57 protein-coding genes and 1 pseudogene (2 of these 58 running past the window's edge) are annotated in these 56,876 nt (G+C 58.9%); 36 read left to right on the top strand and 22 right to left on the bottom strand.

Annotation, left to right across the window (positions count from 1 at the left end):
- Positions 1-799 carry the 5' portion of a malate synthase A gene (gene aceB, locus AWT75_RS03910; protein ID WP_062787545.1) on the bottom strand. Its footprint begins 797 nt before the window's first position, so 799 of the gene's 1,596 nt are visible here — the first part of the coding sequence; its start codon is at positions 797-799; its stop codon lies beyond the left edge, outside the window.
- Between the two features lie 149 nt (positions 800-948).
- On the opposite strand from aceB, the gene AWT75_RS03915 reads away from it, so the two are divergent.
- Positions 949-1,845: a LysR family transcriptional regulator gene (locus tag AWT75_RS03915; protein ID WP_045847573.1), complete on the top strand. Its 897-nt coding sequence runs from the start codon at positions 949-951 to the stop codon at positions 1,843-1,845.
- A gap of 466 nt (positions 1,846-2,311) precedes the next feature.
- Positions 2,312-3,709, top strand: a complete 1,398-nt coding sequence (locus AWT75_RS03920; RefSeq protein WP_062787548.1) for a branched-chain amino acid transporter BcaP — start codon at positions 2,312-2,314, stop codon at positions 3,707-3,709.
- Positions 3,710-3,787: 78 nt separating this feature from the next.
- On the opposite strand, the gene AWT75_RS03925 is transcribed toward AWT75_RS03920, so the two are convergent.
- Together AWT75_RS03925 and aceA are read right to left on the bottom strand one after the other, a co-directional pair.
- Positions 3,788-4,342: a flavodoxin family protein gene (locus tag AWT75_RS03925; RefSeq protein ID WP_045847571.1), complete on the bottom strand. Its 555-nt coding sequence runs from the start codon at positions 4,340-4,342 to the stop codon at positions 3,788-3,790.
- A 234-nt stretch (positions 4,343-4,576) separates the two neighbouring features.
- Complete coding sequence (aceA, locus tag AWT75_RS03930; protein ID WP_045847570.1) at positions 4,577-5,875, bottom strand: isocitrate lyase; 1,299 nt, start codon at positions 5,873-5,875, stop codon at positions 4,577-4,579.
- A 454-nt stretch (positions 5,876-6,329) separates the two neighbouring features.
- Here aceA and grpE point away from each other — a divergent pair, with 454 nt between their 5' ends.
- The 3 genes from grpE to dnaJ all read left to right on the top strand — a co-directional run bounded on the left by grpE (position 6,330) and on the right by dnaJ (position 10,187).
- Positions 6,330-6,875 (top strand): nucleotide exchange factor GrpE, encoded by a 546-nt coding sequence (gene grpE / locus AWT75_RS03935; RefSeq protein WP_045847569.1) that lies wholly within the window; start codon positions 6,330-6,332, stop codon positions 6,873-6,875.
- Positions 6,876-7,008: 133 nt separating this feature from the next.
- Positions 7,009-8,928, top strand: coding sequence for a molecular chaperone DnaK (dnaK, locus tag AWT75_RS03940; protein ID WP_045847568.1), 1,920 nt, complete (start codon positions 7,009-7,011; stop codon positions 8,926-8,928).
- 131 nt (positions 8,929-9,059) lie between these two features.
- A complete protein-coding gene (dnaJ, locus tag AWT75_RS03945; RefSeq protein WP_062787550.1) occupies positions 9,060-10,187 on the top strand; it encodes a molecular chaperone DnaJ in 1,128 nt (375 codons plus the stop codon).
- A gap of 143 nt (positions 10,188-10,330) precedes the next feature.
- Here the strand turns inward: dnaJ and AWT75_RS03950 are convergent, their stop codons facing one another.
- A complete protein-coding gene (locus AWT75_RS03950) occupies positions 10,331-11,440 on the bottom strand; it encodes a porin (RefSeq protein ID WP_062787553.1) in 1,110 nt (369 codons plus the stop codon).
- A 608-nt stretch (positions 11,441-12,048) separates the two neighbouring features.
- Here AWT75_RS03950 and hemB point away from each other — a divergent pair.
- Together hemB and AWT75_RS03960 are read left to right on the top strand one after the other, a co-directional pair.
- Positions 12,049-13,053, top strand: a complete 1,005-nt coding sequence (gene hemB, locus AWT75_RS03955; RefSeq protein WP_062787556.1) for a porphobilinogen synthase — start codon at positions 12,049-12,051, stop codon at positions 13,051-13,053.
- A 65-nt stretch (positions 13,054-13,118) separates the two neighbouring features.
- Entirely contained in the window at positions 13,119-13,328 is a 210-nt protein-coding gene (locus AWT75_RS03960) for a hypothetical protein (protein WP_045847565.1), read from the top strand.
- A gap of 32 nt (positions 13,329-13,360) precedes the next feature.
- Here the strand turns inward: AWT75_RS03960 and AWT75_RS03965 are convergent, their stop codons facing one another.
- The gene (locus AWT75_RS03965; protein WP_045847564.1) at positions 13,361-14,266 is read right to left on the bottom strand and encodes a LysR family transcriptional regulator; all 906 of its coding nucleotides are present in this window, start codon (positions 14,264-14,266) and stop codon (positions 13,361-13,363) included.
- 202 nt (positions 14,267-14,468) lie between these two features.
- Between AWT75_RS03965 and AWT75_RS03970 the strand changes: the two genes are divergently transcribed.
- The 14 genes and pseudogenes from AWT75_RS03970 (at position 14,469) to AWT75_RS04035 (ending at position 29,621) form a co-directional block, all read left to right on the top strand.
- Complete coding sequence (locus AWT75_RS03970; RefSeq protein ID WP_082695935.1) at positions 14,469-16,037, top strand: BCCT family transporter; 1,569 nt, start codon at positions 14,469-14,471, stop codon at positions 16,035-16,037.
- Positions 16,034-17,155 (top strand): alpha/beta hydrolase, encoded by a 1,122-nt coding sequence (locus AWT75_RS03975; RefSeq protein ID WP_204376867.1) that lies wholly within the window; start codon positions 16,034-16,036, stop codon positions 17,153-17,155. Before AWT75_RS03970 ends, AWT75_RS03975 begins: the two co-directional genes overlap by 4 nt.
- A complete protein-coding gene (locus tag AWT75_RS03980) occupies positions 17,152-18,270 on the top strand; it encodes an aromatic ring-hydroxylating oxygenase subunit alpha (protein WP_045847561.1) in 1,119 nt (372 codons plus the stop codon). The genes AWT75_RS03975 and AWT75_RS03980 overlap by 4 nt, the downstream gene beginning before the upstream one ends.
- A gap of 173 nt (positions 18,271-18,443) precedes the next feature.
- Positions 18,444-19,409 carry a PDR/VanB family oxidoreductase gene (locus AWT75_RS03985; protein ID WP_153013235.1) on the top strand — a complete coding sequence of 322 codons (966 nt, stop codon included), beginning with the start codon at positions 18,444-18,446 and terminating at the stop codon, positions 19,407-19,409.
- A 221-nt stretch (positions 19,410-19,630) separates the two neighbouring features.
- Positions 19,631-20,829, top strand: a pseudogene (locus AWT75_RS03990) (glycine C-acetyltransferase).
- Between the two features lie 62 nt (positions 20,830-20,891).
- Positions 20,892-21,917, top strand: a complete 1,026-nt coding sequence (gene tdh, locus AWT75_RS03995; protein ID WP_045847559.1) for an L-threonine 3-dehydrogenase — start codon at positions 20,892-20,894, stop codon at positions 21,915-21,917.
- Between the two features lie 238 nt (positions 21,918-22,155).
- A complete protein-coding gene (gene glyQ, locus AWT75_RS04000; RefSeq protein WP_045847557.1) occupies positions 22,156-23,046 on the top strand; it encodes a glycine--tRNA ligase subunit alpha in 891 nt (296 codons plus the stop codon).
- Between the two features lie 6 nt (positions 23,047-23,052).
- Positions 23,053-23,487: a surface-adhesin E family protein gene (locus tag AWT75_RS04005; protein WP_045847556.1), complete on the top strand. Its 435-nt coding sequence runs from the start codon at positions 23,053-23,055 to the stop codon at positions 23,485-23,487.
- Positions 23,488-23,490: 3 nt separating this feature from the next.
- Positions 23,491-25,551 (top strand): glycine--tRNA ligase subunit beta, encoded by a 2,061-nt coding sequence (gene glyS, locus AWT75_RS04010; protein WP_062787562.1) that lies wholly within the window; start codon positions 23,491-23,493, stop codon positions 25,549-25,551.
- A 107-nt stretch (positions 25,552-25,658) separates the two neighbouring features.
- On the top strand, positions 25,659-26,195 hold the full coding sequence (gene gmhB, locus AWT75_RS04015; RefSeq protein WP_045847554.1) for a D-glycero-beta-D-manno-heptose 1,7-bisphosphate 7-phosphatase: 537 nt from the start codon (positions 25,659-25,661) through the stop codon (positions 26,193-26,195).
- Positions 26,196-26,224: 29 nt separating this feature from the next.
- Positions 26,225-26,995, top strand: coding sequence for a lysophospholipid acyltransferase family protein (locus AWT75_RS04020; RefSeq protein ID WP_045847553.1), 771 nt, complete (start codon positions 26,225-26,227; stop codon positions 26,993-26,995).
- A complete protein-coding gene (locus AWT75_RS04025) occupies positions 26,931-27,665 on the top strand; it encodes a M48 family metallopeptidase (protein WP_239689454.1) in 735 nt (244 codons plus the stop codon). The genes AWT75_RS04020 and AWT75_RS04025 overlap by 65 nt, the downstream gene beginning before the upstream one ends.
- A gap of 70 nt (positions 27,666-27,735) precedes the next feature.
- On the top strand, positions 27,736-28,125 hold the full coding sequence (gene gloA / locus AWT75_RS04030) for a lactoylglutathione lyase (RefSeq protein ID WP_062787566.1): 390 nt from the start codon (positions 27,736-27,738) through the stop codon (positions 28,123-28,125).
- A 95-nt stretch (positions 28,126-28,220) separates the two neighbouring features.
- On the top strand, positions 28,221-29,621 hold the full coding sequence (locus tag AWT75_RS04035) for a sodium:proton antiporter (RefSeq protein WP_045847503.1): 1,401 nt from the start codon (positions 28,221-28,223) through the stop codon (positions 29,619-29,621).
- 42 nt (positions 29,622-29,663) lie between these two features.
- Here the strand turns inward: AWT75_RS04035 and ypfH are convergent, their stop codons facing one another.
- Positions 29,664-30,350, bottom strand: coding sequence for an esterase (gene ypfH, locus AWT75_RS04040; RefSeq protein ID WP_062787568.1), 687 nt, complete (start codon positions 30,348-30,350; stop codon positions 29,664-29,666).
- A gap of 147 nt (positions 30,351-30,497) precedes the next feature.
- Between ypfH and mpl the strand changes: the two genes are divergently transcribed.
- Genes mpl through AWT75_RS23370 form a run of 3 tightly spaced genes read left to right on the top strand, consistent with a single transcriptional unit; the run spans position 30,498 to position 32,542 of the window.
- Positions 30,498-31,883, top strand: a complete 1,386-nt coding sequence (gene mpl, locus AWT75_RS04045; protein ID WP_062787571.1) for a UDP-N-acetylmuramate:L-alanyl-gamma-D-glutamyl-meso-diaminopimelate ligase — start codon at positions 30,498-30,500, stop codon at positions 31,881-31,883.
- A gap of 27 nt (positions 31,884-31,910) precedes the next feature.
- On the top strand, positions 31,911-32,297 hold the full coding sequence (locus tag AWT75_RS23365) for a LysE family translocator (RefSeq protein ID WP_275575679.1): 387 nt from the start codon (positions 31,911-31,913) through the stop codon (positions 32,295-32,297).
- Entirely contained in the window at positions 32,222-32,542 is a 321-nt protein-coding gene (locus AWT75_RS23370) for a LysE family translocator (protein ID WP_338021289.1), read from the top strand. The genes AWT75_RS23365 and AWT75_RS23370 overlap by 76 nt, the downstream gene beginning before the upstream one ends.
- Before the next feature lie 3 nt (positions 32,543-32,545).
- On the opposite strand, the gene AWT75_RS04055 is transcribed toward AWT75_RS23370, so the two are convergent.
- From AWT75_RS04055 to queC, 11 genes are all read right to left on the bottom strand, one after another.
- The gene (locus AWT75_RS04055; protein WP_062787574.1) at positions 32,546-33,469 is read right to left on the bottom strand and encodes a GGDEF domain-containing protein; all 924 of its coding nucleotides are present in this window, start codon (positions 33,467-33,469) and stop codon (positions 32,546-32,548) included.
- 101 nt (positions 33,470-33,570) lie between these two features.
- Positions 33,571-34,083, bottom strand: a complete 513-nt coding sequence (locus AWT75_RS04060) for a PilZ domain-containing protein (protein WP_062787577.1) — start codon at positions 34,081-34,083, stop codon at positions 33,571-33,573.
- Between the two features lie 23 nt (positions 34,084-34,106).
- Positions 34,107-34,949 carry a phosphoserine phosphatase SerB gene (gene serB, locus AWT75_RS04065; RefSeq protein ID WP_082086500.1) on the bottom strand — a complete coding sequence of 281 codons (843 nt, stop codon included), beginning with the start codon at positions 34,947-34,949 and terminating at the stop codon, positions 34,107-34,109.
- 93 nt (positions 34,950-35,042) lie between these two features.
- A complete protein-coding gene (locus AWT75_RS04070) occupies positions 35,043-35,507 on the bottom strand; it encodes a DoxX family protein (protein ID WP_062787580.1) in 465 nt (154 codons plus the stop codon).
- Positions 35,508-35,577: 70 nt separating this feature from the next.
- Positions 35,578-36,327: an HvfC/BufC N-terminal domain-containing protein gene (locus AWT75_RS04075; RefSeq protein WP_062787583.1), complete on the bottom strand. Its 750-nt coding sequence runs from the start codon at positions 36,325-36,327 to the stop codon at positions 35,578-35,580.
- Entirely contained in the window at positions 36,317-37,147 is an 831-nt protein-coding gene (gene bufB, locus AWT75_RS04080; RefSeq protein ID WP_062787585.1) for an MNIO family bufferin maturase, read from the bottom strand. The genes AWT75_RS04075 and bufB overlap by 11 nt, the downstream gene beginning before the upstream one ends.
- Positions 37,148-37,190: 43 nt before the next feature.
- Positions 37,191-37,439: a BufA1 family periplasmic bufferin-type metallophore gene (locus AWT75_RS04085; protein ID WP_045847494.1), complete on the bottom strand. Its 249-nt coding sequence runs from the start codon at positions 37,437-37,439 to the stop codon at positions 37,191-37,193.
- A gap of 109 nt (positions 37,440-37,548) precedes the next feature.
- On the bottom strand, positions 37,549-37,815 hold the full coding sequence (locus AWT75_RS04090) for a BufA1 family periplasmic bufferin-type metallophore (protein ID WP_062787588.1): 267 nt from the start codon (positions 37,813-37,815) through the stop codon (positions 37,549-37,551).
- Between the two features lie 253 nt (positions 37,816-38,068).
- Positions 38,069-38,698, bottom strand: coding sequence for a 7-carboxy-7-deazaguanine synthase (gene queE / locus AWT75_RS04095; RefSeq protein WP_062787643.1), 630 nt, complete (start codon positions 38,696-38,698; stop codon positions 38,069-38,071).
- 2 nt (positions 38,699-38,700) lie between these two features.
- Entirely contained in the window at positions 38,701-39,732 is a 1,032-nt protein-coding gene (locus AWT75_RS23925; RefSeq protein ID WP_062787590.1) for a 6-carboxytetrahydropterin synthase, read from the bottom strand.
- 1 nt (position 39,733) lies between these two features.
- Complete coding sequence (gene queC, locus AWT75_RS04105; protein ID WP_062787645.1) at positions 39,734-40,438, bottom strand: 7-cyano-7-deazaguanine synthase QueC; 705 nt, start codon at positions 40,436-40,438, stop codon at positions 39,734-39,736.
- Positions 40,439-40,754: 316 nt separating this feature from the next.
- Between queC and AWT75_RS04110 the strand changes: the two genes are divergently transcribed.
- Positions 40,755-41,669, top strand: a complete 915-nt coding sequence (locus tag AWT75_RS04110; RefSeq protein WP_062787592.1) for a diacylglycerol/lipid kinase family protein — start codon at positions 40,755-40,757, stop codon at positions 41,667-41,669.
- A gap of 7 nt (positions 41,670-41,676) precedes the next feature.
- On the opposite strand, the gene AWT75_RS04115 is transcribed toward AWT75_RS04110, so the two are convergent.
- From AWT75_RS04115 to AWT75_RS04130, 4 genes are all read right to left on the bottom strand, one after another.
- The gene (locus AWT75_RS04115; protein WP_062787594.1) at positions 41,677-42,360 is read right to left on the bottom strand and encodes a type 1 glutamine amidotransferase domain-containing protein; all 684 of its coding nucleotides are present in this window, start codon (positions 42,358-42,360) and stop codon (positions 41,677-41,679) included.
- A gap of 75 nt (positions 42,361-42,435) precedes the next feature.
- A complete protein-coding gene (gene nemA / locus AWT75_RS04120) occupies positions 42,436-43,530 on the bottom strand; it encodes an N-ethylmaleimide reductase (RefSeq protein ID WP_062787595.1) in 1,095 nt (364 codons plus the stop codon).
- Between the two features lie 33 nt (positions 43,531-43,563).
- Positions 43,564-44,304, bottom strand: a complete 741-nt coding sequence (locus AWT75_RS04125; protein ID WP_062787598.1) for an NADPH-dependent oxidoreductase — start codon at positions 44,302-44,304, stop codon at positions 43,564-43,566.
- 103 nt (positions 44,305-44,407) lie between these two features.
- Complete coding sequence (locus tag AWT75_RS04130) at positions 44,408-45,022, bottom strand: TetR/AcrR family transcriptional regulator (RefSeq protein WP_062787600.1); 615 nt, start codon at positions 45,020-45,022, stop codon at positions 44,408-44,410.
- A gap of 550 nt (positions 45,023-45,572) precedes the next feature.
- On the opposite strand from AWT75_RS04130, the gene AWT75_RS04135 reads away from it, so the two are divergent.
- From AWT75_RS04135 to AWT75_RS22605, 6 genes are all read left to right on the top strand, one after another.
- Positions 45,573-46,208, top strand: a complete 636-nt coding sequence (locus AWT75_RS04135) for a GspH/FimT family pseudopilin (protein ID WP_161937723.1) — start codon at positions 45,573-45,575, stop codon at positions 46,206-46,208.
- Positions 46,205-46,819, top strand: coding sequence for a type IV pilus modification protein PilV (gene pilV, locus AWT75_RS04140; RefSeq protein WP_062787605.1), 615 nt, complete (start codon positions 46,205-46,207; stop codon positions 46,817-46,819). Before AWT75_RS04135 ends, pilV (AWT75_RS04140) begins: the two co-directional genes overlap by 4 nt.
- Positions 46,820-46,827: 8 nt before the next feature.
- The gene (locus AWT75_RS04145; protein ID WP_161937720.1) at positions 46,828-47,976 is read left to right on the top strand and encodes a PilW family protein; all 1,149 of its coding nucleotides are present in this window, start codon (positions 46,828-46,830) and stop codon (positions 47,974-47,976) included.
- Positions 47,873-48,313 carry a pilus assembly PilX family protein gene (locus AWT75_RS04150; RefSeq protein WP_062787610.1) on the top strand — a complete coding sequence of 147 codons (441 nt, stop codon included), beginning with the start codon at positions 47,873-47,875 and terminating at the stop codon, positions 48,311-48,313. Before AWT75_RS04145 ends, AWT75_RS04150 begins: the two co-directional genes overlap by 104 nt.
- An 878-nt stretch (positions 48,314-49,191) precedes the next feature.
- Positions 49,192-51,429, top strand: a complete 2,238-nt coding sequence (locus AWT75_RS04155) for a pilus assembly protein (RefSeq protein ID WP_161937721.1) — start codon at positions 49,192-49,194, stop codon at positions 51,427-51,429.
- A 7-nt stretch (positions 51,430-51,436) separates the two neighbouring features.
- A complete protein-coding gene (locus tag AWT75_RS22605; protein ID WP_062787614.1) occupies positions 51,437-51,835 on the top strand; it encodes a type IV pilin protein in 399 nt (132 codons plus the stop codon).
- A 123-nt stretch (positions 51,836-51,958) separates the two neighbouring features.
- Here AWT75_RS22605 and yiaY read toward each other — a convergent pair whose 3' ends face one another.
- Positions 51,959-53,110 (bottom strand): L-threonine dehydrogenase, encoded by a 1,152-nt coding sequence (gene yiaY, locus AWT75_RS04165; RefSeq protein WP_082086495.1) that lies wholly within the window; start codon positions 53,108-53,110, stop codon positions 51,959-51,961.
- A gap of 465 nt (positions 53,111-53,575) precedes the next feature.
- Between yiaY and AWT75_RS04170 the strand changes: the two genes are divergently transcribed.
- The 5 genes from AWT75_RS04170 to AWT75_RS04190 all read left to right on the top strand — a co-directional run.
- Entirely contained in the window at positions 53,576-54,148 is a 573-nt protein-coding gene (locus AWT75_RS04170) for a GspH/FimT family pseudopilin (protein ID WP_153013236.1), read from the top strand.
- A 7-nt stretch (positions 54,149-54,155) separates the two neighbouring features.
- Positions 54,156-54,668, top strand: a complete 513-nt coding sequence (gene pilV / locus AWT75_RS04175) for a type IV pilus modification protein PilV (RefSeq protein ID WP_161937722.1) — start codon at positions 54,156-54,158, stop codon at positions 54,666-54,668.
- Complete coding sequence (locus tag AWT75_RS04180) at positions 54,665-55,438, top strand: prepilin-type N-terminal cleavage/methylation domain-containing protein (RefSeq protein ID WP_062787619.1); 774 nt, start codon at positions 54,665-54,667, stop codon at positions 55,436-55,438. The genes pilV (AWT75_RS04175) and AWT75_RS04180 overlap by 4 nt, the downstream gene beginning before the upstream one ends.
- A gap of 62 nt (positions 55,439-55,500) precedes the next feature.
- Positions 55,501-55,992, top strand: coding sequence for a pilus assembly PilX family protein (locus AWT75_RS04185; protein WP_052694129.1), 492 nt, complete (start codon positions 55,501-55,503; stop codon positions 55,990-55,992).
- A 46-nt stretch (positions 55,993-56,038) separates the two neighbouring features.
- On the top strand, positions 56,039-56,876 hold the beginning of the coding sequence (locus AWT75_RS04190; RefSeq protein ID WP_082695944.1) for a pilus assembly protein. It continues 2,504 nt past the right edge of the window; the window shows 838 of its 3,342 coding nt (coding positions 1-838); the start codon lies at positions 56,039-56,041; the stop codon falls past the right edge of the window.

Consider the following 56,876-nt stretch of genomic DNA (forward strand, 5'->3'; position numbering starts at 1 on the left):
TGTGTTCGCGCAGTTCGTAGAGGATTTCGTCCATCTCGAAGGCTGCGAGGATGGTTTCAATCAGCACGGTAGCCTTGATGGTGCCCTGCGGGATACCCAGCTCGTTCTGGGCAAACACGAACACATCGTTCCACAGGCGCGCTTCCAGATGGCCTTCCATCTTTGGCAGGTAGTAATAGGTGGCACTGCCCACGGTTTGCAGGTAGGCAATATTGTGGAAGAAGGACAGGGCGAAGTCGAACAGTGCGCCGGAGACAATCTCGCCATCCACGGTGACGTGTTTTTCCATCAGGTGCCAGCCGCGCGGACGCAGGATCAGGGTGGCAATGGTGTCGTTCAGTTTGTATTGCTTGCCGTCCGGATTGGCAAAGGAAATGGTCTTGCGATACGCATCACGGACATTGATCTGGCCGCTGATCTGGTTTTCCCAGCTCGGACAGTTGGAGTCCTCGAAGTCGGCCATGAAGCTCTTGGCACCGGAATTCAGTGCATTGATCATCATCTTGCGATCCACCGGCCCGGTGATTTCCACGCGGCGGTCCAGCAAGTCTTGTGGCAGCGGTGCAATTTTCCAGTCGCCGGCACGGATGGCGGCGGTTTCCGGCAGGAAGTCAGGCAGCTTGCCGGCATCCAGTTCGGCCTGGCGCACCACGCGGGCGGCAAGCAGCTCACGGCGGCGTGCTTCAAACTGGCGATGCAGTTTGGCGACAAAGGACAGTGCTTCGGTCGTGAGGATTTCTTCAAACGCCGGGGTCAGCGGGGCGAGGATTTCCACGCCTTGCGGAAGGGTGACAGCCATGTGCTTGCTCCTGAAGTAAATGCGTTTATACGGCAGAACCGCTGCCTTTGATCAACAAAATGCTGCATTGCGATGTAAGCAGTGTATCTAGCCAAACAGTAAAAAAAAATGCATAAATAGGCATAACATCTTTTACTTTTAAGTACGCAATGAGCGAACTCAAACAGCTGGAAACCTTTGTCGCCGTGGTCAATCATGGCAGCCTGTCCGCTGCTGCCCGTCAGCAAGGCGTGGTGCCGGCCATGATAGGCCGCCGGCTGGATGCGCTGGAGGAGCGGCTGGGGGTGAAGCTGCTGGTGCGTACCACGCGCAGCGTAACCCTGACCCAGGAAGGCGCGGCATTTTTTGAAGACTGCCAGCGCATACTGACTGAACTGTCCGAAGCCGAGGCCGCAGTGGCGTCCGGTAGCGGCCGGGCGCGCGGCCATCTGCGGGTATCCGCCCCGGCCGGTTTTGGCCGGCGTCACGTGGCACCGCATATTGCGGCATTCCAGCTGGCGCATCCGGATATCCGGGTGACGCTGGATCTGTCGGACCGGCTGATTGATTTGCAGCGCGAGCGTATCGATTGTGCGATTCGCATTTCGGATCTGGCTGATTCATCGCTGGTAGCCATGCGGCTGGCGGAAAACCGGCGTGTGGTGGTGGCGTCGCCCGCCTATCTGGCAAGACATGGCATTCCACACACGCTGGAAGAGCTGGCGCAGCACAATTGTCTGTCGCTGGGTGAAAGCCAAAGCCGTGGCTGGAGCTTTGAACGGGATGGCGAACTGATCAACCTGCGCGTGTCAGGTCGTCAGGAATGTAATGATGGTGCGGTGCTGCATGACTGGGCCTTGCAGGGATTGGGGCTGGCCTGGCGCTCCTTGTGGGAGGTCAAGGATGACTTGTCCGAGGGGAGGCTGGTGACGGTGCTGGACCAGTTTGCCTCGCCGGATTACCCGGTGTATGCCGTTGTTCCACAACGCCGTTTTCTACCGGCCCGGGTGCGGCATTTCATCGAACACCTGCGCCAGGTGTACACCGCCACCGGCTATTGGGATTGAAAGCTGTAGTTTGTTGCGTCACGGTTTTCGCTGCATGCCCGGAACCCCCTTGCTGTCGGTCACCCTGGTCTTTGGCCTGGCTGGCGGTTCCGGGCTTGGTATAGCACAAATTCATGTCAAATAGGCATGGCATTGCGTTAATGCAGCAATTTTTGCCGGATTGTTGGCTGAGGTGCGCTACAAACTGCCTTGTCTTGCACAATTATGACAAGTATGGGATAGATCCTGCCGCGATATAAGGCCATTAATGGATAATGGATACACTTTGTCCAATATTTTGGCTTGAACTGTTCTCCCCTTCCTGTAAGATCGCGCGTTTTCCGCGGCAGTGTCCTGCGTTGAGTTGTCGGTCACGAACCGGCAGCAGACAGGGCAGCGGCGGACGGGCTGAGTATGATCATCTAAGGCCGGTTGTCCCCTTGCCCAAACATGGCAATGGCACCGGCGCACACAGGATAGTCTGAACATGAGTTTGATGCGCAAAAAGAGCGTTCAGGGCATGCTGGAATTTGCCCAGACTGCAAAAGGGCTCCGCAAGGAGCTGACGGCTTTCGACCTGACCATGCTGGGGATCGGTGCCATCATCGGTACCGGCATTTTCGTGTTGACCGGTACCGGTGCCACGGTGGCAGGCCCGGGCCTGGTGTTGTCCTTCATCATCGGCGCATTTGCCTGCGGCTTTGCTGCACTGTGCTATGCAGAATTCGCCGCCATGCTGCCGATTTCCGGCTCTACTTATACCTATGCATACGCCACGCTGGGTGAACTGGTGGCCTGGATCATCGGCTGGGACCTGATGCTGGAATACCTGCTGGCATCTTCTGCCGTATCGGTGGGTTGGTCCGGTTATTTCCAGAGCCTGCTGGGCGGTTTCGGCATTCACCTGCCTGATGCGCTGACGGCTGCGGCGGGTGCGGTTCCGGGCAAGGATACCTTGTTCAATCTGCCTGCCTTCACCATCGCGATGCTGATTACTGCCTTGCTGGCCTTTGGCATCAAGGAATCCAAACGTGTCAACAATATCGTGGTGCTGATCAAGGTAGCCGTGGTGCTGATGTTCATTGCCATCGGCGTGTGGCATGTCAAACCGGCCAACTGGAGCCCGGCCCTGCCTTACGGCATGAATGGCGTATTCCATGGCGCGGCCATCGTGTTCTTCAGCTTCCTGGGTTTTGACGCAGTGACTTGTGCGGCGGAAGAAGTGAAAGACCCGGCGCGCGACATTCCCAAGGGTGTGATCTGGTCGCTGGCCATCTGCTCCATCCTGTACGTGATCGTGTCGGCCATCATGACCGGCATCGTGCCTTACGCGCATTTCGCCGGTATCGACCACCCGGTATCGCTGGCGCTGCAAGTGGCCAAGCTGGACTGGTTTGCCGGTTTTGTCGATCTGGGTGCCATTCTGGGCATGCTGACCGTGATTCTGGTGATGACCTACGGCCAGACCCGTATCCTGTTTGCCATGAGCCGCGACGGTCTGCTGCCGAAAATCTTCTCCGAAGTGAACCCGAAATACGGCACGCCGTACAAGGCCACCTGGCTGATCGGCACCATCATCGCCCTGATTGCCGGCTTCATTCCGCTGCATACCCTGGCCGAACTGGTGAACATCGGTACGCTGGCTGCCTTCTCGCTGATTGCCATTGCCATCATCAAGCTGCGCAAGACCGAGCCCAACCTGCCGCGCAAATTCCTGTGCCCGGGCGTACCTTATGTTCCGGCACTGGCCGTCATCTTCTGCGTATTCCTGATGGCGCAACTGTCCATACTGACCTGGTTGTGCTTTGTGGTGTGGCTGGTGATTGGTCTGGTGGTGTACTTCGGTTACTCGCGCAAGAACTCCCACTTGCACAAGCAGGCCTGATTCCGTACTTGCTTCGGTACCTGCCAAAGAAAAAGCCACCTCGCGAGGTGGCTTTTTTGCATCTGCAGCGCTGAAAAATCAGCCGCGCAGCTTGGCGGCGATGGCAGCCACGCGTGCGCCGTATTGCTTGGCGGTGTCCAGGTCACCCTGCGGGATTTCATCCACGCTGGCATCGGCCGGGGACTGTACCAAGAGGCCAACCGAACCACCCAGATTGTTGATGTCAGTACGCTGGGCGGCCTTGGTATTGCTCGGCAGCAGACCCAGGCTGACCCAGATGCCACCGTGTTGCGAAGCCAGGGTTTGCAGGGTGATCAGGGCAACCTGCTTGTCGCCGTTCAGGCTGGCACTGTTGGTGAAGCCGCCGAATACCTTGTCTTGCCAGGCGCGGGTGAACCAGGCCTTGGAAGTGGCATCGGCAAATTTCTTGAACTGCCAGCTCGGGCTGCCCATATAAGTGGGCGCGCCAAAAATGATGGCGTCGGCTGCTGCCAGCTGGTCCCAGGCGCTGTCCGGCACATTGCCTTCGGCGTCGATGGCAACAAGCTCGGCATTGGCACCGGCAGCCACTTGCTGGGCAACACGTTGGGTATGGCCGTAGCCGGAATGATAGACAACGACAACCTTGGTCATGATGAATCCCTTTGCTGGAAATGAAGCGGGAAGGGCTGGCTTGCCGTGACCGACAGTCCAGCCAATGAAGAATAGCAGCGTCCAGTATAGTGATTGTTCGTGTCAGGACTAGTCGCTTTTGATGAATTGATTGTTTAGCCAGATTTAATAAATGGCTGCAGGAAAACAAAACGCCCGCGAGCGCAAGGCTGGCGGGCGTGGAGGGCAGAGCTGGCATGCAGCTCCTGTCACTGCTTAGTGGAACTGCTCTTCTTCGGTAGAGCCGGTCAGCGCGGTTACGCTGGATTGACCGCCTTGAATCACGGTGGTGATATCGTCGAAGTAGCCGGTGCCCACTTCTTGCTGGTGGGATACGAAGGTGTAGCCACGTTCGCGGGCAGCGAATTCCGGCTCTTGTACCTTCTCAACATAAGCCGACATGCCGCGGGCAACGTAGTCTTGTGCCAGGTCGTACATGTTGTACCACATGTTGTGGATACCAGCCAAAGTGATGAACTGGTATTTGTAGCCCATGGCACCCAGTTCGCGCTGGAACTTGGCGATGGTGGCATCGTCCAGGTTCTTCTTCCAGTTGAAGGACGGCGAGCAGTTATAGGCCAGCAGCTTGCCCGGATGTTTGGCGTGAACGGCTTCAGCGAACTTGCGGGCAAATTCCAGGTCCGGGGTGCCGGTTTCGCACCATACCAGGTCGGCGTAGTCAGCGTAGGCCACGGCGCGGCTGATGGCTTGTTCCAGACCCTTCTTGGTCTTGTAGAAGCCTTCGGCAGTGCGCTCGCCAGTCAGGAAAGGCTTGTCGTTGGCGTCGTAGTCGCTGGTGATCAGGTCAGCAGCTTCAGCATCGGTACGAGCAATCACCAGGGTCGGCACGCCGTATACGTCAGCAGCCATACGAGCTGCGATCAGCTTCTGGATGGCTTCCTGGGTCGGAACCAGTACCTTGCCGCCCATGTGGCCGCATTTCTTGACAGAAGCCAGCTGGTCTTCGAAGTGAACGCCACCCGCGCCAGCGCGGATCATGGCCTTCATCAGTTCGTAGGCGTTGAGCACGCCGCCGAAACCGGCTTCGGCATCGGCCACGATGGGCGCGTAGTAGTCAACAAAGCCAGGCTGGCCTTTTTCAACGCCCTTGGAGTGCTGGATTTCATCGGCGCGGGTGAAGGCGTTGTTGATGCGCTCTACCACCTTCGGCACGGAGTCCACCGGGTACAGGGACTGGTCCGGGTACATGGCGGAGTATTCGTTGTTGTCAGCAGCCACTTGCCAGCCGGACAGGTAGATGGCCTTGATGCCGGCTTTCACCTGCTGCATGGCCTGACCACCGGTCAGTGCGCCCAGACAGTTGATGTAGGGTTCGTTGTTGACCAGGTTCCACAGTTTCTCGGCGCCTTGGCGGGCCAGGGTGTGTTCCACTTGTACCGAACCACGCAGACGCTCTACGTCGGCAGCGGTGTAACCACGCTTGATACCTTTCCAGCGCGGGTTGGTGTCCCAGTCATGTTGAATGGCGGCGATACGTTGTTCGCGAGTAGTCATGTTCAAACCCTTCTCGAATAGTTTTCTCTGCAGAGCCGGTAAATTCCGGCAGTCCTCTGGCCAAATGACATTCCGGTTTTTCCGGACTGATTTTGTTGACAACGGTTTATGTCCATTGCCCCTTATGACCACCGGATGCCCGTGGCTGACGGCTCTTCCGAGTGGGTCACTTAGCATGTGTGAGCCATTATATGCACAAAAAAAATCGCTTGTGTGCAGTGCAACACCGAAAAAAAACCGATGTTCAGAAGATAACAATCATGGCTAAAACCGAAGGTGATAATGCGCGCATTTTGTTGCAGTTGCGAAAACAAAAGTCCGAAAACGCGCAGGCTGGTGAGGCCCGGTAACAGGCGCTGTTACCGGGGGGCAAGACAAAAGACTTGAATTCCTCGCGATAGACCTTATCTGAGGTCGGGATATTGTTAAAAGCCGACTTTTTTGAGGTCTTGCCATGCAGGAAAACCAGAACAACACGAACAACGAAGCCGTCGTTGAAGACGTGAACAACGCCGCTGCCAGCGAACAGCAAACAGAGCAAACCGTGGAACAGCGCATTGCCGAACTGGAAGCCCAGGTGGCCGATCTGCAGGATCAACTGCTGCGCAGCCGTGCAGACCAGGAAAACCTGCGTCGCCGCAATGCCGAAGAACTGCTGAACACCCAGAAATACGCCATCAACAAGTTTGCCCAGGAACTGGTTCCGGTAAAGGACTACCTGGAAATGGCGCTGCTGGATCAAAGCGGTCAGATCGACACCCTGAAGATGGGCGTGGACATGACGCTCAAGCAGCTGGTGGCTGCCTTTGACAAGGCACAAATCAAGGAAATCAGCCCGGCTGTGGGCGACAAGCTGGATCCGCACCAACACCAGGCGATGAGCGCGGAAGAGTCCGACGCCGAAGCCAATACGGTGTTACGGGTGCTGCAAAAAGGTTATCAACTGGCTGAGCGCACGCTGCGTCCGGCCATGGTGATCGTGGCCAAAGCCAAAGGCTGACACGAAAACCATAAAAAGGTTCTTGGCCGGCTCTTGAAAAAGACCACATAGCCAATACCTATGAACGCAACAGGCCTCGGCTATCAGCTTGCTGGCCGTAGTCGCAACGAATTCAGATATAAAGGAATAGAAGATGGGCAAAATCATTGGTATTGACCTGGGTACGACCAACTCCTGCGTAGCCGTAGTTGAAGGTGGCAACCCGAAAGTGATTGAAAACGCCGAAGGCGCACGTACCACGCCTTCCATCATTGCTTACATGGAAGATGGCGAAATCCTGGTGGGTGCACCGGCCAAGCGTCAGGCAGTCACCAACCCGAAGAACACCCTGTACGCAGCCAAGCGCCTGATCGGCCGCCGCTTCGAAGACAAGGAAGTACAAAAAGACATCGACCTGATGCCTTTCCAGATCATGAAGGCCCCCAATGGCGACGCCTGGGTGAAGGTACGTGACCAGGAACTGGCTCCGCCGCAAATCTCCGCAGAAGTACTGCGCAAGATGAAGAAGGCTGCCGAAGACTACCTGGGTGAAGAAGTGACCGAAGCGGTAATTACCGTACCGGCTTACTTCAACGACAGCCAGCGTCAGGCCACCAAGGATGCCGGCCGTATTGCCGGTCTGGAAGTAAAGCGCATCATCAACGAACCGACCGCTGCTGCGCTGGCCTTTGGCCTGGCCAAGCAGGAAGGTGACCGCAAGATTGCCGTATACGACCTGGGTGGTGGTACGTTCGACGTGTCCATCATCGAAATCGCCGACGTTGACGGCGAGCACCAGTTCGAAGTGCTGTCCACCAACGGTGACACCTTCCTGGGCGGTGAAGACTTCGACCAGCGCATCATCGATTACATCGTGACCGAGTTCCAGCGCGAACAGGGCGTGAACCTGAAGAACGACGTAATGGCTCTGCAACGTCTGAAGGAAGCTGCTGAAAAGGCCAAGATCGAGCTGTCCAGCGCCACCCAGACCGAAGTGAACCTGCCGTACATCACCATGGATGCCACCGGTCCGAAGCACCTGGCGATGAAGATTACCCGCGCCAAGTTCGAAAGCCTGGTTGACGACCTGATCACCCGCTCCATCGAGCCGTGCCGTGTTGCGCTGAAGGACGCTGGTGTATCGCTGTCTGACATCACCGACGTGATTCTGGTAGGTGGCCAGACCCGTATGCCGAAGGTACAGGATGCGGTGAAGGAATTCTTTGGCAAGGAACCGCGCAAGGACGTGAACCCGGACGAAGCCGTGGCCGTTGGTGCTGCCATTCAAGGTTCGGTACTGTCCGGCGATCGCAAGGACGTGCTGCTGCTGGACGTGACTCCGCTGTCGCTGGGTATCGAAACCCTGGGTGGCGTGATGACCAAGCTGATCCAGAAGAACACCACCATTCCGACCAAGGCTTCGCAAACCTTCTCCACTGCGGATGACAACCAGACTGCGGTGACCATCCACGTGCTGCAAGGCGAGCGTGAAAAGGCTGCGGCCAACAAGAGCCTGGGTCAGTTCAACCTGGGTGACATTCCGCCGGCTCCGCGTGGCATTCCGCAGATCGAAGTGGAATTCAACATCGACGCCAACGGTATCCTGCACGTATCGGCCAAGGACAAGGCCAGCGGCAAGCAGGCCAACATCACCATCCAGGCTTCTTCCGGTCTGTCGGAAGAGGAAATCCAGCGCATGGTGAAGGATGCCGAAGCCAATGCCGAGGAAGACAAGAAGCTGCACGAACTGGTGACCGCGCGTAACCAGGCTGAAGGCCTGATCCACAGCGTGAAGAAGTCCCTGTCCGAGCATGGCGACAAGATCGACGCGGCTGAAAAGGCCAAGATCGAAGACGCTGTCAAAGCCGCTGAAGAAGTGGTGAAGGGCGAAGACAAGGCTGTCATCGAAGCCAAGACCGAAGAACTGGCCAAGGCCAGCCAGAAACTGGGTGAAATCATGTATGCCCAGGCACAACAGGCTGAAGCTGGTCAGGGGGCTGCCGATGCCGGCAAGGCCAAGGACGAAGGCGACGTGGTGGATGCCGAGTTCGAAGAAGTAAAAGACAAGAAGTAAGCCTGCGGCTTGCTGATTGAACGAGGCACAGGGAATGGCGGAGACTGCTCCACCGGCCTCTGTGCCTTTGCCATGTTAAGAAGATCATTGCCTGCCGTACCGGTTGGTCACGGCCAGATGAGTGAAACACCATGTCCAAAAGAGATTTTTATGATGTACTCGGCGTCAATCGCGATGCTTCCGAGGACGACATCAAAAAGGCTTACCGCAAGCTGGCGATGAAGTATCACCCGGACCGCAATCCGGACAGCAAGGAAGCCGAAGAAAAGTTCAAGGAAGTCAAAGAGGCGTATGAAATCCTCTCTGACAGCCAGAAGCGCAGCGCCTACGACCAGTTCGGCCATGCCGGGGTAGACCCGCAGGCCGGTGCAGGCGGTGGTGGTGCCGGCTTTGGTGGTTTTGGCGATTTTGCCGATATTTTCAGCGACATCTTCGGCGGCGGCCGTGGTGGCGCTGGTGGTGGTCGTTCCAATGTCTATCGTGGCGCAGACCTGCGCTACAACCTGGACATCACGCTGGAAGAAGCCGCCCGCGGCTGCGAAAAGCAGATCCGCATTCCTTCGCATGAAGACTGCGAAGTATGCCATGGCACCGGTGCCAAGCCGGGCACCCAGCCCAAGACCTGCTCCACCTGCGGTGGTCATGGTCAGGTACGCATGAGCCAGGGCTTCTTCTCCATCCAGCAAACCTGCCCGACATGCCATGGCACCGGCAAGCAGATTACCGATCCTTGCACCAGCTGCCATGGCGCGGGTCAGAAGAAGACCAACAAGACGCTGAACGTGAAGATTCCGGCTGGTGTGGACGAGGGCGACCGCATCCGCCTGTCCGGTGAAGGCGAACCGGGGCAGAATGGCGGGCCGTCGGGTGATTTGTATGTAGTGACCCACATCAAGCAGCATGCGGTGTTCCAGCGTGACGGCATGGACCTGCACTGCGAGATGCCGATTTCCTTTGCCACGGCAGCGCTGGGCGGCGAAATCGAGATTCCCACGCTCGATGGCATGGCGAAGGTGAAGATTGCCGCCGAAACGCAAAGCGGCCGGGTATACCGTCTGCGTGGCAAGGGTGTGAAAGCGGTACGTGGCACCGATTATGGCGATCTGCACTGCCATGTGGTGGTGGAAACCCCGGTCAAGCTGACCGAGCGTCAGAAAGAGCTGCTGCGCGAATTCGACGCCATCAGCCAGGGCGATGTGGCGACTCATAATCCGCGTTCCAAATCCTTCATGGACAAGCTGCGCGATTTCTTCGAATAAGTGCTGCCAATGATGGAAAACAGACGGAGCCTGCGGGCTCCGTTTTTTATTGGCTGCGCACTATTCGGCCAGAATGAAAAAAGCCACCGCGGCAGGGCGGTGGCAAATGACTTTCTTCAAAGGAACCAGCCAGTGGGTAGTGCTTAGAAGTTGTGCTTCAGCATCACCCAGGTAATGGTGGCCTTGTCCTTGGCCCAGCCCATTGCAGTTTGCGCGCCCTTGTCTTCCTTCACCTGACCGTAACCGGCTTCAAACATGGTGCGCTTGCTCAGGCTGTAATCCAGCGCTGCAGCAAACTGTGTTGCACCCCAGTCCTGAGACTGGCCGTCAACCTTGACGCTGCTGCGCTTGGAGTAGACGAAAGACGGCTTGAAGGCACCGATGGTGTAGGCAACATTGACAGCCCAGGAATTGCTGGTCAGCTTGTTGGCACCGGTATTGGCAACGGTGGTACTGGCGATGCCGGCAACGGCCTGGCTGCCATCGCTATTGGTCGCCCAGGCATTGCCCCACAGGGTGCTGCGCTGCAGGGTGGCTGCCAGGTACAGATTGTTGGCGTCGTAGCCGAATTCAACACGGTGAATGCCGCTGTTGTGGTCTGCCACGGTGTTGTACTTGGCCATGTAGGCGTAAGCACCGAAGAAACCGGAATTGGCGTAGGCCAGACGGGTACCCAGGGTGTTGCCGGTTTTCTTGCCACCGGAAACCTGTGCTTCGCCGGAGCCAAGCTGAACCATGGCATTGAAGCCGTTCAGGTCCGGGCTGTCGTAGCGCACGCCGTTTTTCACGCGGCCATCACCGTAGGCACCGAATACATCCGTACCTTCGTACAGCGGGAAGGCAATGCCGGTGCTCGCATCGCGACGCGGGCCGTACAGATTGTCGGTGGACTCGGTTTCGGCCAGTACGTCGTCGATGTAGCCCAGACGAACCTTACCGAAGTTGCCCTCAACACCAACAAAGCTGGTGCGGTTGGCGAAGGTGCCGGCACCGGTACCGCTGGTGGCAACGCCATCCACGTTCATGCCGGTTTCAACCTGCCAGATGGCTTTCAGGCCATTGCCCAGGTCTTCGTTACCCTTGAAGCCGATACGGCTGGCGAAGTCGTCCACACCAGTGCTCGACTTGAAGCTGGTGTCGGTGCTCTTCATGCTGTCCAGGCCAGCACGGATGGAACCGTAGATGGTGACGTCGGCATGAGCCAATACCGGCATGGCTGCAGCAATGGCGGCAGCGAGTACGAGTTTTTTCATTCCTCTAAATCCTTTAATAGTAATTTCTGTGTCCGCCTGATCTGTTGGCAGGCTGGCTGCGGTTCTGGTCAAGCCATGTAAAAACTTGATTTCACCGACGGGGCTGAGTGTGCGAAACGGCTGAGAGGGCGTCAACGAACATTTATTAACAAAGCAGCGGGGTGTCCGTGCTTGCTGGCGGGCCGTTGTGTCTATTCAGCAATGTTTTTACTTGTAAAAATCTTTAAAAATCATATTGTTAAAAATATGTTGTGAAGTTTCATCCGGCTGCAAATATTTGTTTCCAATCATTGATCCACGATTGAAACATCTGTTTCATCGTGGTTTTTCTCTGTTGCATTTTGGCAAATCGGACAGTTTTTTCATGAAAAATGCAGCTTTTGCACAACAAATATTACGGCTTGCCATGAGTCCGCAGAATGATTGATATGATTTTTATGCATGGCTATTCTGCGAGGTTCGATCAGCCAGACGGAAATGGGACGGTAGCCCTTGTTGCGGACGGATACCCGCCAGTACCGACGGCAAAATGGCGAATGGCGCTGCCAGTCCGCAGCAACAGGCGTACAATTCCGCCCATCGCCATTGTCCCTTGTGATGGAAACACCATGATTTTTGCCAACCGCTATTTCCCGGCCACCCGCATGCGTCGCATGCGCAAGGATGATTTCTCTCGTCGCCTGATGCGTGAAAACGTGCTCACCACCAATGATCTGATCTACCCGGTATTCGTGCTGGAAGGTGAGAACCGTGAACAGGCCGTGGCGTCGATGCCGGGGGTGGTACGGCAAAGTCTGGACAAGCTGCTGTATACCGCCGAACAGGCGGTGGAGCTGGGTATTCCGATGCTGTCGCTGTTTCCGGTGATTGAAACCGGCAAGGACAATGCGGCGCAGGAGGCTTACAACCCGGATGGCCTGGTGCCCACCGTGGTGCGCGCACTCAAGCAGCGCTTTCCCGAGCTGGGGGTGATGACCGACGGTGCGCTGGACCCGTATACCGTACATGGTCAGGATGGCCTGATTGATGACAGCGGCTATGTCCTGAACGACGAAACCACCGAAGTACTGATTCGTCAGGGCCTGTGCCATGCCGAAGCCGGGGTGGATGTGTTCGGCCCGTCCGACATGATGGATGGTCGCATTGGTGCGCTGCGCGATGCGTTTGAAGAAGCCGGTTTCATTCACACCAAGATCCTGGCTTACTCGGCCAAGTATGCATCGGCTTTCTACGGCCCCTTCCGCGATGCGGTGGGTTCGGCAGGTAATCTGGGCAAGGCCGACAAGTACAGCTACCAGATGGATCCGGCCAATCTGGACGAAGCCATCCAGGAAGTGGCGATGGATCTGGAAGAGGGTGCCGACATGGTGATGATCAAGCCGGGCATGCCGTATCTGGACGTGATTCGCCGCGTGAAAGACACCTTCCGCGTGCCAACCTACGCTTACCAGGTATCCGGTGAGTACGCGATGCTGAAGGCCGCATTCCAGAATGGCTGGCTGGACGAGGAAAAGTGCATGATGGAGAGCCTGATGGCCTTCAAGCGTGCCGGGGCCGATGGCATTCTGACTTACTTTGCGCTGGATGCAGCGCGTGTGCTGCGTCGCGGCTGACTTTTGCTTGCCACCGTCCGGATGCCTGCCGGACGGTGGCAAGTGAACCCCTGAAGGAAGAGGCCATGGATATTCTGCACTCCACCTGGTTCTGGCTGTTTGTCATCGTGGCACTGGTGATGTCCACCATCGGCTCGCTGGCACGTCTGTCCAAGGCCCCGCCACCGGTTGATTTGCCCGGCGTCAAACCGCAGCCTTATGCGGATGATGACGAGGAGCAAGACGCGGACACTCCTGCCGGGCATACGCCGCCCAGCTTGCGCAAGCCCAAATAGTGCTGCTCCCCATCGGACATGGCTGGCTGTCATCAGGCCAGCTTGCCCTGCCCGAAATAGTGCTGGAAGAATTCCACACACACCCGCAGCTTGGCCGAACTGGCCAGCTTGTCCGGATACACCGCCCAGATGTCTGCCTGCAGGTAGTAGTCGGGTAACACCTGCACCAGTTCACCCCGTTCCAGTTCGCCTGCCACGTCCCATAGCGAACGCAGCATGATGCCGTGCCCTTGCAAGGCCCATTGGTGCACCACCTCGCCATGGTTGGCGGCCAGGGCACCTTGCACGCGGATGCTGTGCTCGCCGTGCGGGCCGGTCAGCCGCCATACCCCGAAGGGATGATCCCTTTCCTTGATCACCAGGCAGTTGTGCTGCATCAGTGCTTCCAGTCCGGTCGGGTGGCCGTGTCGCAACAGGTAGTCCGGTGAAGCGCACAGGATGCGCCGGTTTTCCACCAGCTTGCGGGCCAGCAGTTGCGGGGCAATTTCGTTGCCCACCCGGATGTCCAGATCAATGCCTTCCTGTGCCAGGTCGATCAGGCAATCGGCCAGTTCCAGCCGTATGCTCAGCTCAGGGTAATGTCGTGCCAGCTCGCCCAGTGCCGGTGCCAGGTGAACCCTGCCAAAGCCGAAGCTGCTGCTGATGCGGATAATGCCGCGCGGCTGCTGTTGGGCGCTGCCAATCTCCACGCTCATCTGTTCTACATCCTGCAGTATCTTTCCCGCCCAGCCGTGGATGCGTTCTCCTTGCTCTGTCAGTGCTATGCGCCGGGTGGTGCGGTTGATCAGGCGGCAACCCAGGCTTTGTTCCAGCACGCGGATGCGCTTGCTGACATAGGCCGGTGAGGCAGCCATGGCTTCGGCCGCCGCAGTAAACCCGCCCTTGCGTACCACCAGGCAAAAAACACGCAAATCTTCCAGCTGCAGCAAATCCTTCATGTTTCGTGTCTTCTGTATGCACAGAGCTGCCAATTATCCCGGCTTGCTTTTCCGCCATGCTAGCGCTCGGTGTCACCTTGCATTACGGCGAAAGAACAGAGGAGGGTGGGATGAAGGCTTACGGGATTGCAGTCATTACGGCGGATGGCAGCGGGCAAGTACTGCTGCCGGCAGGATTGCACTGGCGGGAGGCATCATGAACATGAGCAAACCAAACCGGCGGGACATGCCACTGGCTCTGGTCAGCCTGGTGATTGTTTTTGCGATGGTGATGGTCATGATCCTCATGCCGCAGGCATCCATCGCAGTTGCAGACCGATTGATGTACTGGTGTACCACGGTGTTTGCCTCGCCCATCCTGTTGTTTGCCTTTTGTTCGGTCCTGTTTGTCATCTGGCTGGGGATGAGCAAGTACGGGCTGATCCGGCTGGGTGAAGGCGGGCCCGACTATTCCACCTTGTCGTGGATTTTCATGTTCATCATGTCCGGCATGGGTTCATCGGCCTTGTACTGGGGCTTTCTGGACTGGGCCTATTACTACCAGACCCCTGGTCTGAACCTGCCCCCGGCGTCACCGCAAGCGCTGAAATACAGTGTGGCGTATTCCCTGTTTCATTCCGGCCTGAGTGCCTGGGCCATGTATGCCGTGGGCTCGGTGGCCATGTGCTACTACTTTCATGTACGCAAGAACAAGGGACTGAGCCTGGCTGCGATTGTCGGCAGCATTACTGGTCGCAAGCCTGATGGTGCCTTGGGCCGTCTGGTGGATTTGCTGTTCATGCTGTGCATGTTTGGCGCATTGACCATTTCCCTGGTACTGACTGCCACCACCTTTACCCGTCTGTTGTCCACCCTTATCGGCATCCCGGACAATTTTGTCACGCAGCTGGTAGTGATTCTGTCCGTTGCTGTGCTGTTCACCCTGTCATCCTGGGTGGGCATGGATGGTGGCATGAAGCGTCTGAGCCAGATGGTGTGCTGGGGCGTGCTGGCACTGGCCGCTTATGTGTACTTGCTGGGGCCGACCCATTTCATTACCAGTAATGTGTTGTCCAGCCTGGGCCTGATGCTCAGCAGCTTTATCGACATGAGCTTGTTTACCGACCCCTTGGGCGACGGCAAGTTTACCCGTGAGTGGACCGTATTTTACTGGCTGTGGTGGATTTCCTATGCGCCGGGCGTAGCCTTGTTTGTTACCCGGGTATCCCGTGGCCGAACCATCCGTGAGGTGTTGCTGGCCATGATGTTGGGTGGCTGTGCCGGTATCTGGTTTGTTTACGGCGTGCTGGAAAGCTATAGCGTGCACAGCTTCATCACAGGCCTGGTGGCGGTGCCGCAGGTATTGCAGGATCAAGGAGGGGAATCGGCCATTGCACAGTTGCTGGTGTTGTTGCCGGCTGGCCGTGTGGTGATCGCATTTTTCCTGGCCGTGATGGCGATCTTTCTGGCTGCACACATGGATGCGGTAGGTTACGCCGTTTCCGCTACCTGTACCCGCAATCTGGCTGAAGGCGAAGACCCGTCCCCTGTCGATCGCTTGTTCTGGTGCGTCATGCTCACCCTGGTGCCGCTGGCCATGATTTTTGCCAAGGCACCACTCAATACCATGAAGACCACGGTGATTGTGACGGCCATTCCCTTTGCCATCATCACCCTGGTCAAGGTGTATGGCCTGCTCAAGTGGCTGCGTGAAGATTACGGTGATGTTCCGGCACATCGGATAGGCGAACAGCCTCCTCCTGAGGTGGCCAGTCAGCAGTCCGGTTCATGAGTGTGGCCATGGCGCGTGCTGATCAGCTTTCTGCAGAAATGCAGTCTTTTGTAAACCAGAGTGCCCTGTTTCAACCCGTCGATGACAGCCTGATGCAGATGCGTGTGGCCTACGACGCCCTGTGTCGGCATTTCACGCCGCCGTTGCCGGATGGCGTGCAGCTTGAAGACCATCTTCTGCCAGTGGATGGACGGCATATCCCGTTGCGCTTGTACCGGCCAGCTACAGCCACACCGTCAGCCGGCTGGCCCTGTGTGCTGTACCTGCATGGTGGTGGCTGGGTACTGGGCGGTCTGGATTCACACGCCTTTATCGCAGCATTGCTGGCGCAGGAATGTGCCGCAAGCGTGCTGGTGGTGGACTACCGCCTGGCGCCCGAGCATGTCTTTCCCGCCGCTTTCGACGACTGTCTGGCCGTGTGGGACTGGTTGAGCGTGGATGGCCTGGCACTGGGTATCAACCCCGCTCGTGTTGTCGTGGCCGGGGATAGTGCCGGTAGCAATCTGGCGGCTGCGCTATGCCTGGCGACACGTGGCAGGCAAGGGCCGCCGTTATGCGGGCAGGCCCTGATTTATCCCGCACTGGCGGCCGTACCGACTGAGCCAGCAGCAAGCGAGCATGCGGATGCCCCGTTGCTTGGCCGTGATGACATGGCCTACTACCTGGCGCAATACGCGCCGGATCCGGCCACACATGCCGACCCCCGTCTGGCACCGCTGGCAGCGGCCAACCTGCAAGGCATGCCCCCCGCCTTTGTAGCAGTGGCGGAATACGACCCGCTTCGTGACGATGGCCTGCTCTACGTCCGGCGCCTGCAGGCCAGTGGTGTTGCGGCGCAGTACCACCTGGGCCGTGGCCTGCTGCATGGTTGCTGCGCTTCTGGCAGCAGGGGCCGGAGACCGCCCGCATGGTCCGCGCACTGTCAGCGGCCATCACTCGCATGCTTGCTGACCAGACATGACATGGACAGACATGACATGGGCTGCAGCGCGATGCCATGTGGCGCTGCGCCACCATCCCCTGACCTTGCCATGCTGATTCGCAAGGCATGGCCGGACAAGAAAAGGGCAGGTATTTACAGACCTGTGACGACCCCAAGCAGAGGAGAACATCCATGAATGACTACACCACATTAAGCCCGGATTTCTGTGCTGATCCCGAACGCGCCTGGACTCTGCCAGCCGAGTATTACACCTCGGACAAGGTCTATCAGTTCGAAAAGGAGAAGATTTTCGCCCATAGCTGGATTTGCGTGGCGCATGGCAGTGAACTGGCCGAATCCAACGACTACATCACCCGTGAGGTGGCCGGTGAAAACATCATCGTGGTGCGTGGTCGGGATGGCGTATTGCGCGGCTTTTATAATGTCTGCCCGCATCGGGGTCACCAGCTGCTGCAAGGTAGTGGCAGGGCCAGGAACGTGATTACCTGTCCCTATCACGCCTGGACCTTCAAGCTGGACGGTCAGCTGGGGCATGCCCGCAATTGCGAAAACGTGGTCGATTTCGATGCGGACAAGGCGACTTTGTCGCCGCTGAAAGTGGAGGAGTATGCCGGTTTCGTGTTCATCAATATGGATCTTGCAGCCGGTCCGGTAGAGCAGCAATTGCCCGGCCTGGCCGACAGCCTGCGCAAGGCATGCCCGGTGATCGACCAGTTGCATCTGGCTGCCCGTTTCGTCACGGCGACGCCAGCCAACTGGAAAATCATCGTCGACAACTATATGGAGTGCTACCACTGTGCACCGGCCCATCCGGGCTTTGCCGACTCGGTACAGGTGGACAAATACACGCACACCCTGCATGGCAACTGGTCACTGCAATTCGGGCTGGCACGCTCCTCCGAGAAGTCTTTCAAGTTCGACGCCTCGGTCAAGGACCCCAGTTTCAGCGGCTACTGGGCCTGGCCTTGCACCATGTTCAATGTCCCGCCGGGAGCCGACTTCATGACGGTGATTTATGAATTCCCGGTGGATGCCGAAACCACCTTGCAACACTACGACATCTATTTCCGCAACAAGGAGCTGACTGCCGAGCAGCAGGCACTGGTGGAGTGGTATCGCACAGTGTTCCGGCCGGAGGACCTGCGGCTGGTGGAAAGCGTGCAGCGCGGGCTCAAGTCGCGTGGCTATCGCGGTCAGGGGCGCATCATGACCGACCGCCAGCGCAGCGGCATCAGTGAGCATGGCATTGCCCACTTCCATCACTTGGTGGCACGCCAGCATCAGGACTGATGCCACCTGCGGCGGTGCTGCCTGGCGATTGCCGCCGCTGCCGTGATGAACCCTGTGAAATTGCAAAATCCAATGCTGTGCCGATCGCACGTGCATGCCCGGGGCCAATGCTGTCCGGCCTGCTGGATGGGCATGCTCCTGCGCGGCTCAGTCAACCCCGAGCATGAATCGACATGAGCCTTCAGTCCCCGAATATGAATGTCCGCGTGGTGCGGATCGAACAAGCCAGCCCCTTGATCAAACGCTTTACCCTGCAGGCCGCAGATGGTGGCCCGCTGCCGGCCTTCAGTGGTGGCAGCCATATCATTGTGCAAATGCCCACCGCCAGTGGTCTTATCCATAATGCCTACTCGCTGCTTGGCTCGCCTTTTCAGCTGCAGCAATACCAGATTGCCGTTCGACGCGAGGAAGCTTCGCGTGGTGGCTCGGCCTTCATGCACACACATGTGGCGGAGGGGGACATCTTGCAGATATCGCCACCCAACAATTTATTCCCGCTACATGCCACGCCGGGGCGGCAGATTCTGATTGCCGGAGGCATCGGCATTACGCCCTTCATGTCGCAGATGGAAGAGCTACAGGCCAGCGGCGCAGTGTTTGAACTGCACTATGCCTTTCGCAGTCGCGAGCAGGCGGCCTTTGTCGACGAGCTGGCGGCGCGTTACGGCGCGCACTGCCATTTTCATGATGCTTCCTTGGGCGAGCTGTGCAATGTCACAGCCTTGCTGGCGCAAATGGGTGAACAGGACCACGTCTATGTCTGCGGGCCGCAGTCCTTGATTGAGGCCGTGCAGCAGGCCGGAGCAGAGCAGGGCATTCCGCCCGCCCGTCTGCATTGGGAGCAGTTTGCTGCCAGCACTTCGGGCGGTGCGGCATTTACCGTGGTGCTGGCCCGTTCCGGGCGAGAAATCCCGGTGGCGGCAGAACAAACCATCCTGCAAGCCATCGAGTCGGATGGTTCGGTGGCGGTGGATTGCCTGTGTCGCGAAGGCGTGTGCGGCACCTGTGAAGTGGGCATTGTCGAAGGCGAGGCCGAGCACCGCGACCAATACCTGAGTGAAGAAGAAAAACAGGCACAAAACAGCATGCTGATTTGTGTGTCGCGCGCCAGAGGCAGCCGTATCGTGCTGGATCTGTAAAACCATTCAATGACGTACCCACTTGCTGACCGGGGGGATGGTGACAGTATCCCGGAACGGGGCATCGGCATGGTGACAGCCGGCCCGTGATTTCCTTGACAACTGTCACTGATAATGCCGGATACGCTGGGCTAGAATGGATGACAGTTTCCGGCGCGCGGTGATCCCGCTGCGACTGCAGTCCCGGCGCCTCACGATTGGCCTACAAGGACATCCCTGCCATGAACCATACCTATCTTGCCCACCTGGAAGCCACGCTGGCCCAAATTCGCGCCGATGGATTTGAAAAGCCGGAACGGGTGATTGCCACCCCGCAGCGCTCCGATATCGCGCTGGCTGGTGGTGCGCATGTGCTCAACTTCTGTGCCAACAACTATCTGGGGCTGGCTGATGATGCCCGCCTGATCGACGCCGCCAAGCGCGGGCTGGACGACTATGGCTATGGCTGCGCCTCGGTGCGCTTCATCTGTGGTACCCAGCAGGTGCACAAGGATCTGGAGCAGGCCATTTCCGGCTTCCTCGGTACTGACGACACCATCCTGTATTCCAGCTGTTTCGACGCCAACGGCGGCGTGTTCGAAACCCTGCTGGGCGAAGAAGACGCGGTGATTTCCGACGAACTGAACCACGCTTCCATCATCGATGGCGTGCGCCTGTGCAAGGCCAAGCGTTTCCGTTACAAGAACAACGATATGGCCGATCTGGAAGCCCAGCTGATTGCCGCCGAAGCGGCCGGTGCGCGCTTCAAGCTGATCGTCACCGATGGCGTGTTCTCCATGGACGGCATCATTGCCGACCTGAAAACCTGTGCGAAGTGGCCGGCCGCCATGGTGCGCTGGTGATGGTGGACGACTCGCATGCCGTCGGTTTCATCGGCGAAAACGGTGCCGGTACACCAGAGCTGTGCGGCGTGGCCGACAAGGTGGACATCTACACCGGCACCCTGGGCAAGGCGCTGGGTGGTGCTTCCGGTGGCTATGTATCCGGCCGCAAGCCCATCATCGACCTGTTGCGTCAGCGTTCGCGCCCCTATCTGTTCTCCAACAGTCTGGCCCCGGCCATTACCGCTGCCAGCCTGGAAGTGCTGAAGCTGATCCAGTCCGAAGGCCAGCAGCTGCGCGCCCAGCTCAAGCGCAATGCCGAGCTGTTCCGCAATGAAATGTCCGCCGCCGGTTTCACCCTGGTCCCGGGCCAGCATCCCATCATTCCGGTGATGCTGGGTGATGCCCGCCTGGCTGGCGAAATGGCCGCCCGCCTGCTGCAGGAGGGCGTGTACGTGATCGGCTTCTCTTTCCCGGTGGTGCCCAAGGGCAAGGCGCGCATCCGTACCCAGATGTCCGCCGGTCACACGGTGGAACAGGTACAGCGTGCCGTGGCCGCCTTCATCAAGGTGGGCCGTGAACTGAAAGTGATCGACTGATCCTCCCTAACTCTGCCCGCTGGCCACAATGCTGGCGGGCGACGCACAGACAGGCAAACGCAATGAAAGCACTCTCCAAACTGAAATCCGCTCCCGGCCTGTGGATGAATGATGTGCCGCAACCGGAAATCGGCCATAACGACCTGCTGATCAAAATCAGCAAAACCGCCATCTGCGGCACCGACATCCATATCTGGAACTGGGACGAATGGGCGCAGAAGACCATTCCGGTGCCCATGCATGTGGGTCATGAATACGTCGGCGTAGTGGCCGCCATGGGCTCCGAAGTGCGTGGCTTTGAAATCGGCCAGCGCGTGTCCGGCGAAGGCCATATCACCTGCGGCCATTGCCGCAACTGTCGTGCCGGGCGTCGCCACCTGTGCCGCAACACCGTGGGTGTGGGCGTCAACCGCGAAGGCGCCTTTGCCGAATACCTGGTGATTCCGGCCTTCAATGCCTTCCCGATTCCGGACGACATTTCCGATGATCTGGCCGCCATCTTCGACCCCTTCGGCAATGCGGTGCATACCGCGCTGTCCTTCAATCTGGTGGGCGAAGACGTGCTGATCACCGGTGCCGGCCCCATCGGCATCATGGCGGTGGCCATTGCCAAGCACGTGGGTGCACGCCATATCGTGATCACCGACGTCAACGACTACCGCCTGGAACTGGCACGCCAGATGGGCGCCAGCCGTGCAGTGAACGTGGCGCGTGAAGACCTGAAGCAGGTGATGAGCGAGCTGCACATGTGTGAAGGTTTCGACGTGGGCCTGGAAATGTCCGGCAACCCGCAGGCCTTCCGCCAGATGCTGGAAACCATGAACCACGGCGGCAAGATTGCGCTGCTGGGCATTCCGCCGGCCAATACCGCCATCGACTGGAACCAGGTCATCTTCAAGGGCCTGGAAATCAAGGGCATCTATGGCCGCGAGATGTTTGAAACCTGGTACAAGATGGTGGCGCTGATCCAGTCCGGGCTGGATATCCGCCCCATCATCACCCACCACTTCAAGGTGGATGACTTCGAGCAAGGCTTCGCCACCATGCTGTCCGGCCAGAGCGGCAAGGTGATCCTGGACTGGAGCTGAGCAAGCCGGGCCAGAGCGTGATGTCGATCAAAGCCGGGGATGCCCCGGCTTTTTCATGCCTGCTTTCCTGCGGGCTGCCCCAACGGCCTGCTGGGCAAGCAGCTGACGGGCAGCCAATGTGCCGTCTGATTTCATGCAATGCACAACGAACGGCAGCATTCAGCCACTACCTTGCTTTGCGGCGGGGACGCTAGGCGGTAGAATCGACCTTTGACTTTTTACTCGCTACCCCACGTCTATGCTTACCTTCCAGGAAATCATCCTTACCCTCCAGAATTATTGGAACGAGCAAGGGTGCGTCATCATGCAACCCTTCGACATGGAGGTGGGCGCCGGTACCTCGCATCCGGCCACCTGTCTGCGCGCCATCGGCCCGGAGCCGTGGAACGCTGCCTATGTACAACCGTCGCGTCGTCCCAAGGACGGTCGCTATGGCGAAAACCCGAACCGCCTGCAGCATTACTACCAGTTCCAGGTAGCGCTCAAGCCGTCGCCGGCCAATATCCAGGAACTCTACCTGGGCTCGCTCAAGGTGCTGGGTATCGACCCCACCGTGCACGACATCCGCTTTGTTGAAGACGACTGGGAAAACCCGACGCTGGGTGCCTGGGGTCTGGGCTGGGAAGTCTGGCTGAACGGCATGGAAGTCACCCAGTTCACCTACTTCCAGCAAGTGGGTGGCCTGGACTGCAAGCCGGTACTGGGTGAAATCACCTACGGTATCGAGCGTCTGGCCATGTATCTGCAAGGCGTGGAAAACGTGTACGACCTGCTGTGGACGGTCTACCCCAACGGTCAGCGCGTGACCTACGGCGACGTATACCACCAGAATGAAGTGGAGCAGTCCACCTACAACTTCGAACACGCCAATGTGCCCAAGCTGTTCGAACTGTTCAGCTACTACGAATCCGAAGCCAAGCGCCTGCTGGACATTCCGCTGGCGCTGCCGGCTTACGAAATGGTGCTCAAGGCCGGTCACTGCTTCAACCTGCTGGATGCCCGTGGTGCCATCTCGGTGACCGAACGTGCCACCTATATCGGCCGGGTACGCACCCTGTCGCGTGGTGTGGCCCAGGCTTACTACGCCGCGCGCGAGGCACTGGGTTTCCCCATGTGCCCCAAGGCCTGACCGGCCATGAAAACACGGATCAGTCTGCTTCTGGCCCTGCTGTCCCTGCCCGCCATGGCGGCAGAACCTGACTGGGGCGTTTACCAGCAAGGTTCCGCGCTGGAACTGTCGATGGACCGTAATTCCATCTGGGTGGAAAAGGACGGACTGGTCCATTTTGTGAATCAGGAGCGCTTTAGCGAACGTCAGTACGACAAGGCTACCGACATCAAGTATTTCATCCGGCGTACCAGCGGCTATGCCAGCTGCAGCAAGCAGCAATACACCTTTGTCGGTTTCGAATATGCCGACAAGCGTGGCCGCCAGCTGTACTCCACCATGTTCCCGGTACAACGTTTTGCCTGGAAATGGCAGTCGGTGGAACAAGGCTCGGTTGCCGACACCATGCTGCAAGTCGTGTGCTATCTCGCCAAATCCGCTCCGCACAAGAAACCTGAATAAATCATGAACGCCACCCTGCTTATCGAGTTGCTCACCGAAGAGCTGCCGCCCAAGGCGCTGGAAAAGCTGTCGCACAGCTTTGGCCAGACCATTACCGAAGAACTGAAAAAACTGCAGTTTGTGGCTGCTGATGCCGCCGCCACCGTGTTTGCCTCGCCGCGCCGCCTGGCTGTGCAAGTCCCGGCCGTGCTGGCCGTGCAGCCGGACCAGAAAATCGTGCGCAAGGGCCCGGCCGTGGCCGCCGGCATGAAGGATGGCCAGCCCACCCCGGCACTGGCCGGCTTTGCCCGCTCCTGCGGCGTGGAGGTTTCTGCGCTCACCACCATGAGCGATGGCAAGCAGGACGTGTTTGCCTATGAAAGCACCAAGACCGGTGAAGCACTGTCCGCAGTACTGACCGACATCGTCGCACTGGCGCTGAAAAAGCTGCCGATTCCCAAGCTGATGCGCTGGGCCGATTACGACTACCAGTTCGTGCGTCCGGTGCATGGCCTGATCATGCTGTGGGGCGAAACCGTGATTGACGGCAGCCTGCTGGGCCTCACCAGCCGCAACGCCACCCGTGGTCACCGCTTCCTGTCATCGGGCGATGTATTTGTCGAAAAAGCCGACGACTATGCCCGCGTGCTGTTCGAGCAGGGCAAGGTACTGGCCAGCTTTGATGCCCGCCGCGAGCTGATCAAGAAGCGCCTGGCTGACGCCGCTGCCGTGCATGGAGCCACCATTGCCGCCGACGACGCTTTGCTTGACGAAGTGACTGCGCTGGTGGAATGGCCGGTGGTACTGGAAGCCGGCTTTGAAGCCGAATTCCTCAAGGTGCCGCAGGAATGCCTGATCCTGACCATGCAGCAGAACCAGAAGTACTTCCCGCTGCTGGACGCCAAGGGCAAGCTGATGAACCGCTTCCTGCTGGTGTCCAATCTGGAAACCGCCGATCCCAGCCACATCATCCAGGGTAACGAGCGCGTGCTGCGCGCCCGTCTGTCCGATGCCAAGTTCTTCTTCGAGCAGGACCAGAAAGCCCGTCTGGAAACCCGTCTGGCCAAACTGGCCGAAGTGGTTTACCACAACAAGATCGGCAGCCAGCTGGAACGTGTGGAACGCCTGCAAGCGATTGCCGGCCAGATTGCCGCCCAACTGGGCGCGGACCAGTCCGTGGCCGAACGTGCCGCCTTGCTGGCCAAGGCCGACCTGGTCACCGACATGGTGGGTGAGTTCCCCGAGCTGCAAGGCGTGATGGGCATGTACTACGCCCAGCACGACGGCGAAAGTGAGGTAGTTGCCGCCGCCATCGAAGGCCACTACCACCCGCGCTTTGCCGGTGACAGCCTGCCGCAGGGCGACATTGCCACTGCCGTGGCACTGGCCGACAAGCTGGAAGCCATTGTCGGCATCTGGGGTATCGGCCTGATTCCGACTGGCGACAAGGACCCGTACGCCCTGCGTCGCGCGGCCCTTGGCGTGCTGCGCATGGCACTGGCAGCCAAGCTGGACCTCAAGGCCCTGCTGACGCTGGTGGCTGCTGCCTTCCCGGCAGGCAAGCTGTCCGCCACCACGGCTGACGAAGTGTTTGCCTTCATGATGGACCGCCTGAAGAACTACCTGGCGGCCGACTATCAGGCCGACGAAGTGGAAGCCGTGCTGGCGCTCGCTCCGTCCACCCTGAACGAAGTACCGGCCGTACTGGCTGCCGTGGCTGCCTTCAAGGCACTGCCGGAAGCCGCTACCCTGGCCGCCGCCAACAAGCGGGTGAAGAACATCCTGAAGAAGGTGGAAGGCGAAGTGGGTTCGGTGAACCCGGCCTTGCTGAGCGAAGCCGCCGAGCAGGCCCTGTACGCTGCCGTGACCGAGCTGGCACCGCAGGTGGACGCCAAGTTTGCCGCCCACGACTTTGCCGGTGCGCTGGCGCAGCTGTCCAGCCTGAAGGCACCGGTGGATGCTTTCTTTGATGGTGTGATGGTGATGGCGGACGACCTGGCCGTACGTGCCAACCGTATCGCCTTGCTGGCCCGCCTGGCGGCCCTGTTCAACCGCGTGGCGGATATCTCGCTGCTGGCGGATTAAGCGTCTGGCCGGCCCGTGACGGGCTGGCTGGCGCAGTTATTGCCTGTATCAATCCGGCAGGGTCGCGTGTTTACCGGCCGGATTGATGCTCCCTCCCAAGGAAAACCATGAAACTTGTCATCCTGGATCGCGACGGCGTCATCAATGAAGACCGCGATGATTTCGTCAAGAACACCATGGAATGGGTACCGCTGCCGCACAGTCTGGAAGCGATAGCCAACCTGACCCAGGCGGGCTGGCGCGTGGTGGTGGCCACCAATCAGTCCGGTCTGGCGCGTGGTCTGTTCGATGTGCATGCGCTCAACGCCATGCATGAGAAGATGCACCGCCTGGTGGGTCAGGCCGGTGGCCGTATCGATGCCGTGGCCTATTGCCCGCACGGGCCGGATCACGGCTGTGAATGCCGCAAGCCGTTGCCGGGCATGGTGCTGGAGCTGGCCGAGCGCTTCAATGTCAAATTGCAGGGCCTGCCGCTGATTGGCGACAGCCTGCGTGATCTGGAGTCGGTGGCGGCTGTTGGCGGCCAACCCATCCTGGTGCGTACCGGCAAAGGCATGAAAACCCTGGAGAAGGGTGGGTTGCCCGAAGGCACGCTGGTGTTCGACGACCTGTTTGATGCGGCAGAACACCTGATCAATTCCTGAAGTGGTTTGTTGTGAGGCTGAATTAACCCATGATCTGGATTCGTAACCTGATTTACTGGCTGTTGCTGCTGATTGTCACGCCGCTGTGCTTTCTCGGCCTGTTCATTGCTGCGCCGCTGCCGCGCCGTACCCGCCATGTGTTTGGCGAGAGCTGGGCCAAGATCATGCTGTGGCTGCTGGTGCATGTGGTGGGGCTGAAATACAAGGTGATCGGGGCGGAAAACATGCCGTCGGTGCCCTCCATCATTTGTTCCAAGCACCAGTCCGGCTGGGAAACCCTGGCCTTGCAGAAAATCTTCCCTTCGCAGATTTACGTGGCCAAGCGCGAGCTGCTGTGGCTGCCCTTCTTCGGCTGGGGCCTGGCCTTGATGAACCCGATTGCCATCAACCGTTCCGACCGGGCCCGCGCCAACGACCGCATGCTCAAGCAGGGGCTGGAGCGCAAGAAGCACGGCTTCTGGATTACCGTGTTTCCGGAAGGCACGCGTACCAAGCCGGGCGTGGCAGGCAAGTACAAGCATGGTGCGGCACGTATGTCGCGCCAGCTGGACATGCCGCTGGTGCCGGTGGCGCACAATGCCGGCGAATTCTGGCCGCGTAATGCCTTCCTGAAATATCCGGGCGAAATCACCGTGGTGATTGGCCCGGCCATCTATCCGCAAGACGGTGTCGGCCCCGAAGCCATGACCCAGCAGGCGCAGCAGTGGATTGAAGCGCGCCAGCAGGAAATCGGCGGTGTCGGCCCCTTTGCCCATCCCGATGACAAGCGCCGCCGCCTGGACCGTCCTGCCGCTGCCTGATGGCGCGGTGGATGTGCACCTGGTACGCCGGGTGCGCAAAAGCATCGGCATCCGCATTGCCGATGGCCGGGTGGAGCTGATTGCCCACCCGCGCGTTACCCATGCCCGCCTGCACGAGGTGTTGCAGGCGCGGCGTGACTGGATTGCCCGCCATGTACTGATGCAGCGGGAACAAAAACAGCAACTGTCCGATCAGACAGGTTTAACCTTGCTGGGGCGGCCCATCAGCCTGCAGCGGGTAGCCGGAATGCGGCGCAGTGCCAGGCTGGACGGCGATGTACTGCAAGTCTCCGGCGTAGCGCCGGATGACGAGGCCGGCCTGCAGGCCGTGGTATCCGGCTGGCTCAAGCGCCAGGCCCAGTTGCTGTTTGCCCAGCGCATGGCGCAGATGCAGTCACACTGTCCGCGTCCGCCCGGCAAGCTTTCGCTGTCATCTGCCCGTACCCGCTGGGGGAGTTGTACCGCCCGGGGCGATATCCGCCTTAACTGGCGACTGGTGCAGGCGCCGCTCGCCATCATCGATTATGTGCTGGCCCACGAGCTGGCCCATTTGCAGCACATGAACCATTCGGCGGCCTTCTGGCAGGAAACCGCCCGCCTGTTTCCCGATTGGCAGAATGCACGTCATTGGTTGAAACAACAGGGTGCTAGCCTGTTCCGCTTTGGTTGACCCCGCGCCAGGTCCGGTGCGACCGGTCAGCCGGTGGCGGTCGCTCTTCAATTTCACAGGAGTCCACAACATGCAATTTCTGCACACCATGCTGCGCGTCGGCAATCTGGAACGTTCGCTGGCGTTTTATCAGGACGTGCTGGGCATGCGCCTGCTGCGCCGTCAGGATTACCCGGAAGGCCGCTTTACCCTGGCCTTTGTCGGCTACGGTGACGAAGCCGACCATACCGTGCTGGAACTGACCCACAACTGGGATACTGACAGCTATGAGCTGGGTAACGCCTTCGGCCACATCGCCATCGGCGTGGAAGATGCCTATCAGGCCTGTGACGCGGTGCGTGCCAAGGGCGGCAAGGTGGTACGTGAGGCCGGCCCGATGAAACACGGCACCACCGTGATTGCTTTCGTGGAAGACCCGGATGGCTATAAGATCGAGTTCATCCAGAAGGGTAGTCTGTAAGGCTTCTGGCTGCATGGCCCGCGCTGTCGGGCAACAAGGGGCCGGAGACGCTGTTCCGGCCTTTTTCATGTATACGCGGTATTCACGGAGCTTCAATGCCTAACGCACTGCGCTATCTGCTTTTCCTGCCGCTGCTGACCCTGCCTGCGCTGGCACAGGCTGCCGACCTGGATGGCAGCACGCTCAGCCTGGCCTGGGTGCTGCCTTTTGCCGGCATCCTGTTGTCCATTGCCTTGTTCCCTATTTTTGCTCCGGGCTTCTGGCACCACCATTTCGGCAAGATCACCGCCTGCTGGACGGTTTTGTTCCTGCTGCCGTTTACCGCCAGCTTCGGGGTGAGTAGTTCCATCAGCCTGATCGTGCATGCGCTGGTGAGCGAATACATTCCCTTCATCATGCTGCTGCTGGCCTTGTATACCGTGTCGGGCGGCATTCTGGTGGGGGGCAGCCTGCATGGTTCACCCAGGGTCAACACCGCCATCCTGGCCATCGGCACGGCGCTGGCTTCCATCATGGGCACCACCGGGGCAGCGATGCTGCTGATTCGTCCCTTGCTGAAGGCCAATGACAACCGCAAGCACCGGGTGCATGTGGTGGTGTTTTTCATCTTCCTGGTGGCCAATGTTGGTGGTGGCCTGACCCCGCTGGGGGACCCGCCGCTGTTTCTGGGCTTTCTCAAGGGGGTGACGTTCGGCTGGACCTTCCAGCACATGCTGTTGCCGGTACTGGCTCTGTCTGCCGCCTTGTTGCTGGTGTTCTTCTTGCTGGACAGCCATTTCTACCGCCGTGAGGACGAAGAATTCAAGCCGCATCACGATCAGCCCTTGCGTCTGTATGGCAAGCGTAATTTTTTCCTGCTGGCCGGTGTGGTGGGGGCGGTATTGCTGTCCGGATTCTGGCAGCCGGGGATTCACCTGGAACTGGCCGGTGTGCATGCCGAGCTGCAAAACCTGGTACGCGACGGCTTGCTGCTGTTGTTGGCGCTGGCTTCGCTGTGGCTGACGCCCAAGCAGGTGCGTGCTGGCAATGAATTCAACTGGGACCCGATTCTGGAAGTGGGCAAGCTGTTTGCCGGCATCTTCATCACCATCGGCCCGGCTATTGCCATCTTGCGTGCCGGTAGCAGCGGCCAGCTGGCGGCCCTGGTGCATGCGGTATCCGGGGCGGATGGCCAGCCGGTGAATGGCATGTATTTCTGGATGACCGGCTTGCTATCCAGCTTCCTGGACAATGCGCCCACCTATCTGGTGTTCTTTAATCTGGCAGACGGTAATGCCGTCACGCTGATGGGGCCGCTGGCGCAAACCCTGCTGGCCATTTCCATGGGTGCGGTATTCATGGGGGCCAATACCTATATCGGCAATGCCCCCAACTTCATGGTGAAAGCCATTGCCGAGCAGCGCGGCGTGGCCATGCCCAGCTTCTTTGGCTACATGTTGTGGTCGGTCAGCATCCTGCTGCCCTTGTTTGTCCTGATGACCTGGCTGTTTTTCTGAAGCAAGAACGGCGAGTCTCCGTGCTGGCGGCTCGCCGTGACATCAATGCGGTTTGATGCTGCCCTGTGGTGGCGTAGCGGACAGCGCCTCATCCCATACATGCTTGGGAATATGCGATTGCAGGTATTCCACCGCTTTTTCCAGCAGGTCTTCATGCAGCTGGTGGCCGACGAAAGGCTCGATTTCAGCGGTCACATCGCCACCCAGTGCAATCAGGTGTTCCGCTGCCCGCACGCTGTGTACATACGGTATCACCGGGTCGGCCTTGCCATGGAACAGGTGGATGGTAGTTTGCGGCAACGCACGCGCCGGCAGGCTGGCAAAGCGTCCGCTGAAGGCCAGCACCCGGCTGGCCAGCGCCGGGTAGGCTGCTGCGGCTTCCAGTGCCATGATGGCGCCCTGGCTGAAGCCCAGTAGCGCGGTGGCCGCATGGCCAAGGCCGCTCTGTTGCTGCCAGTATTCCACTGCGGAGACAAAGCCGGGCAGGGCGGCAGCTACCCGTTGCAAGCGGTTTTCCTCGGTGACGCCCTGTACCGAAAACCACTGGAAACCCTGACCAAGGTCACTCTCATCCGCTCCGGCTACGCTGACAATCAGCGCCTGCGGAAAGCGCTTGCCCAGATAGCGTCCGAATTCCGCCATGCTTTCCGGGCTGCCGCCCACGCCATGAAACAGCAACATCAGTTGCACAGGGCTGGCCGGTTGTTGAATCACGATATCGTGGCGCATGTGTTTTCTCCTGAACTGCCGGCCCGCTTGCCCAGCGTCTCCGGCTTGAATGATGGACGGGCCATGGGCCACGTGTGAACAGAGTGAAATATAAGGCCAATGCAGCGTTATAATAGCCCCCTCGCGGTTAACACAGCATTCACTCACATGCACATCCACATTCTGGGCATTTGCGGCACCTTCATGGGCGGCATCGCTGCCATCGCCAAACAGGCAGGCCATACCGTTACCGGTTGCGATGCCAATGTTTATCCTCCGATGAGTACCCAGCTGGAGGCCATGGGCATCACCCTGACCCAGGGATTCGGGGCCGAGCAGCTGGAGCTGGGTGCCGACATGTATGTGGTGGGCAATGTAGTGACCCGTGGCAAGCCGCTGATGGAGGAAATCCTCAATCGCGGCCTGCCTTATGTTTCCGGCCCGCAGTGGCTGGCGGAAAACGTGCTGCACGACAAATGGGTGCTGGCCGTAGCCGGCACGCACGGCAAGACCACCACCAGCTCCATGCTGGCGTGGATTCTGGAAGACGCCGGCCTGGCTCCGGGCTTCCTGATTGGCGGCATTCCGCAGAACTTTGGCGTGTCTGCCCGCCTGCCCGGTCATCCGGCGCAGGACCCGGCCAGCACCAGCCCCTTCTTTGTGATCGAGGCGGATGAATACGACACCGCTTTCTTCGACAAGCGTTCCAAGTTTGTCCACTACCGGCCACGTACAGCCATCCTGAATAATCTGGAATACGATCATGCGGACATCTTCGCTGATCTGGCGGCTATCGAGACGCAATTCCATCACCTGGTACGCACCATCCCGGCACAAGGCCTGATTGTCAGCAATGGCCGCGAGGCCAGCCTGAGCCGCGTGCTGGAGCGTGGCTGCTGGACGCCGGTGGAAGCATTCGGCGTGGCCGATGGCTGGCAAGCGGGCGAGCCGGATGCCAATGGCCACTTCGATGTATTGCTGCATGGCCAGCTGCAAGGCCGGGTGGAGTGGACACTGATGGGCGAACACAACCGCCTGAATGCGGTGGCTGCCATTGCCGCCGCTCGCCACGCCGGGGTAGCCGTGCGCGATGCCATCGCCGCGCTGGCACGCTTTGACAATGTAAAACGCCGCATGGAAGTGCGCGGCAAGGTGGCGGGTGTCACCGTGTATGACGACTTTGCCCATCATCCCACCGCCATTGCCACCACGCTGGAAGGCTTGCGCCGCCATGTGGGGGATGCGCGCATTCTGGCGGTGCTGGAGCCGCGCTCCAACACCATGAAGCTGGGCACCATGAAAGACGCACTGCCTGCTTCGCTGGCACTGGCCGACCGGGTGTTCTGCTCTGCCGCCGGTCTTAACTGGAGCCCGGCTGAAGCTTTGCTGCCCATGGGGGACAAGGCGGAAACCTTCGACCAGCTGGATGCGCTGCTGGCCGCCATTCTGGTCGAAGCGCGCAGCGGCGATCATATCCTGGTAATGAGTAACGGCGGTTTTGGTGGCATTCACCAGAAACTGCTGGATGGTCTGCAACAGGCTCAGGCACACTAGGCGCTGACTAGCCGACCGGAGAGCACCATGCCAGACACCGCACAGTGGTTGACCTTTTCCCTGCTGGCACTGGGGATGGTGCTGACGCCCGGGCCCAACATGGCCTATCTGTTGTCGCGCACCCTGTGCCAGGGGCGACGTGCTGGCCTGATCTCCCTGGCTGGCGTCGGTGCAGGTTTCCTGTGCTACATGCTGTGTGCCGCACTTGGCATCAGTGCACTATTACTGGCGGTACCACTGGCCTATGACGCGCTACGGCTGGCCGGTGCTGCCTATCTGTTTTACCTGGCCTGGCAGGCAGTCAAACCCGGCGGTCACTCGCCGTTTGCGGTTCGGCAATTGCCACCGGACAGTCCGCGCAAGCTGTTTGCCATGGTTTGTTCACCAATTTGCTCAATCCCAAGGTGGCGGTGATGTACTTGTCCTTGCTGCCGCAGTTCATCAATCCGCTACACGGCAATGTGCTGTCCCAGTCCTTGTTGCTGGGTTTCAGCCAGATTGCCATCAGTCTGCTGGTCAATACGCTATTGCTGTTGCTGGCGGGGAGGATGGCCGCGTTTCTTGCCGGTCGGCCACTGTTCTTGCAACTGCAACGCTGGTTGATGGGTGGTGTGCTGGGGCTGATGGCCGTGCATCTGGCGCGCCAGGGGCAGCGTTAGTCCTCAGGCCTGGCGGCTGATCCGGTTGCGGCCAGCCTGCCGGGCTTGTTCAAGGGCGTCCTCCAGGCGCTGGAACATGGCATTGGGGGCGCTTTCCGCCGTCCGCAATGCACTCAGGCCGATACAGACTTCCACCGGACATTCCTGCTCCTGATTGCGATACACCAGTTGGCCCAGCACCTGCAGCAGGCGCTGGGCTACTTCCTGTGCGCCATCCAGGCTGGTATTGGGCATCAACACCAGAAAGGCATCTTCCCTTTGGTGTGCCACCTGATCGCTGTCGCGCGTTCCCTGTACGCACAGGCTGCCCGCCAGCCTCAGCAACTGGCGCCGTGCGGCGTCGTCATCCCGTGGTGGCAGATTGATGATTTGCACCAGCATGCCGGCAAGCGCACCGCCATAGCGCCGGATGCGGCCGGTTTCTGAATGGGCGTTGCCAAGAAGTTGCTGGATGCTGACCACGCCCATCAGCTGGTCATCCTCCAGCTGGATTGATGTGTCCTGGTTCATGCTTTTCAACATATTGAGTGCGCGCTGCAGCAGTTGGTGTTCCAGCTTGATCAACTGGCGCATCTGATGGCTTTCGCTACGGTCGCCAAAGCTGATGACGAGGCAGGTTTGCTCGGCCAGCTGGATTTCGCGCAAGGACAGTTGCACTTCAATCGGCCGACCGGTGGCGCTGATCAAGCGGAATGGCAGGTTGTAGATCATGCCTTGCTGCGCCAGCAGATGGCGCAGGGTGCTGCTGTCTTCTGCCTGCGGCAGGAACTGGCTGAACGGACGACCTTGCAGGCTGGGGTGGGGCATGGCCAGCAAGATGGCCGCCAGCTGGTTGGCGGCGATGATCTGGCCGCTGTCCGGCTGCACCAGTAACAGCCCACCCTGTACGGTGTCGATTAGCGTTTGGAGGGTAAACGGGCTGGCCATGGCGACATCCTTGCATAAGGGCGTGGCATAAGGGCGTAGTGCCGGGCATTCCAGTCTATTCCACTTGGCCACCGATTGCAGTGGAATGCAGCGGGACGGTTTCAGCGTTCCAGAATGGCCCGCCGATGCCGGCGAAATACCCAGCGTTCCCATAAGGGTTGGGTCTGTTCGTCCTGTGGCAGCTGCAAGCGGGCGATGATGGCGTAGGACTCGTCAGGTGTGGGGTGCTGTTCTTCGATATGTGCCGCCAGGAACAGCATCAGCGCCGAATCGGGATTGGGCATCAGGGCAATCTGTATCGCGTCGCCCACCCGCCAGGGGTGGTCGGACAGCCAGGCAATGCTGTCCAGTCCCAGCCGGCAGGGGGTGAGCGGCGGGCGGTCCGGATGATGGCCGAGCAGGGCAATTTCCAGTGCCAGGTCCAGCTTGGCTTCCAGACGCATCAGCATCGGGTCCGGTTCTTCCGGAGTCTCGCTCGGTGCGGCCAGCACCCGCAGCGCCAGCCGGGTTTCCCGCTGGCGGGCCGCAGAGCACTGCGCGTCGTTCAGCAATTGCACCTGCAAGGGCAGGTGGGCATCAAAGCTGGCACTGTCCAGTGCGGGCAGCAGGTGCATGGTGATCTCCCGGTGAGAGCGGATCAGGCGAACAGCTTGGCCACGCCGTCCAGTCCCACGACATTGATGGCGACATCGGCCTTGGCCTGCACCACAGGTTTGGCGCGGTAGGCCACGCCCACGCCGGCTTCACCCAGCATCAGCAGGTCGTTGGCACCGTCACCCATGGCAATCACCTGTTCCGGACGCAAGCCAAGTTCTGTGCGCTTTTCGATCAGCAGGCGCTGCTTGGCGGCGGCATCCACGATATCGCCCACCACGCGGCCGGTCAGCTTGCCGTCCACCACTTCCAGCTGGTTGGCGTAAGCATAGTCCAGTCCCAGTTGTTGTTTCAGCCGTTCGGTAAAGAAGGTGAAGCCGCCGGAAACCAGCATGAAGCGGATGCCGTTTTCCTTGCAGCGTGCCAGCAGTTTTTCCGCGCCGGGGCTCAGTTGCAGGCGTTCCTGATACACCTTTTCCAGCGCGCTTTCCGACAGGCCGGCCAGCAAGGCAACCCGTTCGCGCAGCGAGGCGGAGAAATCCAGCTCGCCACGCATCGAGCGTTCGGTAATGGCGGCTACTTGCGGCTTGATGCCTTGCATGTCGGCAATTTCATCAATGCATTCGATGGTGATCAGCGTCGAGTCCATATCGGACACCAACAGGCCGAAGTCGGCCAGTTTCAGGCTGCTGTCGACAAAGGCAAAGTCATAGCCCAGGGTCTGGCAGCAGGCGCTGATGGCATCGCGGCTGGCCGGGTCGGCGTCTGCCAGTCTGGCCACGTCGGGGCTGGGCTGCTGAATGCCGCTGGCACCGGCCAGCGTGGCCAGTTCCTGCAGTTCGCGGCTGTCGAGACGGGGGGATTGAATGACGAGGGTGATGGACATGGGCGTACAAGCAGTCTGATGGGCAATACGCCATTATGCCACTTGCAGGCGGACAGCCGGAATGGGGATGTGTCCCCATCCGGCGCTGTGGCTTCAATGTCCTTTGCGACGCTGGTGCCAGCGTTGCCAGGCGGCATCCAGCGACAGGCATCCCGGGCCGAAGGCAAACAGCGCCAGCAGCAGCATGGCCCAGTAGTAATGGAACTGGCGGGTGACATCGGTAAGGTCCGGATAGCTGATGACGGCCATCAGGTTGACCACGAACAGCCCGGCGGCGGCAAAGCGGCCAAACAGCCCGACGACCAGCAGGCTGGAAAACACGGTTTCGCCAAAGGTGCCCATCACCGCAGCCAGCGCAGGCGGCAGCAGTGGGACATGGTAGTCATTGGAAAACAGCAGCAAGGTGGTATCCCAGTCCTCCAGCTTGGTAAGGCCGGACTTGAAAAATACATTTGCCACCCATAGCCGGAACAGCAGCAGCACCAGCGGGCGGGCAGCATGACTGGCCTGGTCGAACAGCTGCTGCAGTGGCAGCAGTTTTTGTCTGAGTACTTGCATGGTCGGTCTCCCGTGGAATGGTCAAGCCGCGCCCCTCCGCCAGGCAGGCGGATGGTGAACAAGCCTTGGTTTACAGTTGGTAGTGGCTGAGCAGGCCGTCGGCAAACAGGCGGGCCAGCCCGGCTTGCAGGTCGAAACCGGCTTCTGCCGACAATGCCCGTCCGGCTGCTTCTTCCAGCAGCAAGCCCTGTTGCAGGGCCAGCAATAGTGCAGCCATGCCTGCGGTTTGGGCTTGCACGCGGACCTTGCCTGCGTGGCGGCTGACCAGTGCCTGTTCGCCACCGGACTCAAGGTCTACATTCAGCGTCTGGCCGGGCTGGTGTCCTTGCCAGATGGTAACCACTGGCCAGGGCGATGACAGTGCGCGGCTGCTCTCGCTCAGGGTAAAGCGCAGCTGGCCGAATTGATCCGGATGGACATCCGCCAGCGCCGTCGCGGCCAGTGGCTGCTGGTCGATGGCGTAATAGCTGCGATGCACCGCCCATTCCAGCCGGGCCACATCGGCCAGATAAGGCAGGGTTTGCGCTGGTGGAAAACCTTGCAGGAAATCACCGAATGCTGCGCCATAGCTGTGCAGGTTGCCGCTGTGCGAGGCATGGCGTTTGCTGTATTCCCGTGCCAGTCCGGTGAAGAATTCCTCGCCGACGATTTGCCCGCATACCGGGTAGATCATTTTCAAGGTGTCCATCAGGCCCAGCCGGTAGTTGTTGCGGTAAACCGCCAGCCCGGCCGCATTCAAGCCCAGTGTGTCATCCGGCTGCTGCTCTTGCCGGGCAATCAGTTCCAGCAGCTCGGCCTGCCAGCGTGCTTCAGGCGTCATGACGCGCTCCTTGCAGGATGGTGTCGGCCTTGGCGGCTTCGGCTTGCAGTGTGTCCAGTGGCGGAATGTCCAGATCCCACTCGATCAGCGTCGGGCGTGGGCCCAGCTGCTTGATGACCTGGCCATACAGCTGCCATACGCCGGGGTGTACCGGCTGGCTGTGGGTATCCACCAGCATGCCGTCGCGTTCGCTATAGCCTGCCAGATGGATTTCGCCAATGGCAGCAGCGGGCAGGGCGGCCAGCACGGCCTGCACGTCGGTTCCCAGATTGATGCCATTGACGTAGAGATTGTTGACGTCCAGCAGCAGGCCGCAACCGGTGCGCTTTACCAGCTCGGCCAGAAACTCGCCTTCGTTCATTTCGTTGCCGGGGTATTCCACATAGCTGGACAGGTTTTCCAGCAAGACGGGCCGGCCCAGCGCGTCCTGGGTTTCCGCCACGTTGCTGGCAATCACCTCCAGCGCTGCGCTGGTGTAAGGAATGGGCAGCAGGTCGTTCACATAACGCTGCGCACTGTGGTTGAAAGACAGGTGTTCCGATACCGCCGCTGGCTGGATGGCATCCACCAATCGCTTGAGCGCAGCCAGATGTTCTCCGTCCGGGCGCACCAGCGAACCCAGCCCCAGGCCCACGCCGTGCAGCGACAGCGGATAGTGTTCCGCCACCCGCTGCAACATGGCCAGCGGCATGCCGCCATCAAAGAAGTTTTCACTATGAACCTCCACCCAGCCCAGTGGCGGCAGGGTGTCCAGCACCTGGCGATAGTGGGGGGCGCGCAGGCCGATGCCGGCAACGGCAGGGAGGGTGGAGTGGGTCATGGTCTGGCTTCAGTGATCAAGGTTAAGAGAAGCGTGGCCGGGCTTACTTGCCCAGTTTGCCGCCCATTTTTTCGCAGCTGCCCTTGGCAACGTATTTCCAGTCACCGGGGTCCTTGTCCTTGGTGGCCTGACCTGCGCAGGAGTGGGCGCCGGAGGCGCAGTCGTTCTTGCCAGCCTGGGCAATGCCGAAACATTTTTCTTTTTCTGCGGCGGCAGCCGGGGTGGCGCTGAGGGCGCCCATGGCGACAACGGCACCCAGGGCGGAAGCGAGCAGGGCTTTGGAAGCATTCATGGTGGTTCTCCTTTGGGGTAGGTTCAAACGGATTTTATGCTGAGCTGTATGTGCTGGGCAGGGTAGCCTGGCGGGCTACCCGGTATATGCATGGTTAACAATAGACTGCTTATTGTTTCATTGGTGCCATGGTATTGCCACCCATTTGCTGGCAGCTGCCCTTGGCAACCAGCTTCCAGTCGCCCGGGTCCTTGTCTACCATGGCCTGGCCTTTGCAGCTGTGTGCGCCGGTGGCGGAGGCACAATCGTTCATGCCGGCCATGGCCACGCCATAGCATTTTTCCTGTTCTGCGGCCTGGGCGGGGGCGGCAGCCAGAGCAGCCAGGGTAACAACAGCGCCCATGGCGGAAGCAAGCAGAGTCTTGGAAGCGTTCATGTCAATCTCCTGTCGGGGGTAAGCGGCAAGTGCCGGGTTTCAGGAGTCAGTCGCACGGGCGGGGGCTTTCTTACACACTGGCAGAAAATATTTTTAAATTATTTGCATTTCGCTGCCATTGGCTGCTGTTGCAATAAGTTAAATGCTTTTCTGCTGGCCTGCTGCGTGACCGTCTCTGCAGCATCTGTCGGGGTCATGGAGGGTTTCTTACACGATCAGGCAAAAAAAATCGGGCGACTGTGCGCCCGACGGTTTAACGGATGTTGACCACCTTGTGTGTCTGCACCGATAGCCGCCAGCGCGGGTGTGCCATGCAGTAGGCAATGGCGGCGCGGGTATTGGCGGCCAGCTCCGGGCCATCCATCGGCTGCAGGTAGAAGGTGTCAAACTGCAAATGGGCGACGGTTTCCGGCAGCTGGGTGGCTTGCGGGTAAACCAGCTTCAATTCATTCCCGCTGGTTTGCAGCAGCGGTGCGCCGGCCTTGGGGCTGACGCAGATCCAGTCAATACCTGCCGGGGCGGCGATGGTGCCATTGGTTTCCACTGCGATTTCAAAGCCTTCGGCGTGCAGGGCCTCAATCAGCGCGACATCCAGCTGCAACAGCGGCTCACCACCGGTACACACCACATAAGGTGTGCCGCCACTGCCTGCCGGCCATTCGCTGGCAATGCGGGCGGCCAGTTCGGCGGCGGTGGCAAACTTGCCGCCATCCGGGCCGGTGCCGACAAAGTCGGTATCGCAGAACTGGCATACCGCCTTGCTGCGGTCTTCCTCGCGGCCAGACCACAAATTACAGCCGCTAAAACGGCAAAACACGGCGGCGCGGCCAGCTTGTCGGCCTTCACCCTGCAGGGTGTAGAAGATTTCCTTTACTGTGTACATCTTCATTCCCCTTGCAGCAGCGGCCAGCGCATATCGTCATGGAACAGCAGCGACACCCCCTGGTGGTCGTTTTCCATCAGGTCGATGCGTGCCAGCTCCGGCACCAGCGGCGACAGATGGGCATGCACCCATTCGGCCACCGACTGGCTGTGGCCGTCACGCACGCCAGCCAGCTTGTCCAGCGGGTTGTGGTCCAGCTGCCGGTAGATGGGCTTGAAGCGGTCTTTGACATCGCCAAAGTCCAGCAGCCAGCCCATGGTGCGGTCCAGGCTGCCGGTGAGCATCAGCCGTACCAGATAGCTGTGGCCGGTGTAGTTGCCATTGCTGTCGAACGGTACTGCGCTTTCAAAGCGCTGTTCCTTCCAGATGCGGAAGCGCTTGCCATCGAACTGGCTGCCCGCAGTATGGGTTTCGCGGACTTCCACCCAGGCCAGGCCTGTCAGGCCTGCGTCTTGCAGCGCGTGGTACAGCCAGGCGGCAATCACTTCACTGGTAGGGTTTTCCAGCCCGGCGATGTCATTGAGGTAGCGGTGATTCAGTCGCAGGAACAACGGTGCCCAGGCGGCTTCCAGCTGGGCCTGGCTGTGCTGGCGGGCATCGGCCACGATGCGCACGCCAAAACCGTGGCCATGCAGGCGGCCGCATTTGTGGCCGGCCGGTACGTGGGGCAGGTGGTGGGCGGCCTCGAAGCTGGCGGCAATCCAGTGCAGTGCCGTGCCGTTTTCCAGCATCACGCCGCGTTCCGGTGCGCTTTGCAGCAGCAGGGCTGCAGGGCAGTTCAGGGCGTCCTTGATGTGCCGGGCCAGGCTCAGGTCGTCGCACTGTGGCAGTTGCTGGTTGAGGTCGGCATAGTCAAGCGGGGCCAGTACCTGAGCCAGCGCGGTGTGCAGTTCGGCCTGTTCGATGTGGGTGACATCGGCACGAGCCAGCACGCGGAAGCTGTGACCGTGCAGGCCGTTCAGGCGGTGTTCGTCACCGGCAACACGGCGGGCGGCTTCAAAGCGGCCACCGGCCAGCAGGCAGGATGCATGCATGTCAGGCCTCCTTGCTGCAGCGTTCGATCAGCGGGTCGGCCACGCCAGCCTCGGCAAAGCCCTTGGCGCGCAGCTCGCAGGAAGCACAATGACCGCAAGGCGGCACCGCGCCGTTATAGCAGGTGTGGCTCCAGGCCAGTGCTTCCATTGCGCCCACTTGCTGCGCCAGGGTGACGGTTTCGGCCTTGCTCAGGTACATCAGCGGGGTATGCAGCTCGACACGGCTGTCCATGCCCAGTCGCACCGCCAGTTGCAGTGCCTGCAGGGTGTTCTCGCGGCAGTCCGGGTAGCCGGAGTAGTCGGTCTGTGCCACACCGGTGACGATGTGACGGGCACCGCGGGTGTAACCGAAGGCAGCGGCAAAAGTGAGGAAAATCAGGTTGCGGCCGGGCACGAAGGTGTTGGGCAGGGCGTCGTCGTCGCGGCTGCCTTCTTCGGGCTGGATGCTGTCATCGGTCAGCGCATTGCCACCGATGGCGGCGAAGGTGTCGATGGGCAGCACGGTCTGGCGCACGCCAGCCATGGCAGCAATCTTGCGCGCGCAGTCCAGCTCCACGCGGTGGCGCTGGCCGTAGTCAAAGGTGACGGCTTCCACATTGGCTGCACCGAACTTCTGCAGCGCCCAGTACAGGCAGGTGGTGGAGTCCTGGCCGCCGGACAGCACGACCAGTGCTTTTTCCGCGGTCTTGGTGGTATTCGGTGTCATGGCGTGATCCATCGATAAACAGTCGAGGCAGTGGTGCTGGCGCAGCTTGCCCGGCCTTGCGCTGCAAGGTGCGGTTGCGGTGGCAGCACGCACGCGGGATCGGTCTCACCCGGCAGGTACTGGCAGCCAGAATGCGGCGCAGCAAAACCGCGTAATTTATCAGAAAACCGTGCGGCCAGCCAGTTGCCCACCGCGATTAGTGCATTGATTTTACTGACAGCTGTGCGGGTGGCAGTGCTGGCAGAGCAAGTCATTCTGGTGTCAAAAGCTGATGTTCTGCCTGATAATCCAACAGTTAATTTCCAATAGTCTCGTTATGGCTCAGACCCGGCTGGTTTTCATCCTGCATGGCCTGCGTTGTCCGCGCAGCCTGCCCGACCGCCTGTTGCAACGTTTTGCTGCACATTACCAGGTGGATATCCACATCACCACCTCGGCGGTCAGTGCCGAAGACATGGCCTTGCAGGCGGTAGAGCAGGGCTGTGATTACCTGATTGCCGTGGGGGGCGATGGCACCATCCACGAGGTAATCAATGGCGTGATGCGGGCGGATGCTGCCGCGCGTGAACGCGTGGCGGTGGGGGCGCTGCCGTTTGGCACGGGTAATGATTTTGTCCGTTCGCTGGGGGTAAACGATTCGCTGGAGCAACTGGAACAGTTGATTGCCAGCCAGCGCGTACGCCGCATCGACCTGGGGCGGCTCAGCCTGCCGGGAGAGGCCGGTGAGCGGGTGATCTGGTTTGGCAATATCGCTTCACTGGGCATCAGCTCGGCCATTGTCGAGCAGGTGCGCCGTCTGCCCGGCTGGCTGCCGGCCAGCGTGGCGTTCTATCTGTCCATCCTGCTGACCTTGCTGCGTTACCGGCCTCGCCGCATGCAACTGACACTGGGCGATGGCGAAGTCATCAGCGGTGATTTTCTCAGCCTGTGTGTGGCCAATGGCCGTTATTTCGGCAGCGGCCTTGGCATTGCGCCGATGGCAAGGCTGGATGACGGCCTGCTGGAAGTGGTGATGATCAAGCGCGGTGGCGGGCTGGACTTTTTGCGGCATCTGCCCAGCTTGCGCAAGGCCCAGCCGGTGCTGGACGAGCGGGTGCGTTACCTGAGTGTGCGCAGCCTGTTGGTGGAGGGGCAGAACTGCCCGCTGGAGGTGGATGGCGAACTGGTAGGGCAGGCACCGGCCCGCTTTACGCTGGAACCGGCGGTGCTGCGCTGCCTGTCCGCCCTCTGATTCAGAATCAGCCGTTCAGCCGGGCCAGCAGTTTTTCTGCCACCAGTTCGGACGAGGCCGGGTTCTGGCCGGTAATCAGCAGGCCGTCTTCGCGCACGAATACGCCCCAGTCCGGCCCTTTTTCATAAATGCCACCCTTGGCTTGCAGCGCATCTTCCACCAGCAGCGGCACGATGTCGGTCAGTTGTACGGCATCTTCTTCGGTATTGGAAAAACCGGTGACCTTGCGCCCGGCTACCAGCGGCTGGCCCGCGGCATCACGCGCATTCACCAGCACGGCCGAGGCATGGCAGACGGCAGCCACCGGCTTGTTGGCAGCAATAAAGGCTTCAATCAGTGCAATCGAGGCGGTGTTGTCGACCAGGTCCCACAGCGGGCCATGGCCACCGGGGTAGAACACGGCGTCAAAATCATCGGCTTTTACGCTGTCCAGGGCTATGGTATTGGCCAGTACGGCTTGCAGGGCGGCATCCTGATTGAAGCGTTCGGTGGCCGGGGTGCTGAAGGCCGGGTCGGCGCTTTTGGGGTCGATAGGCGGCTGGCCACCCTTGGGCGAGGCCAGGGTGATGGCTACACCCTTGTCGGCCAGCGCGTAATAGGGTGCGGCGAATTCTTCGATCCAGAAACCGGTTTTGTGGCCGGTATTGCCCAGCGTGTCATGGCTGGTGAGGACAAACAGGACTTTTTTCATGGTGTGCCTTCTCGTATGGTGTGCTCCGGGCGGCGCAGGCCAGCCCGGACGCTTGTTGTCAGTGTTCAGTCAGGCTTACAGCGTCGGGTAGTCGGTGTAGCCCTTGGCATCGCCACCGTAGAAGGTGGATGCATCCGGGGTGTTCAGCGGGGCTCCAGCTTGCAGGCGCTCCACCAGGTCCGGGTTGGCGATATAGCTGCGGCCAAAAGCCACTGCATCGATATAGCCCTCGCCAATCAGCTTTTCCGCTTTTTCCGCGCTATAGCCACCGGCAGCGATGATCACGCCCGGATAGCGTTTGCGGATTTCCTGGCGGAAGGCTTCGCTCAGCGCCGGGCCACCGGCCCAGTCCGGCTCGGAAATGTGCAGGAAAGCCAGCTTGCGCTTGGCCAGCTGTTCGATCACATACAGTGCGATGTCTTGCTGCTCGACATTGGACACGCCATTGAACACACCCAGCGGCGAAATGCGGATGCCCACGTGTTCGGCATCCCATTCAGCCACCACGGCATCCACCACTTCCAGCAGGAAGCGGGCGCGGTTTTCCACGCTGCCACCGTAGGCGTCGGTACGCACATTGGCTTCCGGCGACAGGAACTGGTCCAGCAGATAGCCGTGGGCACCGTGGATTTCCACCAGATCGAAACCGGCGCGGCGCGCGTTGTCGGTGGCGCGGCGGTAGTCTTCCAGAATGTCTTCCAGTTCCGAGATTTCCAGTGCGCGCGGCTCATCGCAGGGCACGCGGGCCAGGCTGCCGTCGGGCTGGCGCACATTGGTATTGCTTTCAGCGCGGATGGCCGATGGTGCTACCGGTGCTTCGCCATCCGGCTGCAAGGAGCGGTGCGAGATACGGCCGGTATGCCACAGCTGCAGTGCGGTCTTGCCACCGGCTGCGTGAACGGATGCATTCACCTTGCTCCAGGCGGCAACCTGTTCTTCGCTATAGATGCCCGGCGCACCGGCATAGCCCTTGGCGGTAGGGGAGATGTGGGTGCCCTCGGCAATGATCAGCCCGGCGCTGGCGCGCTGGGTGTAGTACTGCACCGACAGATCGGTGGGCACATCGCCCGGTTCGGTATTGCGCAGGCGGGTAAGCGGGGCCATGGCAATGCGGTTGTTAAGGGTGACGGCACCCACTTGCAGCGGGGTAAACAGTTTATCCAGACTCATTTCAGCTTCTTCCTGTAGGCAAAGACAAGTTGATCAACGGTCAAAACCAAAGCCCTGCTTGCGGGCGACGGGGGCGACTTCGGGGAAATACACGTTCTGGTAGTACTGTGCGGTATTGGCGCTCCACGGCAGGCCATCCGGACGGCCAATCTGCTGCCAGTAGCTGGCCAGCGTCTGATCGTACTGGCGGATTTGTTCCGGCAGTTGTGCAGCCTGGTAGTGCTCGTGATGAACAAAGCTCTCGCGCGGCAGGCGCGGTTTGATGCTGCTGTCCTGATCGGTATAGCCGATGACCACGCCAGCAATCGGGAAGGTGTATTCCGGCAACTGCAGCAGCTCGATCATGGCCTGCGGGTTGCGGCGGATACCGCCGATCGGCACCACGCCCAGCCCGGCAGCGCGGGCGGCGGTCATCAGGTTGCCCAGTGCAATACCTGCGTCCACGGCGCCGACAGCAAAGCCTTCCACGCTGTCCTGAATCACCTGTTCGGCACCAGCAGCTTCCACGCCAAGGCGGGTCTTGTAGAAGTCCACCACCAGGGTGACAAATACCGGCGCCTGGGCAATCCACGGCTGGCCACCGGCGAGAGCGGCAATTTGCTGGCGGCGGGCTGCGTCCTGCACCACCACCAAGGACACCTGCTGGCCATTGATGGAAGTGGGGCCTTTCCAGGCAGCGTCCAGCACCGCGTCCAGTACCTCGGCGGGGATGGGCTTGTCCTGATAGCTGCGAATACTGCGATGTTGCTGCATCAGTTCCAGTGTGCTGTTCATGAAGCATTCTCCCGTGTGGGTGAAAATAAATAGACCGGTCGTCTAGTTGATGTGTCAAAAATACCCGCCGCAGGGGCGGGCAAGATAAATCCGTGTTGCTGCCTTAACTTTCCTGACAGTCACCAGGCTTGAGCATGGCGTCGGTCAATGCCTGAGCCTGCAGCATGGGCTGCTGGGTGTGCTGCACCTTGAACAGCAGGGCCGAGCCCACCCACAGGCTGTACAGGCTGCCTGCAGTGTCTTCGGCCGACAGCCGGGTACACAAGCTGCCTTCCTGCTGGCCGCGGCGGATACAGTCGGCCAGGCGGACAATTACCCGGCCCATGCCCTCGGCCAAGGCTTCACGCATCGGCTCGGACAGGTCGGATACTTCTGCCGCCAGCTTGATGGCCAGGCAGCTCTGATTGCCTTCTTCGCATTGCTGGTGGCGGTCCAGCCAGCCGGAGAAATAACGCAGCAAACAGCTGCGTGCATCACCCTGGCTTGGGTCCAGCGCTTCTAGCAGGCGCGCATCGTAATGTTCAAAGTAACGCCGCAGCATTTCCACCCCGAAACCTTCCTTGGAACGGAAGTAGTGGTAGAACGAACCTTTGGGCACACCGGCACAGCCGAGGATTTCGGCCAGGCCTACGGCAGAAAAACCCTTGCCCAGGATGATGGACTCACCGGTGGCAAGCAGGTGTTCGCGGGTATCGGAAAACTGGCTGGGACGTGACATGAGCAGATAGTACTAGACCAGTCGTCTAGTTTGCAAGTTTATTGTGAGTCTGCTGTGGCATGCAGGCTGCAATCGGGCGTGGTGGCAGCGTAGATCATGTATATGGGAGGGGCCTGCCCTCCGGATGACGACTTGCATTGATCCTGCTTGGCCGCTGGCGGCGGATGTATTTTTAGCCCATTGGCCCGCATGAGGGGATGCGTCCTGAATTTATCTGGTATGTGTTCAAGCAATCCTGTACGAAGGGACTGCGTCTCAAGCAGAAGAGAATTATGCTGCATGCGGGTGGAAGCTTGGTTTAATAACAGGATGTGAATAATTTGGTAAGAATACAAGAGCTTTTTCTATTGATTTGCAATGCTTGGAATTGTCATCTATCAAATATTAATCAGACAGTTAAATGTAAAATACAGATGTATCTTTGATTGGTTTGGGAAAATTCTTGTAAATAGTCTTTATCTATGTAGAATACGTAAAATTGATCAATTGCATTGATAATGGAATGTTCGCTGGCTGTGTATCGCCATGCGACTTGCCCATGCATACCACCATGCCCCAATTCCCAGCAGGAAAAACAGTAGCGTCCCGCCAGCGACAACTGGGTTTTACTCTGGTCGAGATGATGGTGACGGTTGGTGTTGGCGCCATCATGATGGCTGTTGCCGTCCCCCAGCTCCGAACGTTGGTAGCCAATAACAAGATCACCACCGAAGCCAACCGCATCGTGGCGGGTTTCAACTATGCCCGCACCGAAGCCGTGCGCCGCAATCAGCCAGTCTACATCTGCTCGGCCAATCTCAATACCAATAGCATGAGCATCAGCGGCTGCCTCAGCTCGCAAACCAGTAGCAAGTACAACTGGGGTTATGGGCAGCTGGTGTACGCCGACAATATCAGCACCGGCACCATGGGCAGCTATGACAGTGGTGAAGCCATCAAGAGCTTTTCCTTCTACGGCGAAATGAACAATGCATCAGCCATCAATCTGGTGATGTCCACCTCGCCGGTGGCTAGCGTCAACCAGTTGGCCTTTGGCAGTGATGGCCGCTTGCTGGATGGCAACAGCCGCAAGCTGTTGTTGCAAGACACCAGCAATAATCTGTGCCGCGTCATCCTGGTGAGTGGTTCCGGCCGCAGCAAGGCGTGTGATAGCAGTACCGACAGCAGTTGCGGAGCCTGCTCATGAAGAAAATGACCGGCTTCACCATGCTGGAAGTGCTGATGTCCATTCTGATTGTCGGTATCGGCATGCTGGCGCTGGCCGGCATGCAGGGCCGTACCCTCAAGACCGTGCGCGAGGCCGAGCAGCAAGGCGTGGCCGCCATGCTGGCTGCCGAAGTGGCCGATGCCATGCGTGCCAATTCCTATGCCAGCATCAATGCCAGCGGTAGCGTGACAGAAGACTGGACCAACTACGTCGAAACCAGTTACAGCGACCACACCACCGCTCCAGCCACCCTGTGCAATGCGTCAAGCGGTTCGCAATGCACCAATGCACAGATGGCTGCCTACGACCTGTACCAGTTCAAGAACAACCTGGCCACTGCGTTCTCAGATAGCAGCCAGAACAATGTGCGGGCCATTATCTGTCGGGACAGCAATGCTTCGTCCTCCATCAATTTCAACGATAGCAAACTGGGTGGTTGCACCGGTGGCAGCAAGCTGATGATACGGGTGGCCTGGAAGGCCGCCATGGAAAAAACCGCCAATACCGCCCTGGGCAACAATAATGCCAACTCGTCAGCTTCCAGTACCACGAGCCGGGTATATGGCTATGTCTTGCAGTTTGAACCATGAGTAAATCCATGAAACGGATGCGCGGCTTTACCCTGATCGAGCTGATGGTGTCGCTCACCCTCGGCATGATCGTGCTGGGTGCAGTAGTAGCGGTTTATGTCAACAGCAAGCGCACGTTCAATGTGGTCAGCCAGCGTATCAGCATGCAGCAGGATGCACGCATTGCCCTGCTGCAGATTTCGCGCGATTTGCGTATGGCCGGCAGCTATGGCTGCGCCACGCTGGATGCCAACAATACGGCAGCTTCACAGGCGGTGACGGTGGATACCAGTGCGGTGGCTTCAGCCTCGGTTTATCAAACCTTCATTACCAGTGGCGGCAGCTACCTGCCATTCGCGGCCTATGCTTCCGGCACGGCAAGCAGCTGGCTTAACGGACAGACCGCCTCGTCAGGCATTGACGTACTGGCGGTGCAGTATGGCCGTGGCACGGCACAGGCGACGGCGATTGCCTCTGGCGGCGTTGCCACTTTTTCGGCCAACAGCAATAACCAGCGAACCTATACCGTCGGGCAGCAGTACTGGGTAGCCAGCACCTGCCAGAAAATCCTGCTGCAGAAAACCGCTGCAGGCCTGGCTTCGGCCGGGGTATCGGTGAATGTGGGCAGTGTGACTTCCGGTGCCGACATCATGGACCTGGTGTCCCGTGCCTATTTCGTCAACAGCAGCGGGGCGCTGGTGATGACCGAGCTGGGGCAAGGCGGTACCTTGATAGGGCCGAATGAACTGATCAGCAATGTCACCAATCTGCAATACGAATACGGCGAAATTACCGATAGTACCAATTGCCTGGTGACCTACCGCAGCCGAGCGTCGGTGGGCAACTGGCGCAATGTGTCATCGGTACGCATCACCATGACGGTACGCAGCCAGAACCAGGTACCGCTGGCCAGCGGCAACAGCTTTGGCTACCTGACCCAGACTTACCAGACCACTGCCGCCATCCGGGGGAAGCAATGCTATCGCGCAGCTGAATTCCCGGCTGCCCCATGTCCAGCGCGGGGCCAGCCTGATCGTGTCGCTCATCCTGCTGGCAGTGATTGCCCTGCTGGTGGTGTATGGGGCCCACCCCCTGCTGACCGAACAGAAAATCGCCAGCAACCAGAACGACCGCACGCTGGCATTCCAGCTGGCCGAACTGGGGCTGAAAGCTGGTGAGAGCTATGTGGCTGCCAACAAGCCGACATCCAGTTCCTTTGTGGCGGCCTGCACAGGCGGCCTTTGCCTGCCCAGCCAGTCGGCAGGTGGCACCAATGCCTGGGAGCGCAGCAATGTGTTTACCGGCACTTATGCCAACTCGCTGCAGTGCAGCACCTGCACCATTACCGGCGAGACCTTGCAAAAGCCGCGCTACACCATTGAATTGCTGGACAGCAATTACACCGATGCGGTGACCGGTACCTCGGGTGCATCGCTGTATCGCATTACTTCTCGTGCCTGGGGCCGCAATGCCAATACCCAGGTTACCTTGCAAAGCTATTACGTCGTTTCCTGAGGCAGTTGCCCATGTCCCGTTATGTTACTGTTTGCACGGCAGCTGTGCTGGCACTGTTTTCTGCCACGGTTTTTGCTGCAAATCCATACCCTACGGTTCCTTTGTATCTGGATCAGTTAACCGCCAAGCCTAATGTTGCCGTACTGGTGGATGATTCGGGCAGTATGGTGTGTCAGCCTAGTGATACCAGTGGCTGCTCGCGGGATAAGTCTGTCAGTTTTGTGAATAACTCCACGACTTATGTAGCCAAAATGCGTTTGGCCAAGACCGCACTGAATAGCCTGTTTTCCAATAATTTTGATATTGCAAGATGGTCGTTATTCAAATTCAGAACAATTATTCCGTCGACTTATACTGATGGTGGCTATGGTGTTGCTTACACTGCTGGTAGCTCCAGGCTGTTGGCTGACTGGAATGCAAGCAATGGTCTCAGTGCTTTTACCAGTGCTGTTAATTCTTTGGTGCCTGCAGGTAGTACGCCCAGTGCATCTGCATTTTACAATGTGATGCAATATTTTTATGGCAAGTCTAGTTATGGGGCAAATAGTTATCAACAAATCGTTGATGGTAACTATTATGGAAATCCCTATTTCTGGAATAGTGGTGTCTATAACACGGTTTACTACGATTCTGGTCAGACCTATACCAGCCCAATTCAGTATGTGTGCCAGAAGAATTTTGTCATTTTTGTTTCGGATGGTCAGCCCAATCAGGAGAATGGTGATATTCTCACTGCGACAGCGACAAACCCGAAAGATGGTCAGACATACACCATTTCCAATTATGTAAATTCGAAAAATTTGCTGACAAATTATACTTCCACTGTGCGTAATACCACAGTGGTGAATTATGCTGCTTTTTATCATGACGCTGGTGTCGTGCCCAATGGTAAAACCAAAGACAACGAGGGCAATAATTTTGACGCAACCACCTCTCCACCCATAACCACTTATACCATTGGCCTTGGTCTTGCCAGCGGTGATACTGGTCGTACCGTATTGCAGGCCATGGCCGAGGCAGGTGGTGGGCAATATTTTGATACCAGCGACCAGACCTCGCTGACCAACGCCCTGCAATCCATTCTCAACAGCATCAAGACCCAGACTGCAACCAACGTACCTGTGGTGGCCAGCAAACCTACCAATCCTACCGATGCCATTCAGGCGACTTTTTACTCGGGTGACTGGTCTGGCCAGTTGCGGGCCTACAGTGTCAGTAGCACGACGGGGCTTGCCAATCTGACTTCACCCATTCCGGTGCTGTTCAATTCTTCGAGTGCAACACGACTGGCCAATATTTTCACCAGCACCGGAGCAAGTGCCAGTGGTGCGCTGTATACCAGTGTTTCCAGTGACAGCAACCTGAACAGCTATCTTTCCGGTGGCTCGCCGTCCGGCTGGCGTAGCCGTAGCAGTGACAAATCCACCCCGTCTACTCTGGGTGACATCATCGACTCCACGCCTACGCCATTCGGCACTACGACGACTGCCGGTTTTGCGGTGGGAGCCAATGACGGCATGCTGCATGTGTTTGGCCGCACCACCAGCAATTACACCGAAGTTTTTTCCTATATTCCGCGTGCCGTGACGGCGGCCAATCTGGCCTTGCTGGGTTCAACGACTTATGGCGGTGCCCAGCCGCACCTGTATTTTGTCAATGGCAACCTGACCTTCAACAATGTCAGTGGCGGGGATAACCAGTTTTCTACCTCGACCACCTCGGTGCTGACCGGCGGCATGGCCCAGGGCGGCCAGGGGTTGTTTGCGCTGGATATCAGCAATACCGTGGCCAACCCATCGCTGTTGACTGGTGGCAGTGTATTCGGTGCCGGCAATGTGTTGTGGGACCATGTACCGACCGATTCCGGCTTTACCAATCTGGGTTATACCTTTGCCAAGCCGGTGATTGCCCAAGTCTATTATGGCGGGAAAAAGAAATGGGCGATGATTACCGGCAATGGCTATGACTCCACCAATAAAGCCACCACCCTGATGGTGATTGACCTGAAAACCGGTGCCATGCTGTACGAGATTGATACCGGTACCGCCAGCAATGGCTTGTCATCCCCGGCGGTGCTGGATGTGGATGGCGACAAGGTGGCGGATTATGTTTATGCGGGGGATCAGTCCGGCAATATCTGGCGTTTCAAACTGCAAACCAGCAGCGTCACCACCCCCTCGGTCAGCAAGTTCTTTACCGCCCAGGCCAATCAGCCCATCGTGGCGGCGCCGGCCATTTATGCCATTCCGGGTGGTGGCTACATGGTATACGTCGGGACCGGTCGCATGATGTATGAAAACACCAGCTATAACGACCGTACCACGGTGTATCCGCAATCGCTGTACGGCATTTACGACGACCAGACCAAGACCAACCTGACTTACAGCAGTTCCACTTTTATTACCGATGGTGAAGTGGCTACCCTGAGTGGCACCGCTTCTATTGACGGTTCCACTACCTCCACTGCTTCCGGCAAGGTAGGTAGCAGTGTGGTGTTTCGCGAAACCACTACCATTAGCGATGCCGCCACGACCGGCGGTTTGTCGGTGGGGCCAAGTGGTAATCGCGCTGGCTGGGTGTTCAATATGAACAGCACAAATGGCGAGCGCATGCTCTACCAGCCGGTGGTGGCATTGGGCAAGCTGTACTTCACCACCCAGGTACTCAAGGGCAGCTCACTGGTGTGCAGTAATGTGAACCAGCAAAGCGGTTGGGTGATGGCACTGGACCTGATGACCGGCGGTGCGCCGTCATCACCGGCTTTCGACCTGAATGGCGATGGCAAGATCAATACCAGTACCACTTCGCCTGATGGTGACACAGTAAGTTTTACTGATAAAAAAACCAATATTCCGTCCGGCATCAATTACAACATTGGCATTCCGTCGGCGCTGTCCATTGCCTTTACCGTTACTACGGTGAATCTGGGGGACTACACTTCTACCGATGGCGGCCAGCTGGGTAGCTATCCTTATCCGTCCTCCACCAATACCAATGAAGTACTCACTTTCTATGTGGGCGGGACGGGGGGCAGCAACGGCAATGTGGCGGCGGGCAAGCTGATTCCCAAAGCCACGTCGGTGGGGCGGCGTATTGGCTGGCGTGAAATTTTCTGAGGTGGCTATGAATAAACAGCAGGGTTTTACCTTGATCGAACTGGTTATCGTGGTGGCGATTGTCGGCATTCTGGCTGCCATTGCCTATCCTTCCTACACCCAGCATGTCATCAAGGGTAACCAGGCGGCCGCCAAGGCCAATCTGGTGGAGGATGCCCATTACATGTCGCGCTGGTATGCGGAGAAGGGGACTTACGCCTCGGCCACCCTGCCTTTGACCACCGCGCCCAGTAACGGCACCACGCTCTACAATATTGCTGCCAGCGGTACCACGGCGGATACCTTCTCGCTGGTGGCTACGCCAGTGAACGGCATGTCGCAGGCTGGCACGGAAACCATTTCGATCGACCAGGATGGCAATATCCTGTATTGCAGCCAGACCAACACCGGTAGCTGTCATCAGTAAACAGCCTTGTTGCTGGCGCTAGCAGCAGACGCCACGTACTACAAAGCAAAACCGCCAGTCCGTAAAGATTGGCGGTTTTTTTATATGGCCGGGAGTGTTTACCCAGGCCAGCCCGGCAGGGGCTTACATCGCCCCTTCGAAAATGCTCTCGATTTCTGCCTGGCTGGCCTGACGCGGATTGGTCAGGCCGCAGGCATCTTTAAGAGCGTTACGTGCCAGCAGCGGAATGTCTTCCCGCTTGACCCCCAGCTCACTCAGCGAAGCCGGGATGCCGATGTCAGCGGCCAGCTTGCGGATGGCCACCAGGCAGGCCTTGGCGCCGGCTTCTGCCGTGAGTCCATTGGTGTTGACACCCATGGCGGCTGCGACGTCAGACAAACGGGCGGCCGATGTCTGCACATTGAACGCCTCCACATGCGGCAGCAGCAGGGCATTGCAGACGCCATGCGGCAGGTCGTACACCCCACCCAGCTGGTGTGCCATGGCATGGACATAGCCCAAGGACGCATTGTTGAACGCCATGCCGGCCAGAAACTCGGCATAGGCCATCTGTTCACGCGCTTCCAGGTTCTTGCCGTTTTCCACGGCGGTGCGCAGGTACTGGGAGATCAGCGACACTGCCTTGAGCGCGCAGGCATCGGTGATGGGCGTGGCGGCGGTGGAAACATAGGCCTCGATGGCGTGGGTGAGGGCATCCATGCCGGTGGCTGCGGTCAGGCCTTTGGGTTTGGCAATCATCAGGTCCGGGTCATTGACTGACAGGATGGGGGTGACGTTGCGGTCGACAATGGCCATTTTCACGTGGCGTGCTTCGTCGGTGATGATGCAAAAGCGGGTCATCTCGCTGGCCGTACCTGCGGTGGTATTGATGGCCACCAGGGGCAGTTGCGGTTTTTTCGAGCGGTCCACCCCTTCGTAATCGGCAATCTTGCCGCCATTGGTGGCCACCAGCGCAATGCCCTTGGCGCAGTCATGCGGCGAGCCGCCGCCCAGCGAGATGACAAAGTCACATTTCTTTTCCTGCAGCACGGCAAGGCCGGCTTCGACATTGCCAATGGTCGGGTTGGGCTTGGCCCCGGCAAAAATGGTGGCCTGGATATCACGCTCGGCCAGCAAATCCCTGATCCGGCCTGCGACGCCGATTTCATCCAGCACCTTGTCGGTGACGATCAGCGCATGGCGAAAGCCATAGGCCTGGATGGATTGAATGGCGTCTTTCAGGCAACCGGCACCCATGACGTTGACAGCAGGAATAAAGAAAGTCGTGGTGGTCACTGTGTTGTCTCCATTATTGACGGGCTGGCTTTGGAAGCTGCCCCAAGCTGCTTGCGGAAAAATGCATCCTGTTCATGACCGGAGTCATGCTTGCAGCCTATAGCGTGGGAGAGCGTGCTCCTATACGACTTTAGTGCAATAAACCAGCGGACTCCTGTCCTGAGTTGTGGCGTCTTGTGCATGAATATTGGCAGGGCAGGGCTTTATGACTGAACGCTGTTTATTCATGAAGTACATTTTGTTTATTTTGGTGTTCGCATGATTTATTGGCGGTTGAATACGATTTTTGGCAAATATTTACATTTATTTATTTTGTTGCCATTGCTGGCTTGTGGAGAGTGTTTATTGTTTTGGGTTAGTATTTATTCCTTTGGTTAGCCAGGATTTTACTGGTTAATGTTCCAGACAAATGTGACCAAGTTTTCCTTGCTTTGATGTGCATGATTTTAAAAAGGTGTATTCGCTTTGATAAAGTCTGCTGGATATACCTTGTTTGAGCTGATGATTGTCATTGTGATAGCCAGTATCGTGATGGCAATGGCGGTAGCTGGCTATCGCACCACACTGGATAGCAGCAATGTCAGCGCTGAAATCAATGCCTTGAGTCTGGATCTGGCTTATGCCAGAAACGAGGCAATCAAGCAGGGGCAAAACGTGCTGTTGTGTGCCACCAGTAATCCCGGCAGCAGCTCTCCCACATGCAATAACGCCAGCAGCCTGGCCACTGGCTGGGTGGTGATGCTGGCCAGTGGCAATACCTGCACGGTAAGCAATGGCTTGGCTGCCAGTTCGGTACTGCGTGTTGCCTCAGGGGCGACAACCGGCGATTCCATCACCTTTGCCTATTCAGGCAGCAATACTTCCAATGGCATCTGTTTTTCCCGTCTGGGTACCGGCACCACCGGCAAGTTCACGGTGGCCGCGGCCACTGCCAGCACCAGCGCCAACCAGTTCAACAAGCAATGTCTGTATGTGAGTAATGCCGGCCTGCTGCATGTGGTCAAGTCCGGCAACAGTGACGCATTCGGGAGCTGCTGAGATGGAGATGGCCAAAACACCGTTATCTGCCGGCTTTACCCTGCTGGAAGTCCTGGTTGCCCTGCTGGTGATTTCGATTGGCTTGCTGGGCATGGCCGGTGTGCAGGCGCTCAGCATCAACAATACCAATACCGCGCGCATGCGAGGTATTGCGGCCATCAAGGCCGAAAGCCTGGCTGCCGCCATGCATGCCAATACGGCGTATTGGCAAAACGTGAGCGGCACGGTGAGCCAGAGCACGGTGCTGGCACTCAATACCGGCAGTTGCGGCAGCAGCACCTGCACGGCATCCCAGGTGGCTGGCTATGATGTGTCGCAATGGAGCAGTGAGCTGTCATCCAGCCAGCTAGCCTTGCCATCTGCATCCGGCACCTTCTCTTGCACCTCCAGTACCACGGCACCGGTGTCTTGCACCATCACCGTTTCCTGGCAGGAAAAAACCATGGCCCCCGCCCTGACCTCCACGACGGCCAGCAGCGCCTTTGCCTCGGCCAGTTACCAGATGGTGGTGCAGCCATGACACAAGGTGTTGCGAATCGTCGCCTGCAGCAGGGTCTGACGCTGATCGAGCTGATGGTGGCCATGACCATCGGCCTGCTGTTTCTGCTGGCCTTGTCGGCGCTATTTTTGTCGTTCAAGCAAACCAGCCTGCATCAGGGGGGGGGTGCCCAGATGCAGGATGACCAGCGCATGGCCATGACCATTCTCAGTCAGGTCATCCAGTCGGCCGGGTATTTTCCCAATCCAGCCTCGGCCACCGTATCTTCTGCACTGGCTGCGGATAGCACCTCGGTGAGCGGTGTGTCCTTCAGTGCCGGGCAAGTCATTTACGGGGTGGACAGCGGTGTCGCCAGTAGCCCTGACACGCTCTATGTGCGTTACCAGAGTGCACAGAACGATGGGGTGGTGAATTGTCAGGGCGGGACCAATGCCTCTTCCACCACGGCGACATATATCAATCAGTTATCGGCATCTGCCACTGCACTGCAACTGACCTGTGGCCTGAATGGGGCGACGGCGGTCGGAGTGGTGGGCGGTGTCAATCTGTCTGCGGCCACCACCTGCAATCGTGTCGGCTATGTCGGCATCAGCAATGTGAAATTCCTGTATGGACTGGACCCGTCCGGTAGCGGCTCGGTCACGCGCTATGCATCAGCCGGTGTGGTGAGTAACTGGTCGTATGTGTATGCAGTAAAGCCGATCATCACCCAGCTTTACTGCTTTCAGCAGGGGGGGGCACCGCAATCGGTCACCTTCTCGCAAACCATATCCCTGCCAAACCAGCAATGAGGAACGTGCGGATGCGGCCACCAGCCAGACGAAGGTGTCAGCAGCATAGCCGGGGCTTTGCCTTGATCATCTCGTTACTGTTTCTGATGATCATCGCCATCCTGTGCGTGATGCTGATGCGCAGCATGGGCCTGCAAGGAAGGATGGCCGGCGGCTTTCGCGAGAAGGGGCGTTCCTTCGAGGCCGCCCAGGCGGCGCTGGTGTATGCCGAATGGTGGCTGGCGCAGGGGAATGGCAGTACTGGCAGCAGCTGTTCCTCTGTCGTGACCAGCGCGGTGGTGTGCTCCAATGCGCTGAGCAGCCCCACTACGGTGCCGTGGACTGTCGGTGTCAGCTATACCCCCAGCGGCATGAGCATTGCCTCTGGCGGGGTATCCATGTATGCCGCCAAGCCCATGTTCTACATCCAGTACGTCGGTGTCAGCAGTACTACCGGTTACAGCATCTATCGCATCAGTGCAGTCGGTTATGGCGGTAACAGCCAGGCGGTAACCGTACTGCAAAGTACCTATGCAATGAGTACCAGCGGCAGTGTGCAGAATGTCGGTCAGTAAACCAGCCAGCCACCTGCGTGCGGGGAGAAAACAGCAGATGAACAAGATGAATACAGCCAATCTTGAGTGCCATGCAAACCGCTTGTTGCAATGGCTGGGCTGGAGTGGACTGTTGTGCAGTGGCGTTGCCGCAGCCTCCACCCTGACCGTGGTGGACAACTTCACCGGTACGGCCAACTCGGTCAACTGGTATGCCTATGGTGCATTGAGTGCCAGCCAGACCACGACCAGTACCAGCAGCCCTGGGGCCTGTCTGACGGCGGGCAGCACCACGGCAGGTTCGTCCGGGGCTGCAAGTTCCACCAGTGCCGGCATCATTCCGGCTTGCGGCTCCGGTACCGGTGGTACCACCGGTACCATTCCCGATGCCTCCGGCAAAGGTGCCTTGCGACTGACCAATAACAAGAATTATCAGACTGGCGGTATCATTTATGCGGGGGACAGCAATGGCTATGCCTTCCCGGCCAATACCGGCATCAATGCTACCTGGACCAGCTACAGTTACGGCGGTACCGGCGCTGATGGCTTGAGCTTCTTCTTGTTGTCTTCCGCGCAGAAGATTACCGCACCCTCTTCACTGGGGGCCAATGGTGGTTCGCTGGGTTATTCCTGCTCCAATCAAAGCGGCAATGCCACCAACAAAACCATGACCGGCTATGGCTCAACCGGGATTCACAATGGCTATCTGGCCATCGGCATGGATGAATTCGGCAATTTTTCCAATAAAAGCGATAACACGGCATCGGGGAGCAGTTCAGGGCAAACCGCCGGGGCGATTGCCATTCGTGGCAAGGGTGATATCAGTAATGACACCTATCCCAGCTATGGCTCAACTTCCATCATCAACATGTGCAAGAATGGCAGCCTCAATGGCACAGCCATTT

This window comes from Aquitalea pelogenes (genome assembly GCF_001515305.1).
GTDB classification, from domain to species: Bacteria; Pseudomonadota; Gammaproteobacteria; order Burkholderiales; family Chromobacteriaceae; genus Aquitalea; species Aquitalea pelogenes.

Coding starts and splice junctions, on each gene's coding strand:
- AWT75_RS03915 (WP_045847573.1), top strand. CDS start 949: ATGAGCGAACTCAAACAGCTGGAAACCTTTGTCGCCGTGGTCAATCAT.
- AWT75_RS03920 (WP_062787548.1), top strand. CDS start 2,312: ATGAGTTTGATGCGCAAAAAGAGCGTTCAGGGCATGCTGGAATTTGCC.
- AWT75_RS03925 (WP_045847571.1), bottom strand. CDS start 4,342: ATGACCAAGGTTGTCGTTGTCTATCATTCCGGCTACGGCCATACCCAA.
- aceA (WP_045847570.1), bottom strand. CDS start 5,875: ATGACTACTCGCGAACAACGTATCGCCGCCATTCAACATGACTGGGAC.
- grpE (WP_045847569.1), top strand. CDS start 6,330: ATGCAGGAAAACCAGAACAACACGAACAACGAAGCCGTCGTTGAAGAC.
- dnaK (WP_045847568.1), top strand. CDS start 7,009: ATGGGCAAAATCATTGGTATTGACCTGGGTACGACCAACTCCTGCGTA.
- dnaJ (WP_062787550.1), top strand. CDS start 9,060: ATGTCCAAAAGAGATTTTTATGATGTACTCGGCGTCAATCGCGATGCT.
- AWT75_RS03950 (WP_062787553.1), bottom strand. CDS start 11,440: ATGAAAAAACTCGTACTCGCTGCCGCCATTGCTGCAGCCATGCCGGTA.
- hemB (WP_062787556.1), top strand. CDS start 12,049: ATGATTTTTGCCAACCGCTATTTCCCGGCCACCCGCATGCGTCGCATG.
- AWT75_RS03960 (WP_045847565.1), top strand. CDS start 13,119: ATGGATATTCTGCACTCCACCTGGTTCTGGCTGTTTGTCATCGTGGCA.
- AWT75_RS03965 (WP_045847564.1), bottom strand. CDS start 14,266: ATGAAGGATTTGCTGCAGCTGGAAGATTTGCGTGTTTTTTGCCTGGTG.
- AWT75_RS03970 (WP_082695935.1), top strand. CDS start 14,469: ATGAGCAAACCAAACCGGCGGGACATGCCACTGGCTCTGGTCAGCCTG.
- AWT75_RS03975 (WP_204376867.1), top strand. CDS start 16,034: ATGAGTGTGGCCATGGCGCGTGCTGATCAGCTTTCTGCAGAAATGCAG.
- AWT75_RS03980 (WP_045847561.1), top strand. CDS start 17,152: ATGAATGACTACACCACATTAAGCCCGGATTTCTGTGCTGATCCCGAA.
- AWT75_RS03985 (WP_153013235.1), top strand. CDS start 18,444: ATGAGCCTTCAGTCCCCGAATATGAATGTCCGCGTGGTGCGGATCGAA.
- tdh (WP_045847559.1), top strand. CDS start 20,892: ATGAAAGCACTCTCCAAACTGAAATCCGCTCCCGGCCTGTGGATGAAT.
- glyQ (WP_045847557.1), top strand. CDS start 22,156: ATGCTTACCTTCCAGGAAATCATCCTTACCCTCCAGAATTATTGGAAC.
- AWT75_RS04005 (WP_045847556.1), top strand. CDS start 23,053: ATGAAAACACGGATCAGTCTGCTTCTGGCCCTGCTGTCCCTGCCCGCC.
- glyS (WP_062787562.1), top strand. CDS start 23,491: ATGAACGCCACCCTGCTTATCGAGTTGCTCACCGAAGAGCTGCCGCCC.
- gmhB (WP_045847554.1), top strand. CDS start 25,659: ATGAAACTTGTCATCCTGGATCGCGACGGCGTCATCAATGAAGACCGC.
- AWT75_RS04020 (WP_045847553.1), top strand. CDS start 26,225: ATGATCTGGATTCGTAACCTGATTTACTGGCTGTTGCTGCTGATTGTC.
- gloA (WP_062787566.1), top strand. CDS start 27,736: ATGCAATTTCTGCACACCATGCTGCGCGTCGGCAATCTGGAACGTTCG.
- AWT75_RS04035 (WP_045847503.1), top strand. CDS start 28,221: ATGCCTAACGCACTGCGCTATCTGCTTTTCCTGCCGCTGCTGACCCTG.
- ypfH (WP_062787568.1), bottom strand. CDS start 30,350: ATGCGCCACGATATCGTGATTCAACAACCGGCCAGCCCTGTGCAACTG.
- mpl (WP_062787571.1), top strand. CDS start 30,498: ATGCACATCCACATTCTGGGCATTTGCGGCACCTTCATGGGCGGCATC.
- AWT75_RS23365 (WP_275575679.1), top strand. CDS start 31,911: ATGCCAGACACCGCACAGTGGTTGACCTTTTCCCTGCTGGCACTGGGG.
- AWT75_RS04055 (WP_062787574.1), bottom strand. CDS start 33,469: ATGGCCAGCCCGTTTACCCTCCAAACGCTAATCGACACCGTACAGGGT.
- AWT75_RS04060 (WP_062787577.1), bottom strand. CDS start 34,083: ATGCACCTGCTGCCCGCACTGGACAGTGCCAGCTTTGATGCCCACCTG.
- serB (WP_082086500.1), bottom strand. CDS start 34,949: ATGTCCATCACCCTCGTCATTCAATCCCCCCGTCTCGACAGCCGCGAA.
- AWT75_RS04070 (WP_062787580.1), bottom strand. CDS start 35,507: ATGCAAGTACTCAGACAAAAACTGCTGCCACTGCAGCAGCTGTTCGAC.
- AWT75_RS04075 (WP_062787583.1), bottom strand. CDS start 36,327: ATGACGCCTGAAGCACGCTGGCAGGCCGAGCTGCTGGAACTGATTGCC.
- bufB (WP_062787585.1), bottom strand. CDS start 37,147: ATGACCCACTCCACCCTCCCTGCCGTTGCCGGCATCGGCCTGCGCGCC.
- AWT75_RS04085 (WP_045847494.1), bottom strand. CDS start 37,439: ATGAATGCTTCCAAAGCCCTGCTCGCTTCCGCCCTGGGTGCCGTTGTC.
- AWT75_RS04090 (WP_062787588.1), bottom strand. CDS start 37,815: ATGAACGCTTCCAAGACTCTGCTTGCTTCCGCCATGGGCGCTGTTGTT.
- queE (WP_062787643.1), bottom strand. CDS start 38,698: ATGTACACAGTAAAGGAAATCTTCTACACCCTGCAGGGTGAAGGCCGA.
- AWT75_RS23925 (WP_062787590.1), bottom strand. CDS start 39,732: ATGCATGCATCCTGCCTGCTGGCCGGTGGCCGCTTTGAAGCCGCCCGC.
- queC (WP_062787645.1), bottom strand. CDS start 40,438: ATGACACCGAATACCACCAAGACCGCGGAAAAAGCACTGGTCGTGCTG.
- AWT75_RS04110 (WP_062787592.1), top strand. CDS start 40,755: ATGGCTCAGACCCGGCTGGTTTTCATCCTGCATGGCCTGCGTTGTCCG.
- AWT75_RS04115 (WP_062787594.1), bottom strand. CDS start 42,360: ATGAAAAAAGTCCTGTTTGTCCTCACCAGCCATGACACGCTGGGCAAT.
- nemA (WP_062787595.1), bottom strand. CDS start 43,530: ATGAGTCTGGATAAACTGTTTACCCCGCTGCAAGTGGGTGCCGTCACC.
- AWT75_RS04125 (WP_062787598.1), bottom strand. CDS start 44,304: ATGAACAGCACACTGGAACTGATGCAGCAACATCGCAGTATTCGCAGC.
- AWT75_RS04130 (WP_062787600.1), bottom strand. CDS start 45,022: ATGTCACGTCCCAGCCAGTTTTCCGATACCCGCGAACACCTGCTTGCC.
- AWT75_RS04135 (WP_161937723.1), top strand. CDS start 45,573: ATGCCCCAATTCCCAGCAGGAAAAACAGTAGCGTCCCGCCAGCGACAA.
- pilV (WP_062787605.1), top strand. CDS start 46,205: ATGAAGAAAATGACCGGCTTCACCATGCTGGAAGTGCTGATGTCCATT.
- AWT75_RS04145 (WP_161937720.1), top strand. CDS start 46,828: ATGAAACGGATGCGCGGCTTTACCCTGATCGAGCTGATGGTGTCGCTC.
- AWT75_RS22605 (WP_062787614.1), top strand. CDS start 51,437: ATGAATAAACAGCAGGGTTTTACCTTGATCGAACTGGTTATCGTGGTG.
- pilV (WP_161937722.1), top strand. CDS start 54,156: ATGGCCAAAACACCGTTATCTGCCGGCTTTACCCTGCTGGAAGTCCTG.
- AWT75_RS04180 (WP_062787619.1), top strand. CDS start 54,665: ATGACACAAGGTGTTGCGAATCGTCGCCTGCAGCAGGGTCTGACGCTG.